Origin of the sequence: Pseudomonas cichorii, from assembly GCF_003700275.1 — a bacterium.
Classification (GTDB): Bacteria; Pseudomonadota; Gammaproteobacteria; order Pseudomonadales; family Pseudomonadaceae; genus Aquipseudomonas; species Aquipseudomonas cichorii_B.
In genome coordinates this window covers 1-50,353 of the sequence record NZ_RBRE01000080.1, presented here as the reverse complement: position 1 = coordinate 50,353, position 50,353 = coordinate 1, and the positions used below count along the sequence as shown (strand labels likewise).

Annotated in this window: 45 protein-coding genes; 36 read left to right on the top strand and 9 right to left on the bottom strand. The window is 60.1% G+C overall.

Annotation, left to right across the window (positions count from 1 at the left end):
- Window positions 1-103: 103 nt before the first annotated feature.
- From ALQ04_RS20720 to ALQ04_RS20710, 3 genes are all read right to left on the bottom strand, one after another.
- Complete coding sequence (locus ALQ04_RS20720; protein ID WP_122317609.1) at window positions 104-1,444, bottom strand: HlyD family type I secretion periplasmic adaptor subunit; 1,341 nt, start codon at window positions 1,442-1,444, stop codon at window positions 104-106.
- Window positions 1,445-1,455: 11 nt separating this feature from the next.
- Entirely contained in the window at window positions 1,456-3,603 is a 2,148-nt protein-coding gene (locus ALQ04_RS20715) for a type I secretion system permease/ATPase (protein WP_122317608.1), read from the bottom strand.
- Between the two features lie 231 nt (window positions 3,604-3,834).
- Window positions 3,835-5,190, bottom strand: a complete 1,356-nt coding sequence (locus ALQ04_RS20710) for a TolC family outer membrane protein (RefSeq protein ID WP_122317607.1) — start codon at window positions 5,188-5,190, stop codon at window positions 3,835-3,837.
- A 418-nt stretch (window positions 5,191-5,608) separates the two neighbouring features.
- Between ALQ04_RS20710 and ALQ04_RS27505 the strand changes: the two genes are divergently transcribed.
- On the top strand, window positions 5,609-8,242 hold the full coding sequence (locus ALQ04_RS27505; RefSeq protein ID WP_122317606.1) for a retention module-containing protein: 2,634 nt from the start codon (window positions 5,609-5,611) through the stop codon (window positions 8,240-8,242).
- 3 nt (window positions 8,243-8,245) lie between these two features.
- Here ALQ04_RS27505 and ALQ04_RS20700 read toward each other — a convergent pair whose 3' ends face one another.
- Both ALQ04_RS20700 and ALQ04_RS20695 read right to left on the bottom strand, forming a co-directional pair.
- Window positions 8,246-8,647, bottom strand: coding sequence for a YbaN family protein (locus tag ALQ04_RS20700; protein WP_122317605.1), 402 nt, complete (start codon window positions 8,645-8,647; stop codon window positions 8,246-8,248).
- A gap of 10 nt (window positions 8,648-8,657) precedes the next feature.
- Window positions 8,658-9,245, bottom strand: coding sequence for a YecA family protein (locus ALQ04_RS20695; RefSeq protein WP_122317604.1), 588 nt, complete (start codon window positions 9,243-9,245; stop codon window positions 8,658-8,660).
- Window positions 9,246-9,422: 177 nt separating this feature from the next.
- On the opposite strand from ALQ04_RS20695, the gene recQ reads away from it, so the two are divergent.
- The 3 genes from recQ (at window position 9,423) to ALQ04_RS20680 (ending at window position 14,341) form a co-directional block, all read left to right on the top strand.
- Window positions 9,423-11,552 (top strand): DNA helicase RecQ, encoded by a 2,130-nt coding sequence (gene recQ / locus ALQ04_RS20690; RefSeq protein WP_122317603.1) that lies wholly within the window; start codon window positions 9,423-9,425, stop codon window positions 11,550-11,552.
- Window positions 11,553-11,644: 92 nt separating this feature from the next.
- On the top strand, window positions 11,645-12,079 hold the full coding sequence (locus ALQ04_RS20685) for a MarR family transcriptional regulator (RefSeq protein WP_122317602.1): 435 nt from the start codon (window positions 11,645-11,647) through the stop codon (window positions 12,077-12,079).
- An 84-nt stretch (window positions 12,080-12,163) separates the two neighbouring features.
- Window positions 12,164-14,341, top strand: coding sequence for a FimV/HubP family polar landmark protein (locus ALQ04_RS20680; RefSeq protein ID WP_122317601.1), 2,178 nt, complete (start codon window positions 12,164-12,166; stop codon window positions 14,339-14,341).
- A gap of 65 nt (window positions 14,342-14,406) precedes the next feature.
- Here ALQ04_RS20680 and ALQ04_RS20675 read toward each other — a convergent pair whose 3' ends face one another.
- Window positions 14,407-14,817, bottom strand: a complete 411-nt coding sequence (locus tag ALQ04_RS20675; RefSeq protein WP_122317600.1) for a PA2817 family protein — start codon at window positions 14,815-14,817, stop codon at window positions 14,407-14,409.
- 76 nt (window positions 14,818-14,893) lie between these two features.
- Complete coding sequence (locus ALQ04_RS20670; RefSeq protein WP_122317599.1) at window positions 14,894-17,341, bottom strand: acyl-CoA dehydrogenase; 2,448 nt, start codon at window positions 17,339-17,341, stop codon at window positions 14,894-14,896.
- 161 nt (window positions 17,342-17,502) lie between these two features.
- On the opposite strand from ALQ04_RS20670, the gene ALQ04_RS20665 reads away from it, so the two are divergent.
- The 10 genes from ALQ04_RS20665 (at window position 17,503) to murB (ending at window position 26,682) form a co-directional block, all read left to right on the top strand.
- The gene (locus tag ALQ04_RS20665) at window positions 17,503-18,126 is read left to right on the top strand and encodes a glutathione S-transferase family protein (protein ID WP_122317598.1); all 624 of its coding nucleotides are present in this window, start codon (window positions 17,503-17,505) and stop codon (window positions 18,124-18,126) included.
- Window positions 18,127-18,308: 182 nt separating this feature from the next.
- The gene (locus ALQ04_RS20660; RefSeq protein WP_122317597.1) at window positions 18,309-19,241 is read left to right on the top strand and encodes an ABC transporter ATP-binding protein; all 933 of its coding nucleotides are present in this window, start codon (window positions 18,309-18,311) and stop codon (window positions 19,239-19,241) included.
- Window positions 19,238-20,026, top strand: a complete 789-nt coding sequence (locus ALQ04_RS20655; RefSeq protein ID WP_122317596.1) for an ABC transporter permease — start codon at window positions 19,238-19,240, stop codon at window positions 20,024-20,026. The genes ALQ04_RS20660 and ALQ04_RS20655 overlap by 4 nt, the downstream gene beginning before the upstream one ends.
- Before the next feature lie 241 nt (window positions 20,027-20,267).
- Window positions 20,268-22,484 (top strand): DNA internalization-related competence protein ComEC/Rec2, encoded by a 2,217-nt coding sequence (locus ALQ04_RS20650; RefSeq protein ID WP_122317595.1) that lies wholly within the window; start codon window positions 20,268-20,270, stop codon window positions 22,482-22,484.
- Between the two features lie 82 nt (window positions 22,485-22,566).
- The gene (locus tag ALQ04_RS20645; protein ID WP_122317594.1) at window positions 22,567-23,241 is read left to right on the top strand and encodes a MotA/TolQ/ExbB proton channel family protein; all 675 of its coding nucleotides are present in this window, start codon (window positions 22,567-22,569) and stop codon (window positions 23,239-23,241) included.
- Window positions 23,238-23,669: a biopolymer transporter ExbD gene (locus ALQ04_RS20640; protein WP_122317593.1), complete on the top strand. Its 432-nt coding sequence runs from the start codon at window positions 23,238-23,240 to the stop codon at window positions 23,667-23,669. The genes ALQ04_RS20645 and ALQ04_RS20640 overlap by 4 nt, the downstream gene beginning before the upstream one ends.
- Window positions 23,669-24,664, top strand: a complete 996-nt coding sequence (gene lpxK, locus ALQ04_RS20635) for a tetraacyldisaccharide 4'-kinase (RefSeq protein ID WP_122317592.1) — start codon at window positions 23,669-23,671, stop codon at window positions 24,662-24,664. The genes ALQ04_RS20640 and lpxK overlap by 1 nt, the downstream gene beginning before the upstream one ends.
- Before the next feature lie 17 nt (window positions 24,665-24,681).
- Complete coding sequence (locus ALQ04_RS20630) at window positions 24,682-24,867, top strand: Trm112 family protein (RefSeq protein ID WP_122317591.1); 186 nt, start codon at window positions 24,682-24,684, stop codon at window positions 24,865-24,867.
- On the top strand, window positions 24,864-25,628 hold the full coding sequence (gene kdsB, locus ALQ04_RS20625) for a 3-deoxy-manno-octulosonate cytidylyltransferase (protein WP_122317590.1): 765 nt from the start codon (window positions 24,864-24,866) through the stop codon (window positions 25,626-25,628). The genes ALQ04_RS20630 and kdsB overlap by 4 nt, the downstream gene beginning before the upstream one ends.
- A 34-nt stretch (window positions 25,629-25,662) precedes the next feature.
- Window positions 25,663-26,682, top strand: coding sequence for a UDP-N-acetylmuramate dehydrogenase (gene murB, locus ALQ04_RS20620; protein ID WP_122317589.1), 1,020 nt, complete (start codon window positions 25,663-25,665; stop codon window positions 26,680-26,682).
- Between the two features lie 95 nt (window positions 26,683-26,777).
- Here the strand turns inward: murB and rne are convergent, their stop codons facing one another.
- Window positions 26,778-29,966 (bottom strand): ribonuclease E, encoded by a 3,189-nt coding sequence (gene rne, locus ALQ04_RS20615; RefSeq protein ID WP_409077281.1) that lies wholly within the window; start codon window positions 29,964-29,966, stop codon window positions 26,778-26,780.
- A 715-nt stretch (window positions 29,967-30,681) separates the two neighbouring features.
- Between rne and rluC the strand changes: the two genes are divergently transcribed.
- From rluC to sppA, 3 genes are read left to right on the top strand one after another with little or no spacing between them, the layout of a single operon-like run.
- Window positions 30,682-31,638 carry a 23S rRNA pseudouridine(955/2504/2580) synthase RluC gene (gene rluC, locus ALQ04_RS20610; protein WP_122317587.1) on the top strand — a complete coding sequence of 319 codons (957 nt, stop codon included), beginning with the start codon at window positions 30,682-30,684 and terminating at the stop codon, window positions 31,636-31,638.
- Window positions 31,628-32,290 carry an HAD-IIIA family hydrolase gene (locus tag ALQ04_RS20605; RefSeq protein WP_122317586.1) on the top strand — a complete coding sequence of 221 codons (663 nt, stop codon included), beginning with the start codon at window positions 31,628-31,630 and terminating at the stop codon, window positions 32,288-32,290. The genes rluC and ALQ04_RS20605 overlap by 11 nt, the downstream gene beginning before the upstream one ends.
- A 25-nt stretch (window positions 32,291-32,315) precedes the next feature.
- Entirely contained in the window at window positions 32,316-33,320 is a 1,005-nt protein-coding gene (sppA, locus tag ALQ04_RS20600; protein WP_122317585.1) for a signal peptide peptidase SppA, read from the top strand.
- A gap of 57 nt (window positions 33,321-33,377) precedes the next feature.
- On the opposite strand, the gene ALQ04_RS20595 is transcribed toward sppA, so the two are convergent.
- A complete protein-coding gene (locus ALQ04_RS20595; RefSeq protein WP_183142235.1) occupies window positions 33,378-33,956 on the bottom strand; it encodes a nucleoside triphosphate pyrophosphatase in 579 nt (192 codons plus the stop codon).
- A 106-nt stretch (window positions 33,957-34,062) separates the two neighbouring features.
- Between ALQ04_RS20595 and ALQ04_RS20590 the strand changes: the two genes are divergently transcribed.
- The 19 genes from ALQ04_RS20590 to ALQ04_RS20500 all read left to right on the top strand — a co-directional run.
- Complete coding sequence (locus ALQ04_RS20590) at window positions 34,063-34,590, top strand: YceD family protein (RefSeq protein ID WP_095067405.1); 528 nt, start codon at window positions 34,063-34,065, stop codon at window positions 34,588-34,590.
- 12 nt (window positions 34,591-34,602) lie between these two features.
- On the top strand, window positions 34,603-34,785 hold the full coding sequence (gene rpmF, locus ALQ04_RS20585) for a 50S ribosomal protein L32 (RefSeq protein ID WP_003179396.1): 183 nt from the start codon (window positions 34,603-34,605) through the stop codon (window positions 34,783-34,785).
- Between the two features lie 4 nt (window positions 34,786-34,789).
- The gene (plsX, locus tag ALQ04_RS20580; RefSeq protein ID WP_122317583.1) at window positions 34,790-35,812 is read left to right on the top strand and encodes a phosphate acyltransferase PlsX; all 1,023 of its coding nucleotides are present in this window, start codon (window positions 34,790-34,792) and stop codon (window positions 35,810-35,812) included.
- Between the two features lie 120 nt (window positions 35,813-35,932).
- Complete coding sequence (gene fabD / locus ALQ04_RS20575) at window positions 35,933-36,871, top strand: ACP S-malonyltransferase (RefSeq protein WP_122317582.1); 939 nt, start codon at window positions 35,933-35,935, stop codon at window positions 36,869-36,871.
- 15 nt (window positions 36,872-36,886) lie between these two features.
- Window positions 36,887-37,630: a 3-oxoacyl-ACP reductase FabG gene (fabG, locus tag ALQ04_RS20570; RefSeq protein ID WP_122317581.1), complete on the top strand. Its 744-nt coding sequence runs from the start codon at window positions 36,887-36,889 to the stop codon at window positions 37,628-37,630.
- A 192-nt stretch (window positions 37,631-37,822) separates the two neighbouring features.
- Window positions 37,823-38,059, top strand: coding sequence for an acyl carrier protein (gene acpP, locus ALQ04_RS20565; RefSeq protein WP_122317580.1), 237 nt, complete (start codon window positions 37,823-37,825; stop codon window positions 38,057-38,059).
- 109 nt (window positions 38,060-38,168) lie between these two features.
- Complete coding sequence (gene fabF, locus ALQ04_RS20560) at window positions 38,169-39,413, top strand: beta-ketoacyl-ACP synthase II (RefSeq protein WP_122317579.1); 1,245 nt, start codon at window positions 38,169-38,171, stop codon at window positions 39,411-39,413.
- A complete protein-coding gene (pabC, locus tag ALQ04_RS20555; RefSeq protein ID WP_122317578.1) occupies window positions 39,413-40,228 on the top strand; it encodes an aminodeoxychorismate lyase in 816 nt (271 codons plus the stop codon). The genes fabF and pabC overlap by 1 nt, the downstream gene beginning before the upstream one ends.
- 3 nt (window positions 40,229-40,231) lie before the next feature.
- Window positions 40,232-41,359, top strand: a complete 1,128-nt coding sequence (gene mltG, locus ALQ04_RS20550; protein WP_122317577.1) for an endolytic transglycosylase MltG — start codon at window positions 40,232-40,234, stop codon at window positions 41,357-41,359.
- Window positions 41,360-41,378: 19 nt separating this feature from the next.
- Window positions 41,379-42,011: a dTMP kinase gene (gene tmk, locus ALQ04_RS20545; RefSeq protein ID WP_122317576.1), complete on the top strand. Its 633-nt coding sequence runs from the start codon at window positions 41,379-41,381 to the stop codon at window positions 42,009-42,011.
- A complete protein-coding gene (locus ALQ04_RS20540; RefSeq protein ID WP_122317575.1) occupies window positions 42,004-42,990 on the top strand; it encodes a DNA polymerase III subunit delta' in 987 nt (328 codons plus the stop codon). Before tmk ends, ALQ04_RS20540 begins: the two co-directional genes overlap by 8 nt.
- A 33-nt stretch (window positions 42,991-43,023) precedes the next feature.
- Window positions 43,024-43,380: a PilZ domain-containing protein gene (locus ALQ04_RS20535; RefSeq protein ID WP_122317574.1), complete on the top strand. Its 357-nt coding sequence runs from the start codon at window positions 43,024-43,026 to the stop codon at window positions 43,378-43,380.
- Between the two features lie 14 nt (window positions 43,381-43,394).
- Window positions 43,395-44,183 (top strand): TatD family hydrolase, encoded by a 789-nt coding sequence (locus tag ALQ04_RS20530; RefSeq protein ID WP_122317573.1) that lies wholly within the window; start codon window positions 43,395-43,397, stop codon window positions 44,181-44,183.
- 410 nt (window positions 44,184-44,593) lie between these two features.
- Window positions 44,594-45,238, top strand: a complete 645-nt coding sequence (locus tag ALQ04_RS20525; protein WP_122317572.1) for a LysE family translocator — start codon at window positions 44,594-44,596, stop codon at window positions 45,236-45,238.
- A 120-nt stretch (window positions 45,239-45,358) separates the two neighbouring features.
- Window positions 45,359-46,021, top strand: a complete 663-nt coding sequence (locus ALQ04_RS20520) for a TetR/AcrR family transcriptional regulator (RefSeq protein WP_122317571.1) — start codon at window positions 45,359-45,361, stop codon at window positions 46,019-46,021.
- A 172-nt stretch (window positions 46,022-46,193) separates the two neighbouring features.
- Window positions 46,194-46,796, top strand: a complete 603-nt coding sequence (locus ALQ04_RS20515) for a DUF4823 domain-containing protein (RefSeq protein ID WP_122317610.1) — start codon at window positions 46,194-46,196, stop codon at window positions 46,794-46,796.
- A 9-nt stretch (window positions 46,797-46,805) separates the two neighbouring features.
- Window positions 46,806-47,366, top strand: coding sequence for a DUF1285 domain-containing protein (locus ALQ04_RS20510; RefSeq protein ID WP_122317570.1), 561 nt, complete (start codon window positions 46,806-46,808; stop codon window positions 47,364-47,366).
- A gap of 82 nt (window positions 47,367-47,448) precedes the next feature.
- A complete protein-coding gene (locus ALQ04_RS20505) occupies window positions 47,449-48,459 on the top strand; it encodes an aspartate-semialdehyde dehydrogenase (protein WP_122317569.1) in 1,011 nt (336 codons plus the stop codon).
- 108 nt (window positions 48,460-48,567) lie between these two features.
- Window positions 48,568-50,353 (top strand): FimV family protein (locus ALQ04_RS20500; protein ID WP_147466617.1); only part of this gene is annotated, 1,786 nt, incomplete at its 3' end.

The following is a 50,353-nucleotide window of genomic DNA, read 5'->3' as shown; positions in this document are numbered from 1 at the left end:
AAAAAGTTGACCACTACAGATTACTGCATCGAAGACTGAAAAGAGTTGAATCTGCCCACTGTTTAAAAACAGGCAGACTCGATTTGTTTGCAAATTAATGACCCTACCTCTCCCTCAACGCCTCCCCCCGCGCCTTCAAAACCGGCTCCAACAAATAATCCATCACGCTCTTCTCCCCGGTAATAATATCCACCGTCGCCACCATCCCGGGAATAATCATCATCGGCTTTTCATCCCCACCCAGATGATTCCTGTCGGTCCTGACCTGAATCAGATAAAAACTATTCCCCTTGTCATCCGTCACCGTATCCGCCCCGATCACCTCCAGCTTTGCCGGCAACCCGCCATAAATCGTGTAGTCATACGCACTGAACTTGACCATAGCTTTCTGCCCCGGATGCAGGAAAGCGACGTCCTGTGGGCGGACGCGGGCTTCGATCAGCAGGTTGTCTTCCAGTGGCACGATTTCCAGCAGGTCGCTGCCGGGCTGGACGACGCCGCCGATGGTGTTGATCTTGAGGGTCTTGACGATGCCGCGCACTGGCGAGACTACGGTGGTGCGGCTCATGCGGTCGTCGATGGCGATACGGTTGGCGCTGATCCTGGCCAGGTCGGTGCGTTTTTCGTTGAGTTCGCGGGAGGCTTCGCTGCGAAAGGCCAGTTCCGATTCCTGGACGCGGCTTTTGATTTCGTTGATGGCGGCTTCGGCTCTTGGAATGGCCAGAGTGTTGGCGTTCATCGAGCCGCGCATTTCCACGGCGTTGCGTTTCAGGCGCAGAATTTCCACCGGGGAAACGGCGCCTGAACCCACCAGCGGCAGGGACATGTCCAGTTCTTGCTGCACCAGCGCCAGGCTGCTGCGGAACTGTTCCAGCTTGGAGCGAAACTCGGCCAGTTCCTGGGTTTTCTGCCGCAACTGTTCGTTGAGGGTGCGTTGTTCTCCGTCCAGACGCCGTTGCCGGGATTCATGCAGGGCTCGCTCATCGACAGCCACCTGTGGCGCCTTGTCGAGCACTTCTGCTGGCAAGCGCAGAGGCCGGCCTTCGGCTTCGGCGGCCAGGCGTTCGACCTGGGCGGTGAGGGTCAGGCGGTCTACTTCGCTTTCACCCTTGTTGGACAGAAAACGGGTGTCGTCCAGGCGCAGCAGGGTATCGCCCTTGTTCACCACCTGGCCTTCGCGCACGAAAATCTCGGTGACGATGCCGCCTTCCAGGTTCTGGATCACCTGGACCTTGCTCGACGGAATGGCCTTGCCTTCGCCGGTGGTGACTTCCTGCAGTACGGCATACCTGGCCCAGATCAAGCCGGTCAGGATCAGCGTTGCCGCGACCCAGATGGTGATGCGCATGGGCCGTGGCGAGTCCTGGGCCATGGCGCTGTTACGTTCATTCATGAACCCGGTATCGGGTTTCAGGCGGCGCTGCAGTCCGTAGGTGACTGACATGGTGGTGCTCCTTAAATCGGTGCCGGGCCGATCTGGCCCTTGCGCAGCGCTTCGATCACGACGGCTTTCGGGCCATCTGCTACCAGCTTGCCGTTGTCCAGAACCAGCAGACGATCAACCAGACTCAGCATCGACAGGCGATGAGTGACCAGCAGCAGGGTCTTGCCGGGCATCAGTTGCTGCAGGTGTTGGCGCAGGCGTTCTTCGCTGGCGTTGTCCATGTGGCTGGTGGGTTCGTCCAGCAGCATGATGGGCGGATCGCGTAGTAACGCCCGGGCCAGCAGCACCGCCTGACGCTGGCCGCCGGACAACAGTTGGCCACGCTCGCCCACCGGTCGATCAAAGCCTCGCGGATGCCTGAGGGCCAGTTCATCGGCACCGGTCAGGCGCGCGACTTCGAGCATCCGCGAGTCGCTGATGTGCCGGGCGCCGAGGGTCAGGTTGTCGCGCAGGCTGCCGGCCAGCAGCGGCAAGTCATGGGCGACGTAGCCCATCTGTTGGCGCAGGGCGCTGATTTCCAGTTGTCGCAGGTCGAGGTTGTCCAGCAATAACTGGCCCTGATCGGGTGTGTGAAAGCCCATCAACAGCCGTGCCAGGGTGCTTTTGCCCGAGCCGCTACGGCCAATGATGCCGATCCGTTCGCCCGCCTGGACGTTGAAGCTGATGCCGTCAAGCGCCGATGTATGGCGTGGGTCGTAGGCAAAGCTGACATTGCTGACATTCACTGCGCCCTTGAGCGACGGGCACTCCAGCGGTCGCTGGCTGGTGTCGCGTTCCTGAGGCAGGGCCATCAGCGTGTCGGTGCTTTTCATGGTCAGTTGCGCTTGTTGATAGCGGGTGATCAGCCCGGCGATCTGTCCGAGCGGTGCAAGGACGCGGCTGCCCAGCATGTAGGTCGCCACCAGCGCGCCGACGCTGAGGTTGCCGGCGATGATGCTGTAGACCCCGGCGACGATGGTCGCCATGCCGCAGAACTGCTGGATGAACAGGGTGCTGTTGCTGGCCAGTGCGGCCAGTTGCCGGGCGTGGTTGTCGAGGCGGGTGAGGGCGCCGTGGGTGCTTTCCCATTGGTGCTGGCGCTCACCTTCGGCGTTGCAGGCCTTGAGGGTTTCCAGGCCGCCGAGGGTTTCCACCAGCAAGGCCTGGCGGGCGGCGCCAAGGCTCAGGCTTTTTTCTACGGTGTCGCGCAGCAGGGTCTGGATGGTCCAGGCGAAGGCAATGGTCAGCGGAAAGGCCAGCAGCGGAATCAGCACCAGCCAGCCGCCCAGCAGACCGATCACGCCGAGCATCAGCAAGGCGAACGGCAGGTCAATCAGACTGGTCAGGGTGACGGCGGTCAGAAACTCCCGAAGCCCCTGAAAATCATGAATGCTCTGGGCAAAACCACCGACTGTCGCCGGACGGTTTTTCAGTTGCATGCCGACGATGCGTTCAAACAGGGTTGCGGAGAGAAGCAGGTCGGTCTTGCTACCGGCCTGATCCAGCAAGCGGGCGCGGATCAGCCGCAAACCCAGCTCGAACAGGGTGCCTATCAGCAACCCGATCGCCAGCACCCACAAGGTTGCGGTGGCCTGATTGGGTACCACGCGGTCGTAGGTCTGCATGACGAACAGCGGCACCATCAAGCCCAGCAGGTTGATCAACAGGCTGGCGAGCAGGGCATCGCTGTAGAGCCCGCGAGACAGTTGCAGGGTGTCGCGAAACCAGGTTTTTACCCGCGGTAGCAAAGGCGCGCGCACTTGCTCCAGTTCATGTACAGGACGGGCAAACAGGGCCTGGCCGCTATAGCGGCGGGTCAGCTCTTCACGGCTGACCCATTGCTCGCCGCCTGCGTTTTCACAGGGCAGAATCAACGCCCGCCCGTCGCTACCCCAACGGCTCAGCACCGCACAGCTGTGTTTATCGAGCAGCAGCAGAACCGGCAGGTTCAGGCTGTCGATGGCGTTCAGTTCGCGGCGCAGCCAGCGTGCCTGCAATCCGGCATTGGCGGCGGCACGTGGCAGCAGTGCACTGCTCAGGCGCTGGCGGTCCAGCGGCAAGCCGGCGCTCAGGCTGGCGCGGCTGGTGTTGCAGCCGTGCAGGTTGCACAGGATCAGCAGGCCGTCGAGCAGCGGGTCGTCGTCATCCGCCACAGGGTCGAGTGCAGCAGACAGTTCCATTCGATTCACGGGCAGGTTCCTGAGTGGTTGCACGTTGTAGGAGCCAATTCATTGGCGAATGGGCCATTGCAGGCGACATGGCTGCGCCGCAGGTTCGGTCGTCTCGCGAATAAATTCGCTCCGCTGTGTATTTTGTTGCCTGTGATGAAGCTGTCGCGAGCAAGCTCCCTCCCACAGGTGTGCACAATTCCTTGTGGGAGGGGGCTTGCCCGCGACGGGGCAAGACGGTATCTACTTCAGAGAGGGCAGACGGGCCTGGTTGTCTACTTCGTTGAGCGCGACCGCTTCGGCGGGCAGCACTACGCGCTGTTTGCGCAACAACTCGCCTTCACTGGCCAGCACCCGGTACATGGCCAGCTCTTCGGTGTAACGTATTTCGGTGTAGCGACGGCTGGCGTTGTACAGCTCGTTTTCGCTGTCCAGCAGGTCGAGCAGGGTGCGTTGGCCAAGGCCAAACTGGTCCTGATAGGCGGCGCGTACCCGGGTGGTCGAGGTCACGTAGTCGCGGGCAATTGGCGTCTGCTGGCGGGCGTTGTGCATCGCGTTCCAGGCCAGCGACATGTTTTCGTTAAGCATGCGCAGGGCGTTGTTGCGGATATCCAGCGCCTGGCCGGTCTTGTAGGCGTTGGAGTTCAGGCGTGACTTGTCCCGATAGCCATTGAACAGGTTGTAATTCATCACCACGGCGGCGCGCCATTCCTTGTCGTGGCCTTCCTCGCCTTGCAGATTGTCGTTGGCGCCTACCGCCAGTTCGGCATCGAAACTCGGGTAGAACGGCGCCTTGGAAATTTCATATTGCTTCTCGGCGGCCTGCACATCGGCCTGCGCCGATTTCAGATAAGGGTTGTTGAGCAGCATGCTCTGCTGGGCATCGGACAGGCTCAACGGCACCTCGCCCCTGATCGATGGCGGCGTTTCCAGTTCGTCCGGCAAACGCCCCACGGCGCTGGCAAAGCTGGCTTCGGCATCGGCCAGTTCCACTTGCGCGGTATAGAAGTTGTTCTGCGCCAGTGCTCGGCGCGCCAGCGACTGGTCGCGATCCGCAGTGCTGCCCACGCCACGTTCGCTGCGCAGGGTGATCTGGTCATTGATGCGCAGATGCGCCTGCAGGTTGTTACGGGCCAGGGTCAGCAATTCGCGGCGCTTGAGCACTTCCAGGTACACCTCGATGGCGCGCAGGGCCAGGCTCTGGGACGTGCCTTGCACATAGTAGGCGCGGGAGTTGACCACCGCTTTGGTGCGACCCACTTCGTTAGGGGTATTGAAACCGTCGAACAGCAACTGGCGCAGGCGCAGTTCGGACTGGGTGTAATTCAGGATCTGCGAATTATGACCGTAAAGGGCGCGGGTGCTGGGGCTGTCGGTCTTCTGTCGACCATAGGCAGCAACCAGATCGACTGTCGGCAGGTAGCCGCCTTTGGCGACGTTCAGTTCTTCACCGGCTGACAGCCTTTCGTTCTTGCTGGCCTGGATTTCCGGGTGATGATCGAGGGTGTTCTGGATCGCTTCGGTCAATGTAATGGCTTGCGCTTGTGCACAGGCCACCGCAAGCACAACCGCGCCGTAAAGCGGTGTCAAATCGCGCATGAGTACCTCTCCCTGGATAAAAATGTTCTTTGGTCAAGAAAATGACATTTTCGTGCTGTCAGCCGTGTCAGGCTTGTAACAACACAGCTAAGAACAACTTTCGGGACAGCTCAGACGTTTTTTTCATATGGCTTATGCCGAAAAAAACTTATGCGCTTTTTGGAATTCAGACGATGGTTGTTTTTTGTCGTCCTGAAAATTCAGCTGGTTGAGAGGCTATTTTCAGGAATTGTTGGATTTGGTCGGAATTATGTCGGGATGTGAGTCCCCATAAATGACAGCAAAAACAGCCTGTTGATAAGGCGACGATATTTTGTCGCGAAAAAGATTGTCGCCACCTCAGGTGTTGCGCGGGTGAGCCGGTTCAGGACGAAACCCGGAGTTCTGGGGTTCGATCATTACGAAAAAGGGAATGAATATGGCCAGGGTGATCGGTACGGTACGACAAGCGGCAGGCGATGTTGTAGCAGTGTCGAGCAGCGGTACTCAGCGGGTGCTGATGGAAGGTGACCGGGTGTTTGCCGGCGAGCGGCTACAGACCGGTGCAACAGGCGCAGTGTCGGTCCGGCTCGATGGCGGGGGAGAGTTGACCCTGGGCCGCGACAGCCGACTGATGCTGGATGAGTCGATCCTGAGCGGCCAGGCCGCGCATGTCGAAACACTTGATCCGCTGACCCCGACCCTGGGCATGCTGGCGGAGGTCGAGCAGGTCACAGGGCTGGATAATGAGCCGCTGCAGCCTGATGAAACACCGCCCAGCGCTGATGGCGGCGGCCATAGCGCGGTGATTCTGAGTGAAACCGGTGCGCAAGTGACGCCGGTAACGGGCTTTCCGACTCAGGGGCTGACCATGAACCCGTTGTTTCCGGAAGGCCAGGCCGAGTTCTGGCGCGGCGTTACCAGCGATCCACCCATCGCGGTGATACCGCCGGTGGTGCAGCCGCCTGTTACCGATCCACCAGTCATTGACCCTCCGGTTGTCGAGCCGCCCATCGATCCTCCGGTCGAGCCCCCGGTGGAACCTCCGATCGAACCTCCAGTTGAGCCGCCCGTGGATCATTGCGTCAGCGTGTCGTGCAGCGGAGTGACGCTCAATGAAGCCAATCTGTGTGGTGGTTCGCAACCCGATCCGGGCAAGTTGACCCAGTCCGGCACGTTCACGGTCAGCGCGCCTGACGGCCTGCAAACCCTGACGGTCGGCGGTATCGAGGTGGTGGTCGCCGGTGTGGTACTGGGCTTTCCGCTGTCGGCACTCACCGCGCTGGGTAACAGCTTGAGCATTACCGGCTATGACCCTTCAAGCGGCGAGGTCAGCTACAGCTACACCTTGCTCAACCCGCAGCAACATCCCGACGGCGAGGGGAATAATAGTCTCGGGGAGCAGATCGATGTGATCGCCACTGACCGGGATGGTGACTCGGGCTCGGCCAGTCTGGACATTACCATCATCGACGATGTGCCTCTGGCTGCCGATATCGAATGGGTGATGCCTCCCGAGACCTGCCCGCCGTCGCCCTGCGACGTTGCGCAGCCGCGGGTGGCCAGTGGCAGCCTGCTGGCGGGCGGTACGTTCGGTGCGGATGGCGGCTTCGTCAAATCCATCACCCTGGAAGGCGTGACCTATATCCATGACGCCAGTGGAATCCGGGTCGTGGATGACAGTGGTTGCGGCGGCTCCACGCTGGTCTGTTTCGATCCGCTGACCCAGCAACTCACGCTGGCCAGCAGCAGCGGCGCAACCTTGCTGGTCGATATGAGCAGTGGCGCCTTCAGCTATACGCCGGGCAGCAGTGCCACTTCAATGACCGAACACATCGGTTTTGTGCTCAGCGATAACGATGGCGATCTGGCCGGTGCGGATCTGCTGATTCATGTTCCGCTGCCGCAACCGCCTGAGGCGGTGGCCGACCACATCATCACCAATATCCTGGCTCCCTGCATCGAAGTGCCCGGCGCCGTATTGCTGGCCAATGACCGTTCGCCCGATGGCAGCCCGCTGAGCGCCACGCCAACGGTTTTTCATACCGACTGGAGTGCGCCCGGCGCGGATTTCAGTGCCTGTATGCCGCGCACCATCGAATTCGGCGGTACTCGCGACAGGGTCGAGAATCAGGTCAGGGATCTGTCGCGCAGCGATTTCTACAGCAACAGTGCGGTGACCGCGATGGTGCTGCTCAATGGCTATCTGGGCGCCTGGCAGGTCGACACCTACAACCATCAGGACCTTTTCAATATCGAGCTCAAGGCCGGTGAAACCCTGACTGTCGACACCCGCTATCTGTCCGATCAGGTGGGGCTGGCCTGGAAAATGGACAACGGTGAATTTCAGCCGCTGGGCGCCAACAACACCATCACCGCCACTGAAGACAATGTCTATCGCCTGATCCTCATCCATCAGCCCGATCCGGGCGTCTGTAATGTAGGGCTCGATTATCAGATAGGCCTGTCCATCGACTACAGCGCCGTGGATAACACCCCGGTTTATCAGGGGAGTTACACCGCCACCGATGGCCATGGCAGCAGCGATTCAGCGGCGGTCAGTATCAGTTATCAGCAAGGCCATTCGCTGATCGGCACCGACGATGATGATGTGTTGCTGGCCGCTGGCGGCAATGACTGCCTGTATGGCGGCGACGGCAACGATTTGCTGATTGGTGGCGCGGGCAATGACACGCTGATCGGCGGTGCCGGTAATGACACCTTCATGTGGCTGGCCAATGACAGCGGCCATGACCGCGTCGTCGATTTCACCTTTGGCGCCGATACGCTCGACCTGTCGCAGCTGTTGCAGGGCGCAGGTGTGCGGGGCGAATCGCTGGACGATTTGCTGCATTTCAAGGTGTCGGGCAGTGGCGTGAATCTGGTATCGAGTATTGAAGTGGGCGCCAGCGGCACTGCGCCAAGCCAGATCATCGATCTGCAGGGCATCGATCTGGCCGGGCATTACGGCGTAACAGCAGGGGCGGGCGGCTGGGTCGCCAGTGGTGCAGACAGCGCATCGATCATCAACGGCATGCTGGGCGATCATTCCCTGAAGGTCGATACGGTCTGAAGCTCAAGGCTTGTGCAGGGTTTTCTGGCGCAGAATGTAAATCGTCACCAGCACTGCACTGGCCAGCATGAAACCGCGTGCCCAGGGCAGCGGCACCAGGTAGCAGGACAGACCGATGCTGGCCCACATCAGGGCAATGGCGTAGACCTTGCCCTTGAGGGGAATGCCGTTGCCAGCCAGATAGTCGCGAATCCACGGGCCGAGTTGCTTGTGATTGACCAGCCAGCGGTAGAAACGGGGAGAGCTGCGCGCGAAGCAGGCAGCGGCCAGCAGCAGAAATGGCGTGGTGGGCAATACCGGCAGGAAAATCCCGATCACGCCCAGCGCTACGCTTGTCCAGCCGACAGCCACCAGTAGATAGCGCACCAACCGGTGACGGCTGGTGCGTGGCAGGTCTTGCGCCATAGGCGCCGACTCAGTGGTGACGAGGCTTGAGGATCGCCGGTTTTTCGTCCGGTGCCTGGCACAGCAGGTACAGGGCGGTGAGGGCTTCAGGGATCTGTACGATCATGTCGTCCATCAGATTGGCATCCGAAGCGATGTCGGAGAATTCCGGCTGCTCATCGAACAGGCCCGAACCGACCATGATCGGCAAGAGCATTTCGCTGACTTCTTCCTCGGCGCTCTCGAACCAGGCGTTTTCACGCAGGAACACGCCTTCCATGAAGCCGATGCACCAGCCGCGCAGGTCGGAATCGTCCGGCTCGTCGCCCAGATCCAGATCGCACGGCAGCTCGAATTCTTCGTCGGAGGCCAGTTGGCGGGCGATGTGCGCCTGCAACAGGCTCAGGGTGGTTTCGATCTCGGCGCGCTGTTCTTCGCTGGCGTAATGTGGCGGCTCGGAGAACAGCGCATCGATCCATTCACGCTCCGGAACCTGCTCGGAACAGATGGAAATGGCAGTCAGAAAGCCATGAGCGGCCACGTAGTCCAGCGCTTCTTCGTGCAGTTCATCTGCATCGAGGAAGACTTGCAGGCGGGTTAGTTGCTCAGCGAAGGACATGGACGGACTACCTTGGAAAGAAAACAATGCTGAATTCTAGGCCCTGAGCGCTCGTGGCGCCAGCGCAGAGGTCGATCACAGTTAATTTTGACCACTCATGTCCCGGTCATCCTTTGCCTTTGATCGCTCGGGTATACTGCCGGGCTTTGCAGTGCAGCAGGACAATCCGGGGTTTTTATGCTTGAACAGGCACAACGCGTACTTAAAGACATCTTCGGCTACGACAGTTTTCGTGGTCGCCAGGGTGCCATTATTGAGCGCGTAGCCAGCGGTGGCGATGCATTGGTGCTGATGCCCACCGGTGGCGGTAAATCCTTGTGCTTCCAGGTCCCGGGCCTGTTGCGCGATGGCTTGTGCGTGGTGGTTTCTCCGCTGATCGCACTGATGGAAGATCAGGTAGCGACCCTGGACGAGCTGGGCGTTTCAGCCGCTTCGCTGAACTCGACCCTGAGTGCCGAGCAGCAGCGCGACCTGGCCAACCGGATTCGTCTGGGCGAGGTCAAGATGCTCTACCTTGCGCCGGAGCGCCTGGTGCAGCCGCGCATGCTGGCCTTTTTGCAGAATCTGCAGATTGCCCTGTTCGCCATCGACGAGGCGCACTGCGTTTCGCAGTGGGGGCACGATTTCCGGCCGGAATACCTGCAACTGGGGCAACTGGCCGAAATGTTCCCGGATGTGCCGCGCATCGCCCTGACCGCCACCGCCGACAAGCGGACCCGGGAAGAGATCGTTACCCGGCTGCATTTGCAGAACGCCGAGCGTTTTCTGTCGAGCTTTGACCGGCCGAACATTTTCTACCGCATCGTGCCCAAGGAGCAGCCACGCAAGCAGTTGCTGGCGTTTCTCTCCGAGCGACGCAGCGATGCCGGTATCGTTTACTGCCTGTCGCGCAAGAAAGTCGACGAAGTGGCGGTTTTCCTCAGCGACAACGGTTATCCGGCGCTGCCGTACCATGCCGGCCTGCCCGCCGAAACCCGTGCCCATAACCAGAAGCGCTTCCTTAATGAGGAAGGGCTGATCATGGTTGCCACCATTGCTTTCGGCATGGGCATCGACAAGCCCAACGTACGCTTTGTCGCGCACATGGATCTGCCCAAGTCGCTTGAGGCGTACTACCAGGAAACCGGGCGTGCCGGCCGCGACGGTCTGCCCGCCGATGCCTGGATGGCCTACGGTCTGCAAGACGTGCTGATGCTCAAGCAGATGCTGCAGAACTCCGAAGGCGACGAGCGCCACAAGCGTCTTGAGCATCACAAGCTCGACGCCATGCTGGCGTTGTGTGAGGAAACCCGTTGCCGTCGCCAGACCCTGCTGGCCTATTTCGACGAAGACATGCCCAACCCGTGCGGCCACTGCGACAACTGTGTCGACGGCGTGCAGACCTGGGATGCCACCGAGCCTGCGCGTCAGGCCTTGTCGGCGATCTTCCGCACCGGGCAGCGCTATGGCGTGGGGCATCTGGTGGACGTTCTGCTGGGCAAGTCCAACGACAAGGTCGAGAGTTTCGGCCATCAGCATCTTTCGGTATTCGGCGTCGGCAAGGCCCGCTCCGAAGGTGAATGGCGTTCATTGTTCCGGCAACTGGTGGCGCGCGGTCTGGCGGATATCGACCTGGAAGGCTACGGCGGCCTGCGCCTGAGCGACAGCTGTCGCCCGCTGCTGCGCGGCGAAGTCACCCTGGAGTTGCGTCGCGACCTGAAACCGCAGACCACTTCCAAGAGCAGTTCCGGCAGCCCGGCCAGCCAGTTGGTGCGTGGCGAAGAGCGCGAGCAGTGGGAAGCCCTGCGTGCCTTGCGCCGCAAGCTGGCCGAAGAGCACGCGGTTCCGCCTTATGTGATCTTCCCCGATTCGACCCTGCTGGAAATGCTGCGCAGCAAGCCAGAGACGATGGCGCAGATGGCCAAGGTCAGCGGCGTGGGGGCACGCAAGCTGGAGCGTTACGGCGAAGCGTTTCTTGAAGTATTGGGCGGGGCGGCTGAGGCACCGCGGGTGGTCGCCGATGTGCGTCACGAACTGATCAGCCTGGCTCGTGCCGGCATGACGCCTGCGCAGATCGCCGGGCAATTGCAATGCTCGGAAAAGAACGTCTACACCATGCTCGCCGAAGCGATCGGCAAGCAGCAGTTGTCCCTGGAGCAGGCTCTGGACTTGCCTGAAGACCTGCTAGGTGAAGTGCAGGATGCGTTCCTCGATGGCGAGGGCGAACTGCCGCCGGTTGCGGAAATCGCCGGGCAGTTTACTGGCCGAGTGCCGGAAGGGGTTCTGTATTGCGTACGGGCCGCGTTGCAATCGGAATTCGAGATGTAATACCGGGCTACGAAACGTTACGGTGCCATGCTTGCCTGAATTCGGCGGGCATGCTTAGCTCGCTAATAATTAGTTTCAATCATGAGTTTTCTATGCCATTGACTGATGAACATCGCTTCGGGATGCAACTTGCGCACATCACCCGGGGCTGGCGAGCCGAGCTGGACCGGCGCCTGGCCGACCTGGGGCTGTCCCAGGCTCGCTGGCTGGTGCTGCTGCATCTGGCCCGTTACGAAGAGCCGCCGACCCAGCGAGAACTGGCACAGAGCATTGGCGTGGAAGGCCCGACCCTGGCGCGTCTGCTCGACAGCCTGGAAGCTCAGCAACTGGTTCAGCGCCATGCAGTTGTCGAAGACCGGCGTGCGAAGAAAATCGTTCTCAGCGAGGCGGCCCGTCCGCTGATCCAGAAGATCGAAACCATCGCCAATGCACTGCGCATCGAGCTGTTTGAAGGGCTGGACGAAGAAGAGCTGCGCGTATGCATGCGCGTGCATTCACAGATTCTGGCCAATCTGGAAAGATCCTGAGGCGAGGCCCCGGGTTCTCGCTCATACTGCTGACGGACAGTGAAGTCCATTACTGATTACACCAAGATTTCCATAAGGGTTCGCATGCTGAAGAGTTCTCAGGCCGCTTTCGAGAGTGCCAGTGGCACGCGGGGCAAGGTTGGAAGCCGTGTTCACAAGAGCGTGATGGCAGCCTCTCTGGTCCTGTCGTCGCTGTTTTATTCGACACTGGCCTCGGCCTTGGGGCTGGGCGGGATTACCCTGCATTCGGCCTTGAACCAGCCGCTGGACGCCGAGATCGAACTGCTGGAAACCGGTGGTCTGGGTGCCGAGGATGTCATCGCCAAGCTGGCTTCGCCCGAGGTTTTTGCCAAGGCCGGTATCGAGCGTGCGTTCTTTCTCAATGACCTGCGTTTTACCCCGGTTATCCAGGGCAATCGCGGTGTGATCCACGTAGTGTCGAGCAAGCCGGTCACTGAGCCCTACTTGAGTTTCATGGTGCAACTGGCTCGCCCCAACGGCGACCTGTTGCATGCCTACACCTTGCTGCTTGATCCGGCCACCACGCCCGAAGGCCAGGCCGCGATCCGCAACCGCAAACAGGAGCGTGCCGCCCAGCCTGCAGCGCAAACGCGCATGCCGGTCGCCCCTCCGGCGGCCCAGGAAGGCAAGCGTTATACAGTGAGCGAAGGCGATACCTTGAATGCACTGGCCCGCAGCCTGCAAGGGCCGCAAGGCAAGGTGTCTGCCAGCCAGCTGGCCGAGGGTATCCGGGCGCTCAACCCGCAGGCCTTTGCCAATGGCGCGAATTCGTCCCTGAAAGTCGGTCAGGTCTTGTTGCTGCCTGATGCAGCGGTAGTGCCAAGTGCCGCTTCGGCCCCGGCTGCAAACACTGCGCCGAACTCCACTCAGGCGGCTGAGGCCCAGCAGACGGCCGATCAACTGGCTGCCGCTGCCATCGAGAGCCAGCAGTTGGCCCGAACGGTGGAAGACCTCAAGGTCACGACCCAGGAACTGCAAGAACAGATAGCGGGCAAGGACAAGCAGATCATCGCTCTGCGAACCGAGCTGGCGCAGGTCCAGTCTGCTGCCACGCCCGCAGTGGCTCCGGCACCCGCACCGGTCGCAGCGCAACCTGCCGCTCCGGTTCAGAACGATTCGTTGCTCAGTTGGCCAGTCTTGCTGGGCGCGGCACTGATCGTCCTGCTGTTACTGGCGTTTGCCTATGCAAGGCGCCGTCAGCAGCTCAGGAACAATCTGGAACCTATCGTTACTCCGGAAGAGCCGCTGATCAAACCGGCACAGTCGACCATCCTTCCGGTCTTTGAAGTGCCTGCCATTGCCGAGCCGCAACCGGTGGTCGTTGCGCCTGCGCCGGTGCCGGTCAAGGCTCCGGTTACGCCACGGCTGGCCGGCTCGGCCCCCGATGCGCTCGATGGCGTAAGCATCTATATCGCCTATGGCCGTTTCAGCGAAGCGCTGGGAATTCTGCGTGACGCTCTGGAGAAACAACCCGAGCGTGAAGATATCCGCATCCGCATGCTTGAATTGCTGGCCGAGCAGGGCGATGCCCCAGGGTTCGCCAAGGAAGAACAGGCAGCGCTGGAGTACGGTGTCGATGCCGCGAAGATTCAGGAAGTTCGTGCACGCTATCCACAGATGAAGGTTGCCGATCTGGCACCTGCTGCCGTTGTGCCGGCTGTAGCGGCACCGGTGATCCTTGAGAAGAGCGAAGCGAAACCCGCAGCGCCGGAGCCTGACGCGCAGCTCGATGAAACCGCCGCTGCAGCGCTGAATCCGGAACAGATCGATGAGTTCCAGTTGAACCTGGACGATCTGTCGATGGATGCCAACTGGGATCTGGTCGACCCCTTCGACAATCCCCCGAATCGCAGCAAGGCGGTTGAGCCAGAGGCACCGGTTGCCCCGGAAGTCGATCCGGCCTTTTCGTCGAATCTCACCCAGTTGCCTGAAGTGTTCGAGCTGTCCGACGATCAGTTCCTCAGTGATTTCTCCGAGCCTGAAGTCATCGAGCCGGTCGAAGTCATTCAGCCAGCCGATAGCGATTCCCTGAGCGACGATTTTCTCGACAGCTTCATGGACGACGATTCGGAGTTCGATCTGCTGGATCTGGACGAAGCGCCTCTGAGCCGTATCAATGAGGCTCAAGTGCTGATCGATGAAGGCGAGATAGAAGCAGCGAGGGAAATCCTGCTGCAGGTCATCGAGGAGTCCGACGAGCAGCACCAGTTGATGGCGCGTGAGCTGCTGGACGGTTTGTAATAGCGAATTCATTTGCTAATGAATTCGCTTGTACAGATTGGGAAGGGCTAGCCCAGCGTGTCAGATCAATGCTTGCTGCTTTGCTCGGACATGGCCAGCAATTGCTTTTCCTGATGCCAGTCGAACGGCTCGTCATTCTGCTCGGCTTCGTAACGGCGCTCTTCGAGGGCCTGATACATGTCGATTTCGTCGTCCGGCATGAAGTGCAGGCAATCACCGGCAAAGAACCAGAGCAGGTCGCGAGGTACCAGATGGGCGATCTGCGGATAGCGCTGGATCACCTGGCAAATGATGTCCTGGCCCAGATACTGACTTTCGATGGGATCTTGCGGCAGTAGCGTGACCAGTTCGTCGAAGCGTTCCATGAACAGCGCATGGCTTTGCTCGGGAACCTGATCGGCCTCGCCCAGTGCGACCAGAATGCTGCGCAGATGGGTCAGCAGGCTGAGATGGTGGTCGAGAGTGGCGTCGGCCATGGTGTGATCCTCAAAAACAAAAACGGGCGCGAGAGTATAAGGCTCTGTGCGCCCGTTGTGGTAAATGAGCTGACGCTTATCGAGTCTTGCCCGGCGTCAGCGTCAGTTGCTCCTTGTCGAAATCATCCACATCAATCACCTTGCGCCGCGCTGCTTCTGCGGTTTTCAGGGTTTGTGCTTCCGATGGCATCAGGATTCCCTGGCGCAGCGCTGCATCGATGAGATGTTCGCCTGCAGCAGCCTGAACCTGTCCGCTCTTGAGCGCCTGTTGCAGCTTTCTGTGCAGCGGATGGGCGGCGCTCAGCAAATCGCAGGCCTGTTGCAGGGCCGCGACCGGATCGTTTTCCGCCTGCGGGCGATAGCAGCCAGCCAGCAGCTCTTCCAGAGTTGCATCGCCCTTGGCCCGGCCCAGTACCTGCGCGACATCGGCGTCCAGTTTGTCCGACGGACCTTTGTGGCGACGCCCGAACGGGAACACCACCACACGCAACAGGCCACCCAGCAGGCGGTTCGGGAAGTTGCTCAGCAACTCGTCCAGTGCACGCTCGGATTGCCCCAGGCTTTCCTCCATGGCCCAGCGCAGCAGCGGACGCAGATGATCGGGCGAATTGAGGTCGTGATAGCGCTTGAGTGCCGCCGAACCCAGGTACATGTGGCTCAGCACATCGCCGAGACGGGCCGACAGGCGTTCGCGGCGTTTCAGTTCGCCGCCCAGCAGCATCATGCTCAAGTCGGCCAGCAGCGCGAAGGCGGCCGCCTGACGATTCAAGGCGCGGAAGTAACCCTGGCTCAGACCGTCGCCCGGAGCACGCTCGAAATGGCCGAAGCCGAGGTTGAGGATCAGCGTGCTGGCCGCGTTGCTCACCGCAAAACCAATGTGCTTGAGCAGCAGGCTATCGAACTCGGCCAGTGCCTGATCCTTGTCTTCGCGTCCGGCCAGGGCCATTTCCTTGAGGACGAACGGATGGCAGCGAATCGCGCCCTGACCGAAGATCATCAGGTTGCGCGAAAGAATGTTGGCGCCCTCGACCGTGATGAAGATCGGCGCGCCCTGCCAGTTGCGCCCTAGGTAGTTGTTCGGGCCCATGATGATGCCCTTGCCGCCATGCACATCCATGGCGTGACCAATGCATTCACGGCCGCGTTCGGTCAGGTGATATTTGAGGATCGCCGACAGTACCGAAGGCTTTTCCCCCAGGTCCACGGCGTTGGCGGTCAGGATCCGGGCACTGTCCATCAGCCAGGCATTGCCGCCGATACGCGCCAGGGCTTCCTGAATCCCCTCGAAGGCCGACAGCGGAACATTGAACTGTTCACGCACCTGCGCGTACTGGCCGGTTACCAGACTGGTGTACTTGGCCGCACCGGTGCCAACCGCAGGCAGGGAGATCGAACGGCCTACCGACAGGCAGTTCATCAGCATCATCCAGCCTTTGCCGAGCATTTCCTGGCCGCCGATCAGGTAGCTCAGGGGAATGAACACATCCTTGCCGGAGTTGGGGCCGTTCATGAAGGCGGCGCCCAGCGGCAGGTGACGACGACCGATTTCCACGCCGGGCGTATCGGTAGGAATCAATGCCAGGCTGATGCCCAGGTCTTCTTCGTCGCCCAGCAGATGGTCCGGGTCATGGGCTTTGAAGGCCAGGCCCAGCAAGGTCGCTACCGGACCGAGCGTGATGTAGCGTTTTTCCCAGTTCAGACGCAGGCCGATGACTTCCTCGCCTTGCCACTGGCCCTTGCAGATGATGCCGGTGTCGGGCATCGCGCCAGCATCGGAGCCTGCCAGCGGGCCGGTGAGGGCGAAGCAGGGAATGTCGTCGCCGCGAGCCAGGCGCGGCAGGTAGTGATTGCGTTGTTCGTCGGTGCCGTAATGCAGCAGCAGTTCAGCCGGGCCAAGCGAGTTGGGAACCATGACCGTGGACGCCAGGTCGCCGCTGCGGGTCGCCAGCTTCATCGCCACCTGCGAGTGGGCATAGGCGGAGAAACCCTTGCCGCCGAACTCCTTGGGGATGATCAGGGCGAAGAAACCGTGTTCCTTGATATGCGCCCAGGCTTCGGGCGGCAGATCCATGGCCTGACCGATTTCCCAGTCGCTGACCATGGCGCACAGTTCTTCGGTCGGTCCGTCGATAAAGGCCTGTTCTTCTTCGGTCAGGCGCGCTTTCGGATAGGCCAGCAGCTTGTCCCAGTCCGGGCGACCGCTGAACAGTTCGCCGTCCCACCAGACGGTCCCGGCGTCGATGGCATCGCGCTCGGTATCGGACATCGGTGGCAACACTTTCTGGAACCAGGCGAACATCGGTGCCGTGAAGAATTTGCGGCGTAGATCCGGCAGGGCCAATGGCAGGAGGATTGCCAGCCAGAGCACCCAGAAAATTGTCAGCAGCCAGCCCGGTGCGTGGCTGAAAATGCCCATCGCCAGCAGGTAGACAGCCACGATGCCCAGCGCAGGCAGCGGTTCGGTGCGTCGATGGGCCAGCCAGGCAATGCCGAGCACCAGAACAACGATCCACAACAACAGCATAAGTATTCCTCCGTGATGACATTGGCCTCTGACAAGGCCGGTTCGCCCGGCAGAGAGACGGCGACATCGTTAGTGACCTTTCATGGCCAAGGAAGTTGCGGTGTTCTCAGGGTAGACTGATGTGCAAATATTTTTTCGCAACAACTGCCAGGGAGAATGCAATGCTCAAGATCTGGGGCCGCAAGAATTCCAGTAATGTGCGCAAGGCACTGTGGATTGCCGAAGAAGTCGGCGTGCCATACGAAACTCAGGATGCCGGCGGCGCATTCGGGCTGGTCGATGGTGCCGACTACCGGGGCAAGAACCCCAACGGTCGGATCCCCATGATCGAAGACGGCGATTTCGTGCTCTGGGAATCCAACGCCATCGTGCGTTACCTCGCCGCGCTGCATGCCCCCGATACGCCGTTGTACCCAGCCGACCCGCAAGCCCGTGCCCAGGGTGACAAATGGATGGACTGGACCACGTCGACCATCGCGGCCCCCTTCAGCCTGGTGTTCTGGGGCGTGGTGCGCACGCCAGCCGAAAAGCAGGACTGGGGCAAGATCAACGAGGGTATCCAGACTCTGCACGGCTTGTTGCGGCTGGCTGACGAAGCGCTGTCTCGGCAGCCCTATCTGTCTGGCGAGGTATTCGGCATGGGTGACATTCCGCTGGGCTGCTTTGCCTATGGCTGGTTTGAAATGCCGATTGAACGTCCCGAGTTGCCTCATCTCAAAGCCTGGTATGAGCGTCTGAAGACGCGCCCGGCCTACCGGAAGGCGGTCATGACGCCGCTGACCTGAGTCCCGTGCGGCAGGCCGGTTGCTTCGTGGCTATCTGGCCTGCTGTTAATACTGACTATCAATAGATGTACCTGTACTTGTTTGACGCAGCCAAGCACCATGGCGCTGGCTGTGTTGACTTGTAAGCAGCTATTTCAGAATTGATCTATTTTCTTTCTTCTTTGATTGGTGTGTTTTCCGCTATGAGTTCCGCTCTGTCCATCCGGCAGCTAACCAAAACCTACGGCAACGGTTTCCAGGCCCTGAGTGGTATCGATCTGGATGTCGCCGAAGGTGATTTCTTCGCCTTGCTCGGCCCCAACGGCGCCGGCAAATCCACAACCATCGGCATCATCTCGACTCTGGTCAACAAGACCGGCGGTACCGTGAATATCTTCGGTCACGACCTGGATCGCGAGCCGGCAGCACTCAAGCGCTGCATCGGCGTGGTGCCTCAGGAGTTCAACTTCAACCAGTTTGAAAAGACCTTCGATATCGTCGTGACCCAGGCCGGTTACTACGGTATTCCGATGAAGATCGCCAAGGAGCGCGCCGAGCAGTACCTGACCCAGTTGGGGCTGTGGGACAAGCGTGACGTGCCCTCGCGCTCGCTGTCCGGTGGCATGAAGCGCCGCCTGATGATTGCCCGCGCACTGATCCATGAACCGCGCCTGCTGATTCTCGATGAACCGACTGCGGGCGTGGATATCGAACTGCGCCGTTCGATGTGGACCTTTCTCACCGAGCTGAACCAGAAAGGCATCACCATCATCCTCACCACCCACTATCTGGAAGAGGCTGAACAGCTGTGCCGCAACATCGGCATCATCGACCATGGGGTGATTGTCCAGAACATGGGCATGAAGCAGTTGCTCAACACCCTGACCGTCGAGACGTTCGTGCTGGACCTGAAGAATGCCTACCAGAGCGCGCCGCAACTGCTCGGTTACCCCTGCAAGCTGCTGGATAGCCATACTCTGGAAGTCCAGGTCGACAAGAGCGTTGGCATCACCGCTCTGTTCAGTCAACTGGCCCTGCAGAACATCGAAGTGCTGAGCCTGCGTAACAAATCCAACCGACTTGAGGAGCTGTTTGTGTCCCTGGTGGAAAAAAATCTGGCGAAGGTGGCTCTATGACCGGCCAGAGCGGTGAATTTCGTCCCAACATGGTTGCCCTGAACACCATCGTTTATCGTGAAGTACGACGCTTCATGCGGATCTGGCCCCAGACCCTGCTGCCGCCAGCGATCACCATGGTGCTGTACTTCGTGATCTTCGGTAACCTGATCGGCCGACAGATCGGCGATATGGGTGGTTTCACCTACATGCAGTACATCGTGCCGGGCCTGATCATGATGTCGGTGATCACCAACTCGTATGGCAACGTGGTATCGAGCTTCTTCGGTGCCAAGTTCCAGCACTCCATCGAAGAACTGATGGTTTCTCCGGTTTCGCCGCATACCATTCTGGTGGGTTATACCCTGGGTGGCGTATTGCGCGGCCTGATGGTCGGCCTGATCGTGACCCTGCTGTCGATGTTCTTCACCGACCTGCAAGTGCATCACCTTGGCGTGACGATTATCGTGGTTGTCCTGACCGCAACCATCTTCTCGCTGCTGGGCTTCATCAACGCGGTCTTTGCGCGTAACTTCGACGATATCTCGATTATCCCGACCTTCGTGCTGACGCCTTTGACCTATCTGGGCGGGGTGTTCTACTCCATCAGCCTGCTGCCACCGTTCTGGCAGACCGTATCGCTGGCCAACCCGGTCCTGCACATGGTCAACGCTTTCCGCTACGGCATCCTCGGGGTTTCCGATATCCGCATCAGCATTGCCATGGCCTTCATGATCGTGGCAACCGTAGTGCTTTACATCGGCTGCGCCCGTTTGCTGGTCAGCGGACGCGGCATGCGTCAGTAACGTTACCTGCTGGCCTTACCTCTGCCCGCAACGGTAAGGCCATCTGTAGGCGCCAATCCATTCGCGAGAGGCCGGTACATCCGATACCTGTTTATCGTTCTGTATGCCGTCTTCGCGAATGAATTGGCTCCCATCGGGGCGTTGAAATCTGTTGTCACAGAACAACACCCGTAACACTCCATTCCTCCAGATTCCATTCCTTGCGCTAATCCTTAAAGGCTCACCGCTTTGAGGGATGTTCATGCGCACAGGGATGATCGCGCTTGCTCTGGGTCTGTTGGCCCTGCGTTTTCTGCCAGCATTGCCGCCAGTCTGGCTATTGCTGCTGATGCCGGTGCTCGGCTTGATGCTGTTGCCGTTTCGCACCTATCCACTGGCCCTGTTTCTGTTCGGTCTCACCTGGGCGTGCATTTCGGCGCAATCGGCGCTGGATGACCGGCTATTGCCACGGCTCGATGGCCAGACATTATGGCTGCAAGGCAAGGTGGTCGGTTTGCCGGGTTCAGCCGAAGGCGTGGTGCGTTTCGAGCTGGAAGATGCCCGGTCGCGGCGTGCGCAGTTGCCGCAGCGCATTCGCATGGCCTGGTATGGCGGCCCGCAAGTGCACAGTGGCGAACGCTGGAGACTGGCGGTCAAACTCAAGCGGCCTGCCGGTCTGGTCAATCCCGATGCCTTTGATTACCAGGCCTGGTTGCTGGCCCAGCGCATCGGCGCGACCGGCACGGTAGTGGATGGACAATTGCTGGCGCCTGCCCGCGCCGCATGGCGTGACGGGATTCGCCAGCGCTTGCTGGCCGTTGATGCGCAAGGCCGGGAAGGCGGGCTGGCGGCGCTGGTGCTGGGCGATGGTTCGGGGCTGTCGAGTGCCGACTGGCAAGTGTTGCAGGATACCGGCACCGTGCATTTGCTGGTGATTTCCGGCCAGCATATCGGTCTGTTGGCGGGGGTGGTTTACCTGCTGGTCGCCGGGCTGGCTCGCTGGGGGTTGTGGCCGCAGAGCTGGCCCTGGCTGCCCTGGGCTTGCGGCCTGGCCTTCTGCGCGGCGCTGGGCTATGGACTGCTGGCCGGGTTCGAGGTGCCGGTGCGACGTGCCTGTGTCATGGTCGGCATGGTTCTGCTCTGGCGTTTGCGCTTTCGTTACCTGGGGCTGCTCTGGCCGCTGTTGCTGTCGCTCAATGTGGTGCTGATCTTCGAGCCTCTGGTCAGCCTGCAACCCGGCTTCTGGCTGTCGTTTGCGGCGGTGGCGATTCTGCTCCTGATCTTTGGTGGACGGCTCGGCGCCTGGAGCCGCTGGCAGAGCTGGACCCGTGCACAGTGGTTGATTGCCATTGGTCTTCTGCCGATCCTGCTGGCCCTGAACCTGCCGGTGAGTATCAGTGGCCCACTCGCCAATCTGTTGGCTGTGCCTTGGGTCAGTCTGATTGTCTTGCCGCCTGCCTTGCTGGGCACGCTGCTGCTGCCGATCCCGATTATCGGCGAAGGGCTGTTATGGCTGGCCGGTGCTGCGCTGAACGGATTATTCGTTTTTCTCGGCATGGTGGCCGGAGTTCTGCCTGCCTGGCTGCCAAGCAAAGTGCCTGTCTGGGCCTGGGCGCTGAGCCTGCTGGGGGCTCTGCTGTTATTGCTGCCTCAGGGCATGCCCATGCGCCTGCTGGGCTGGCCGTTGTTATTGCTGTGTATTTTTCCACCACTCAAATCGGTGCCTCATGGCCAGGTCGAGGTGCTGCAACTGGATGTCGGGCAGGGGCTGGCGATTCTCTTGCGCACCCGTCAGCACGCGCTGCTGTATGACGCCGGGCCGCGCTTCGGTGAGTTCGATATCGGTCAGCGCGTGGTGCTGCCGGCGATACGCAAGGCCGGTGTACGCAGGCTGGACCTGATGCTGCTCAGTCACGCCGATGCCGACCATGCCGGTGGCGCGCTGGCGATCCATCGGGCACTGCCGGTTTCCAGGGTATTGGGCGGTGAGCTGGCCAGGCTCGATCCAGCCTTGAATGTCCGGCTATGCAGTAATGATGAAACATGGGAATGGGATGGTGTGCGCTTTGCGACCTGGCGCTGGGAGCAGGCCGCAGAGGGCAACCAGTCGTCCTGCATGCTGAGTGTCGAAGCCAGCGGCGAGCGATTGCTGCTGACCGGAGATATCGACGTCGAGGCCGAACATGCGGTGCTGAACAGCGATTTCGATGTGCGCGCCCATTGGTTGCAGGCGCCGCATCATGGCAGCCGCACATCCTCTTCCAGGCTGTTCCTGCGCGCGGTGGCGCCGGTGGGCGTGCTGATTTCACGTGGTCGCAACAATGCGTTCGGTCATCCTCATCCGCTGGTCATGGCGCGTTATCGCTGGCAGGGTATTGCCAGTCATGACAGCGCCGAGCTCGGAGCCATCGGACTGCAACTGGGAACCTTCGGCCAGCCGCAGGCCGAGCGCGGTGAGCGACGCTTCTGGCGTGACTGAAATGGACGGATGTTGATCTCGGGCTTCGGACAGTCGGCGAGCCTATGTTAGAGTGGCGCCAATTTTTCAGGGAGTGGTCACTGTGTGGGAACTGGTCAAATCTGGCGGCTGGATGATGTTGCCGATCATTTTGAGTTCCATTGCCGCTGCCGGCATCATCATCGAGCGTCTCTGGACGTTGCGTGCCAGCCGGATTACCCCGCCGCACCTGCTGGGTCAGGTCTGGCAGTGGATCCAGGAAAAGAAACTGGACAACGAAAAGCTCAAGCTGCTGCGTGCCGATTCGCCATTGGGTGAAATCCTCGCTGCGGGGCTGGCCAACTCCAAGCATGGTCGCGAGATCATGAAAGAGTGCATTGAAGAAGCCGCCGCACGGGTCATCCATGATCTGGAGCGCTACCTCAGTGCCCTCGGCTCCATCGCTGCCATGGCGCCCTTGCTGGGTCTGCTGGGTACGGTGCTGGGCATGATCGATATCTTCGCATCGTTCAACAGCACGGGGGCCACGGCCAATGCCGGGGTTCTGGCGGGCGGTATTTCCAAGGCGCTGATCTGTACCGCGTCGGGCCTGATCGTCGCGATTCCAGCGATTTTCTTCCATCGTTTTTTGCAAAGCCGTGTCGATGAGCTGGTGGTCGGCATGGAGCAACAGGCGATTCGTCTGGTGGAAGTGGTGCAGGGCGACCGTGATGTGGATCTGGTCGATGCGCCGGTCGATCTGAAATCCCTGGCCAGGACCGGGGGCAAGAAGAAGTGAAATTTCGCCGTCGCAAGCCACGAGAGAACATCGATATCAACCTCGTATCGTTGATCGACGTGGTGTTCATCCTGCTGCTGTTTTTCATTGTCACCACGACATTCACCCGTGAAACCCAGTTGCGCGTGGACCTGCCGCAGGCGGTGACCGGCACGCCGGACAACGAGGCCAGCCTCAAGCATCTGGATATCGCCATCAATGCCGACGGCCTGTTTTCCCTGAACAACCAGTTGCTGCCGAAAAACGATCTGGCGACCCTGATCGAAGCACTGCAACGCGAGTCGGCGGGCGATACCAGCCTGCCGCTGTCGATCAGCGCCGATGGCAAGACCCCTCACCAATCCGTCATCACCGCCATGGACGCGGCAGGCAAGCTGGGTTTCAGCCACCTGCGCATGACCACAGTCGAGGCCAACCAGGCTAACTGATGGCACTTACCGATCGTTTACTCGCCGCCTGGTACAACGGCCATCCGGCGCTGGCGCTGTTGCGTCCCCTTGAGAGCCTTTACCGGCGTGTAGTGAACGGCAAGCGCCAGCGTTTCCTGGAGGGCGAGGGCGATATCTACCGCGCGCCCGTGCCGGTGGTGGTGGTCGGCAACATTACCGTGGGCGGCACCGGCAAGACGCCGCTGATCCTGTGGATGATCGAACACTGCCGCAGCCGTGGCCTGCGCGTCGGTGTCGTCAGTCGCGGCTATGGTGCGAAGCCGCCAAGCCTGCCGTGGCGGGTCATGCCGGATCAGACTGCCGACGAAGCGGGCGACGAGCCTTTGCAGATCGTACAGCGTTGCGGCGTACCGCTGATGATCGACCCTGACCGCAGTCGTGCCGTGCGCGCCTTGCTGGCTGCCGAACCTCTGGACCTCATTCTGTCGGACGACGGTCTGCAACATTATCGTCTGGCGCGTGATATCGAACTGGTGCTGATCGATGCCGCACGCGGCCTGGGCAATCGGCGCTGCCTGCCTGCCGGGCCGTTGCGTGAGCCGGTCGAGCGATTGAACAGTGTCGATGCGCTGCTCTATAACGGCTCTATTGAAGATCGCGACGACGGCTATGGCTTTGTGCTCAAGCCTTCGGCGCTGGTCAATCTGCGCAGCGGCGAGCGCCAGCCGGTGGATTACTTCCCGGCGGGCCAGGCGCTGCATGCGGTGGCCGGTATCGGCAACCCGCAACGTTTCTTCAAGACCCTCGAAGGACTACACTGGCGGCCTGTAGAGCACGCTTTTGCCGACCATGCGCGATACAGCGCCGAGGCGCTCACTTTCACGCCCTCGCTGCCGTTGGTCATGACCGAGAAGGATGCCGTGAAGTGCCGCTCCTTCGCTGCGGATGACTGGTGGTATCTGGCGGTGGATGCGCTGCCCGGCGCGGCCTTCGTCACCTGGTTCGATGAGCGGCTGACCCGTCTTTTTCCATGATTGCCTCAGGATTCCCTATGGACACCAAACTACTCGATATCCTCGCTTGCCCGATCAGCAAGGGGCCGTTGAAGCTCAGCGCCGACAAGACCGAGCTGATCAGCAAGGGCGCAGGCCTGGCCTACCCGATTCGTGATGGCATTCCGGTGATGCTGGAAAGTGAAGCGCGCACCCTGTCTGCCGAGGAGCGTCTGGATAAATGACAACTGCTTTCACTGTTGTCATTCCGGCGCGTTTCGGTTCCAGCCGTTTTCCCGGCAAGCCGCTGAAAACCATTGCCGGCAAGCCGATGATCCAGCATGTCTGGGAGCAGGCCTGTAAAAGCAGTGCCGGACAGGTCGTGATCGCTACCGATGACGCACGGATTGTCGAGGCCTGCCAGGCATTTGGCGCGCAGGTCCTGATGACCCGTGACGATCACAACTCGGGCACCGACCGGCTGGCCGAAGTGGCCGAGCAGTTGGGGCTGGCGGCGGACGCCATTGTGGTCAATGTCCAGGGTGACGAGCCGATGATCCCGCCTGCGATCATCGATCAGGTGGCGGCCAATCTCGCTGCGCACCCTGAGGCGGGCATTTCGACGCTGGCCGAGCCGATCGATGACGTGGCTGCGCTGTTCAATCCGAATGTGGTCAAGGTCGTGAGCGATGTAAACGGCCTGGCCCTGACCTTCAGTCGCGCACCCTTGCCGTGGGCGCGGGATGCGCTGGCCAGAAGCCGGGACGAGTTGCCTGCAGGTGTTCCTTATCGTCGGCATATCGGGATCTACGCCTATCGCGCCGGTTTCCTGCATGACTTCGTCAGTTGGGGCCCCTGCTGGCTGGAAGATACCGAAAGCCTCGAACAGCTGCGGGCGCTGTGGAACGGCGTACGTATTCACGTAGCCGACGCTCTGGAAACGCCGCCTGCCGGTGTCGATACGCCTGAAGACCTTGAGCGTGTCAGACGCTTGCTGGAGGTTTGATGTCTGGTGGTTTCGTTCAACTGAAGGTGAGCGCATGACCTTGCAGGTACAGTCCGGGGTTTCCCTGAAGCCTTTCAATACCTTTGGCGTGGATGTGCAGGCGCAACTGTTTGCCGAGGCGCAGGACGACGAAGATGTGCGTCAGGCCCTGGCATATTGCGTCAGGCATGATGTTCCGCTGCTGGTGGTGGGTGGTGGCAGTAACCTGCTGCTGACCGACGATGTACGGGCACTGGTGCTGCGCATGGCCAGTCGCGGGATTCGCATCGTCAAGGAAGATTGCGGGCAGGGCATTGTCGAGGCGGAGGCGGGCGAGCCCTGGCATCCGTTCGTGCAATCCTGTCTGGAGCTGGGTTTTGCCGGCCTGGAGAACCTGAGCCTGATCCCCGGCACCGTTGGCGCTGCGCCGATGCAGAACATTGGTGCCTACGGGGTCGAGATCAAGGATGTCTTCCACAGCCTGACGGCGCTGGATCGGCAGAGCGGCGAGCTGCGCGAGTTTTCCCTGGAAGAGTGCCGTTTCGATTACCGTGACAGTATCTTCAAGCAGCAGCCCGGTCGCTGGCTGATTCTGCGTGTGCGCTTTGCCTTGAGTCGCACGCCTTCCCTGCATCTTGAATATGGGCCGGTTCGCCAGCGCCTTGAGCAGATGGGGATCAAGACGCCGAGTCCCTTTGATGTCAGCCGGGCCATCTGTGCGATTCGTAGTGAAAAACTGCCGGACCCTGCCGTTCTGGGCAATGCCGGAAGCTTCTTCAAGAACCCTTTGGTGAACGCTGAGCTGAGCGAAACCATCAAGCGTCAGTATCCGGGGCTGGTGGGTTATCCCCAGGCCGATGGCCGGGTCAAGCTGGCTGCCGGCTGGTTGATCGAACAGGCTGGCTGGAAGGGCTTTCGTGAGGGCGATGCAGGCGTGCATGCGCTTCAATCGTTGGTACTGGTCAATTATGGTCAGGCCAGCGGCCTGCAACTGCTGAATCTCGCCCGTCGGATTCAGGCGGATATCCTTGAGCGTTTTGGTGTGGCGCTGGAGATGGAGCCCAATCTGTATTGAGGTTGCACTTTCACGCTGGCCGCTGCCGGGCTGAAACGACAGGCACAAAAAAGCCCTACCTGCTCACACAGGTAGGGCTTTTTCATGGCTGAGGCTTAGACGAGGGGTTTAGGCTCGGTCTCTTTCTCGGCTTGAGGCTGTTGCTGCGCAGTCACTTCTTCAACCTTTTCCTCGGCAGCCTGTGGCTGGGCCGATTCTACTTCAGCAGCAACAGGTGCGGCTTCTGTGGTGGTTGCAGTGCTGGCGGCAGCTTCCTGACGACGACGCTCTTCTTCTTCGCGCTTGCGGCGACGAACTTCGCGAGGATCGTTAGGGGCGCGGCCATTGCTGCTGACTGCCGGAGCTTCGGCAACTACCGGCTCGGCTGCTGCCGGCTCAGGCTCGACGGCTTGTGGCGCGGCATAAGGAGCGGGCTCCTCCTGCACAAGCACAGGCTCGACGGCTGGTGCTGGCACTGGCAGCTCGGCGGATTCGGTCGCTGGTACGTCGGCTACAACCGGAGCTTCTACCGCAACTTCCGGTGTTGGCTCTGGCGTTGGCGTGAACGGTACGACGTTCTCGGCCTGTGGCGCTTCAAACAGTTCTGTCTGGGCTGCACGGGCTGGCGCTTCTACTGCGGCTGGCTGCACTTCGACTTCAGGTGCGGCTTCAACTGCAGGAGTCGTTTCGGCAAGCGGTGCTTCAACGGCTGGAGCTTCTGCAACTGCAGCTTCGATCACTGGCGTTTCGCTGACCGGAGCTTCTACAGCTTGAGCTTCGACCGGCTGTGCTTCGTCAGCAGGTGCCTGGGCCTGGGTTGCAGTCTCTGCAGAGGTATCGGCTGCTGCGTTGGCGCGTTCTGCCTGACGGTTGGCTTGCGCCTCGGCCGGAGCACTGATCACGCTGTCGGCGACCGCTGCGGTAACTGCCAGGCCTGCGGCCAGGTCGTCACTGCCTTCGTTCTCTTCGGAGCCTTCGATCACATTGCCATTGGCGTCACGCTGACGCTCGCGGCGGTTGCTGCGACGACGCTGACCACGGGAGCGACGACGAGGGCGGTCGCCTTCGCTGCCTTCCTGGTTGTCTTCGTTCAGCTCTTCATTGTTCAGCAGTTCTTCTTCGCTGGCTGCATCGGCAACCTGCTCGGCACGTTGTTGACGCTCTTCACGCGGTGCACGTGGCTGGCGCTCTTCACGTGGTGCACGCTCAGGGCGTTCTTCACGTACGGCGGCCGGCGCGGCATCCAGAGGTTCACGCAGTTCGCGTACCGGACGCTCTTCGCGTGGCTTGCGCTCACGTGGTGCGCGTTCTTCGCGAGGCGCGCGAGGCTGGCGTTCTTCACGTGGTGCGGAATCGTCACGGGCTTCACGTGGCTCGCGCGGTTGACGCTCTTCACGCGGTGCACGCTCTTCGCGAGGGGCGCGTTCGGCACGCTCTTCACGTGGCGCACGTTCTTCACGCGGCTTGCGCTCTTCGTCGCGACGGTTGGTGCGGCCACGGCTTTGTTGACGACCGTTGCGGCGCTCTTCGTTGCGGGCAGGGCGCTCGCTGGCCGGTTTTTCCACGACCACCGGAGCGACTGGTTCTTCCTTGGTGGCGAACAGGCTGACCAGGGATTTCACCAGGCCCTTGAACAGGCTTGGTTCGTGGGCAACCGGTGCTGCGACCGGAGCTGCAGCCTGGGCCGGAACCGGGGCGTTGGCGCGCGGCGGAGCGGTCTTGACGGCGGCTTCCTGGCGAACCAGGGTGCGTGTTGCAGCGGCTTGCGGTGCAACTTCTTCCACTTCGGCAGCGGCAGCAGCGATTTCGTAGCTGGTCTGGTTGTTGTGGGCTTCCGGGCTGTCATCGCGCAAACGCTGCACTTCAAAGTGCGGTGTTTCCAGATGATCGTTCGGCAGGATGATGATCCGTGCACGGGTGCGCAGTTCGATCTTGGTGATCGAGTTGCGTTTCTCGTTGAGCAGGAACGCGGCGACCGGGATCGGCACCTGGGCGCGCACTTCGGCAGTGCGGTCTTTCAGGGCTTCTTCTTCGATCAGGCGCAGGATTGCTAGCGACAGGGATTCGACGTCACGGATGATGCCGGTGCCATTGCAACGCGGGCAGACGATGCCGCTGCTTTCACCCAGGGAAGGGCGCAGGCGCTGACGGGACATTTCCAGCAGGCCGAAGCGCGAGATGCGACCGACCTGAACACGGGCGCGGTCGGCTTCCAGGCTTTCGCGGACTTTCTCTTCCACGGCGCGCTGGTTCTTGGCAGGCGTCATGTCGATGAAGTCGATGACGATCAGGCCGCCGATGTCGCGCAGGCGCAACTGACGGGCGATTTCTTCGGCGGCTTCGAGGTTGGTCTGCAGGGCGGTTTCTTCGATGTCGCTGCCTTTGGTGGCGCGCGCCGAGTTGATGTCGATGGACACCAGGGCTTCGGTCGGATCGATGACGATGGAGCCGCCGGAAGGCAGTTCGACGACGCGCTGGAAGGCGGTTTCGATCTGGCTTTCGATCTGGAAGCGGTTGAACAGCGGAACGCTGTCTTCATACAGCTTGATCTTGCTGGCGTACTGCGGCATTACCTGACGGATGAAGGTCAGGGCTTCTTCCTGGGCTTCGATGCTGTCGATCAGGACTTCACCGATATCCTGGCGCAGGTAGTCGCGGATGGCGCGGATGATGACGTTGCTTTCCTGGTAGATCAGGAATGGCGCGGCGCGATCCAGGGACGCTTCCTTGATGGCGGTCCAGAGTTGCAGCAGGTAGTCGAGGTCCCACTGCATTTCTTCGCTGCTGCGGCCCAGGCCGGCAGTGCGCACGATCAGGCCCATGTCGGCAGGGGCGATCAGGCCATTGAGGGCTTCGCGCAGTTCGTTGCGCTCTTCGCCTTCGATGCGGCGCGAGATGCCGCCGGCACGCGGGTTGTTCGGCATCAGGACCAGATAGCGGCCAGCCAGGCTGATGAAGGTGGTCAGGGCTGCGCCCTTGTTGCCACGTTCTTCTTTCTCGACCTGGACGATGACTTCCTGGCCTTCGCTCAGGACGTCCTTGATGTTTACGCGGCCTTCAGGAGACTTCTTGAAGTATTCGCGAGAGATTTCCTTGAGGGGCAGGAAGCCATGGCGCTCGGAGCCGAAATCGACGAAAGCGGCCTCCAGGCTTGGCTCGATGCGGGTGATCCGGCCTTTATAGATATTGGCCTTCTTCTGTTCGCGAGCACCGGACTCGATATCCAGGTCGTAGAGGCGCTGGCCGTCTACCAGAGCAACACGCAACTCTTCGGGTTGAGTTGCGTTAATCAACATTCTTTTCATGTAGTACCGTCGGTTTCCGGGCTGCCGGAAACGGCGTTCGGCACACACGACTTCTCACGGTCGGTGTCAGGGCACGTCAAGAGTGTCGGGACACTCCATTGTCTAGCGATGTTTTCGATCAGAAGGATCGAAGCGTCGCGACGACGTTTCCTGTTTGCTGGGGTGACAAAAGGCACCCTTTACAGCAAAAACTTTGTCAGGAGGAGGAATCGACCATCGGTAGCGGACGAGATGAAGCGTCTAGAACAAGCCTTGTGCTACACAGTCCGATGGTTGTGCATCTCCACCCTACACGTATCCCTGATAATTCGGGTGCTGCCGCGCGCAGAATCCGCAGCGGGTTGGCATTTACCGCGAGCCTCTATTGGAAGTTCGCGCATCATGGCTTGAGGCGTTGTTCCCGAAACATTCGCTCGTAGTGTCTGGAAGCGACTGCACTTTGTGAACTGGCCGTGAATTATGCGCGCTGAAGGCGAGTGGTTACTCTGCGATCGGGCGTGTTTCAGGCCTCATGTCACCTGCGCTCGTTACGTTTCCAGCGTGCTCCGTTGTCACCGAAAGCCTCGTAGGACGGCCTCCCGTCCTCGTGAATTGCGTTGGTCAGGGCCGGTTGTCAACCGTTTGTCCGCTGTCCGGCCGCTTTTGGCGGCGTTCGCGACTATAGCAGCAATCATTAAGTGCTTCAAATCCATAAAAAATTGTTATGATTTGCCGCATGACGAATATTGCCCCCCCAACCCCCGGCGTTCAGCTGGTAGAGGTTGCCCCGGAACTTGCCGGTCAACGCATCGATAACTTTCTGATCACTTATCTCAAGGGTGTGCCCAAGACCTTGATTTACCGCATTTTGCGCAAAGGCGAAGTGCGTGTGAACAAGGGGCGGATCAAGCCCGAGTACAAGTTGCAGGCGGGCGACATTGTTCGCGTCCCGCCTGTGCGCGTGCCTGAGCGTGACGAGCCTGTGCCGGTCGCACAGGGCCTGTTGCAGCGCCTTGAGGCGGCCATTGTCTACGAGGATAAGGCCCTGATCGTGCTCAACAAGCCGGCTGGCATTGCCGTGCATGGCGGCAGCGGTCTGAGTTTCGGTGTCATCGAGGCCTTTCGCCAATTGCGTCCCGACGCCAAGGAGCTGGAGCTTGTGCACCGACTTGACCGGGACACTTCCGGCCTGCTGATGATCGCCAAGAAGCGCAGCATGTTGCGCCACCTGCATGCGGCCTTGCGCGGCGACGGTGTGGACAAGCGCTACATGGCGCTGGTGCGTGGCCACTGGGCGACGGCCCAGAAGCAGGTCAACGCGCCGCTGCTCAAGAGCAACCTGCGCTCGGGCGAGCGCATGGTCGAGGTCAACGACGAAGGCAAGGAGGCTCTGACGATTTTCAAGGTCCTGCGACGTTTCGGCGATTTCGCGACCATGGTCGAGGCCAAGCCGGTAACCGGCCGCACCCACCAGATTCGTGTTCATACATTGCATGCCGGGCACGCGATTGCCGGCGATACCAAGTACGGCGATGAAGATTTCAGTAGCGAGATTCGAGACCTGGGCGGCAAGCGCTTGTTCCTGCATGCCTATATGCTGACCGTGCCCTTGCCGGACGGGGGTGAGCTGAAGTTGCAGGCCCCGGTCGACGAGATGTGGGCCAAGACCGTGGAGCGTTTGAGTGCGCCGTGACTATGATCTGTTGATTTTCGATTGGGACGGTACGCTGGCCGACTCGGTCGGTCGTATCGTCGAAGCCATGCGCACCGCGGCAATTGGCGGCGGGATGCAGGCCCGCGACGATCAGGCGATCAAGGGCATTATCGGCCTCGGCCTGCCGGAAGCGATTCGTACGCTTCATCCGGAGATTTCTCCGAATGAGCTGCTCGAATTCCGTCAGCGCTATGCCGACAGTTACATGGAAATGGACAAGGTGCCATCTCCGCTGTTTGCCGGCGTGCGCGAGTCGATCCAGGCGTTTCGCGATGAGGGATATCGCATTGCGGTCGCCACCGGCAAGGCACGGCGCGGTCTGGATCGCGTCCTGAAGTCCAATGACTGGGTGGATTTCTTCGATATCACCCGGGCTGCCGATGAAACCGCCAGCAAGCCCGATCCTCTGATGCTGCATGAAATCATGGCGCATTGCGGTGTGGCGCCCGAGCGTTCGCTGATGGTCGGCGATTCGTCCTTCGATCTGCTGATGGCGAACAACGCCGGCATGGATTCGGTTGCGGTTGGCTATGGCGCGCAATCCATGGATTCGCTGCGAGAGTTCAAGCCGCGACTGTGCATTGATAGTTTTTCTGAGTTGCGCACCTGGTTGGGTGAGCGCGGCGTTTAGTCTTCGAGGTTGGAGTAAGTGAAGTATGTCTGACGAATGGAAAGCGCCTGCCTCGCAAAAAGCAGATGATGCTGTTGATGGCAAGGAAGATGCGAAAAGCTGGAAGCTGCTGGAAAAGACCTTGCTGGCCGGTGTTCAGGAGCAGCGTCGTGCGCGTCGCTGGGGTATCTTTTTCAAATTCCTGACCTTTGCCTACCTGTTCACCATGTTGCTGCTGTTCACGCCGCTGATGAGCCTTGATAAGAGTGCTTCGCGCAGTGCAAGCCATACTGCGCTGATCGAAGTGCAGGGCATGATCGCCGACAAGGAATCGGCCAGCGCCGACAATATTGTCGGCAGCCTGCGCACGGCCTTCGAGGATGCCAAGACCAAGGGTGTGATTCTGCGTATCAACAGTCCGGGCGGCAGTCCTGTTCAGTCGGGCTATGTCTATGACGAGATCCGTCGTCTGCGCGCTGAAAAGCCGAATATCAAAGTCTATGCGGTCATCACTGACCTCGGCGCCTCGGGTGCTTATTACATCGCCAGTGCGGCTGATCAGATCTACGCCGACAAGGCCAGTCTGGTGGGTTCGATTGGTGTGACGGCGGCCGGTTTCGGTTTTGTCGGCGTCATGGAAAAACTGGGTGTGGATCGTCGTACCTACACCTCGGGTGAGCACAAGGCGTTCCTCGATCCGTTCCAGCCGCAGAAGGCTGATGAAACCCGGTTCTGGCAGAGCGTGCTGGATACCACGCACCGTCAGTTCATCGCCAGCGTCAAGCAGGGGCGCGGTGACCGTCTCAAGGACAAGGAGCATCCCGAGTTGTTCTCCGGGCTGATCTGGACTGGCGAGCAGGCTGTAGCGCTGGGGCTGGTCGATGGTCTGGGCAGTGCGAGTTATGTGGCGCGTGAAGTGATCGGTGAGAAGGAAATCGTCGATTACACCATTCAGGAGTCGCCTTTTGACCGCTTCTCCAAGAAGCTGGGTGCCAGTATCGCTGAGCGGATTGCGATATGGGCCGGTTTTGCCGGGCCGACGTTGCGCTGATTGATGGCTGCTGAGTAAACAACAACCCGACCATTGGTCGGGTTGTCTGTTTCTGGTTCAGGGAATGCGCACGCCTTCATTTATAAGCATGTCCACCAGACGAATCAGTGGCAGGCCGATCAGGCTGGTGGCGTCACTGCCTTCGGTGCTGCGGAACAGGCTTACGCCCAATCCTTCGGCCTTGAAGCTGCCGGCGCAGTCGAAAGGTTGTTCGGCGTGCAGGTAGCGTTCGATGCTGGCTTTATCCAGATCGCGCATGTGTACGCTGAACGGTACGTAATCGACCTGGCAGTGGCCGGTGCTGCTGTTGAGCAGGGCCAGGCCGGTGAGGAAGGTGACGGTGGTGCCGCTGGCCGCCGACAATTGTTCCAGGGCGCGCTCGAAGGTGTGCGGCTTGCCGAGGATCTGTCCGTCCAGCACGGCCACCTGATCGGAGCCTATGATCAGATGGTCCGGAAATTCGCTGGCAAGCGCCTCGGCCTTTTCCCTGGAGAGTCGCTGCACAAGCGCTGTGGCGCTCTCGTCAGGGTGGTGGCTTTCGTCGATATCGGGCGATTTGCAGGCGAACGGCAGGCGCAGGCGGCCAAGCAGTTCGCGGCGATAAGGTGAGCTGGAGGCGAGAAGCAGGGATGGCATACGGTTCTCCGTGGGCTGAACGCCGATTCTAATGAGAGGCGCTAGTTGCGAACAGGCCTGAATTTCCTTTGACATGCCAAGGGGGCATCCCTAGAATGCTGCGCCTATGTTGAATGACCCGATTCCACCTCACGTTGACCCGCGCAAATTGGCTGATCGTGGCACTACCCTTCAAGGTGAAGTGCTGCTGGCCGATTTGGAGAGACTCTGCGACCCGCTTTCCGACAATGTCGGTACGGTGCAGGCGAAATTCGTTTTTGAGCGTGACGAGCGCCGGTCTGTGGTTATCCACAGCTCCATCGACGTCTCGGTCAAGATGGTTTGCCAGCGTTGTCTTGAGCTGGTCACCCTGCCGATCCACAGCGAATGCAGTTACGCGGTGGTGAAGGAGGGTGCGAATACCCAGTCGTTACCGAAAGGTTATGACGTGCTGGAACTGGGCGAAGATCCATTGGATCTGCTGGCATTGATCGAGGAAGAGCTTTTGCTTGCCTTGCCGATTGTGCCTGCTCATCATCCGGAAGAATGCCAGCAACCGGCGGGTCTCGATGAGCCCGAACCGAGCGTGGACGAGGTAACGCGGTCCAACCCGTTCAGTGTATTGGCGCAGTTAAAGCGTGACCCAAACGTTTAGGAGTTAATCATTATGGCTGTTCAGCAGAACAAAAAATCCCGCTCTGCCCGTGACATGCGTCGTTCGCACGACGCTCTTGAGGCAAGCACTCTGTCCGTAGAAAAGACCACCGGTGAAGTTCACCTGCGTCACCACGTATCGCCAGAAGGCGTATACCGTGGCCGTAAAGTGATCGACAAGGGCGCTGACGAGTAATTTCTTGTCCGCTCCGATCATAGCGATCGACGCAATGGGCGGGGACTTCGGTCCCCGCAACATTGTTCAGGCAAGCCTCGCGTGCCTGACTGCAACGCCCTCGCTTCATCTGGCCCTCGTCGGCCAAGCTCCCCTCATTGAAGAACTGATCTCCCTCCATTCCGGTGTGGATCGCTCGCGCCTGCATATTGTTCATGCAAGCGAAGTGGTCACCATGGATGAGCGTCCGTCGCAGGCGTTGCGTGGCAAGCCTGATTCCTCGATGCGGGTTGCGTTGGGGCTGGTGGCCGACGGTCAGGCCCAGGCCTGTGTCAGCGCCGGCAATACCGGGGCGTTGATGGCGTTGTCGCGTTTTGTGCTCAAGACCCTGCCGGGTATCGACAGGCCGGCGATGGTTGCCGCCATACCTACCCGCAATGGCTATTGTCAGTTGCTGGACCTGGGGGCCAACGTCGATTGTACGGCCGAGGCTCTTTATCAGTTTGCCGTGATGGGTGCAGTCACTGCCGAGGCGCTGGGGGTTGTGAATCCCAGGGTTGCCCTGCTCAATGTCGGCACCGAGGACATCAAGGGCAACCAGCAGGTGAAACTGGCGGCCGGGCTGCTGCAGGCGGCTGGCGGGCTCAACTACATCGGTTTCGTCGAGGGCGATGGCCTGTATCGTGGCGAAGCGGATGTGGTGGTCTGTGACGGATTTGTCGGCAATGTGCTGCTCAAGTCCAGCGAAGGGCTGGCGACGATGATTGCTGCGCGAATGGATGAGCTGTTCAGGCGCAACCTGATGACCAAGGCGGTAGGTGCTCTGGCGATGCCGTTGTTGCGGCGTCTGCAGGCCGAGCTGGCACCCGCCCGGCACAATGGTGCGAGCCTGCTGGGCCTGCAGGGCATTGTGGTCAAGAGTCACGGGTCGGCCAGTGCCGAGGGCTTCGAGAGTGCGATTCAGCGTGCCTTGATCGAGGTTCGGGAAAACCTGCCGCAACGCCTGCGCGGGCGGCTTGAGGTGCTGCTGAAAAGTGGCGGTTCCTGAAAATGTGACGCAATCGACTGCCCAGTCATCCAAACGTGCAGTCACGCAAATTTGAATTCCCGCGTTCGACAGGTTCGGACGCTTATTTTTTTCGACGACAACAATTCAGAGGCCTGTTACATGTCTGCATCCCTCGCATTCGTCTTTCCGGGTCAAGGATCGCAATCGCTCGGCATGCTCGCCGAGCAGGGCGCTCAGCATCCGTTGATCCTCGATACCTTTGAGCAGGCATCCGATGCCCTGGGTTATGACCTCTGGGCGTTGACCCAGCAAGGTCCGGTCGAGTCCCTTAACCAGACCGACAAGACCCAGCCCGCAATCCTGACCGCTTCCGTTGCCTTGTGGCATGTGTGGCTGGCCGAAGGTGGTGCGGTTCCGGCGTTCGTTGCCGGTCACAGCCTGGGAGAATACAGTGCGCTGGTCGCATCCCAGAGTCTGAGTCTTGCCGATGCGGTCAAGCTGGTCGAGCGCCGTGGTCAGTTGATGCAGGAAGCTGTGCCGGCCGGTCAGGGCGGCATGGCTGCCATCCTGGGGCTGGATGATGCCGATGTCATCGCTGCCTGTGCCGAAGCGGCGCAGGGCGAAGTGGTCAGCGCCGTGAACTTCAACTCGCCGGGCCAGGTCGTGATTGCCGGTGCCGCCGAGGCGGTGAAGCGTGCGATGGAACTGTGCAAGGCGCGCGGCGCGAAACGTGCATTGCCATTGCCGGTCAGTGTTCCTTCCCATTGCGAGTTGATGCGTCCGGCAGCCGAGCGTTTTGCCGAGTCCATCGAGGCGATCGACTGGCAGGCGCCGGTCATCCCTCTGGTGCAGAATGTCAGCGCCAGCGCAGTGAATGATCTGGCTACGCTCAAGCGTGATTTGCTGGAACAGTTGTACAAGCCTGTACGCTGGGTGGAATCCGTCCAGTGCCTGGCCAGCCATGGTGCGACCCAGTTGGTGGAATGTGGGCCGGGCAAGGTGTTGGCTGGTCTGAACAAGCGTTGCGCCGAAGGCGTGATTACCTACAACCTGGATACCCCGGATGCCTTTGCCGCCGCACGTGCGGCACTGGCCTGATTAGGAGAAGCTTGCATGAGCCTGCAAGGTAAAGTTGCACTGGTGACTGGTGCCAGTCGTGGTATTGGTCAAGCCATCGCTCTGGAGTTGGGGCGCAACGGCGCTGTCGTCGTGGGTACCGCGACTTCCGAGTCGGGTGCCGAGCGCATCAGCGCTGCATTCAAGGAAAACGGCATCGAAGGCTTCGGCCTGATGCTGGATGTCTGCAATGCAGAGTCTGTCGATTCGGTTCTGGCAACGATTCAGGAGCGTGTCGGTGCGCCGCTGATTCTGGTCAACAATGCCGGTATCACCCGCGATAATCTGATGATGCGCATGAAAGATGACGAGTGGCATGATGTCGTCGATACCAACCTGAACAGTCTGTTCCGCCTGTCCAAGGGCGTGCTGCGCGGCATGACCAAGGCGCGTTGGGGTCGTATCATCAGCATTGGCTCTGTTGTCGGTGCCATGGGCAACGCAGGTCAAGTAAACTACGCATCTGCCAAGGCAGGTCTGGAAGGTTTCAGTCGTGCGCTGGCTCGTGAAGTCGGTTCGCGTTCGGTAACTGTCAACTCGGTGGCGCCAGGCTTCATCGATACGGACATGACGCGCGAGCTGCCGGAAGCCCAGCGTCAGTCGCTGATCACGCAGATCCCTCTGGGGCGTCTGGGTCAGGCTGAAGAGATTGCACATGTTGTCGCTTTTCTTGCGTCCGAAGGCGCAGGTTACGTTACCGGGGCTACAATCCCGGTGAACGGCGGGATGTACATGAGCTAAAAGTGGATGTTCGTTTCAAAAAGTGTCATGCGAGCTGTCTAAAATCCGTTGTAAAACTGCAATCTACAAATAGGTAATCGGGCGGGTGGGGTCAGGTCGAGGAGCGTGAAGCTTGAAATAGGCAAAACCTCTTCTATACACTTAGCCACTGGCCAGATGCCTGAATATTTCCACTAGGAGTTAAAACTAGGTATGAGCACCATCGAAGAGCGCGTCAAGAAAATCGTTGCCGAGCAACTTGGCGTCAAGGAAGATGAAGTCGTTAACACCGCTTCCTTTGTTGAAGACCTGGGTGCTGACTCCCTGGACACCGTTGAGCTGGTAATGGCTCTGGAAGAGGAATTCGAGACCGAAATCCCTGACGAAGAAGCGGAAAAGATCACCACCGTTCAAGCTGCTATCGATTACGTCAACGCCAACAAAGGCTAAGACTTTGTAATCGTTGTTGCTGTGATGTGAAAACCGCACTGCTGTTACCGGCGTGCGGTTTTTTCTTTGAAAACGCGATGTTTTGTCAACAATAGAGAAGGAGAGTCCTGTGTCGCGTAGACGCGTCGTGGTCACCGGGATGGGCATGCTTTCGCCACTGGGTAATGATGTACCCGGCAGTTGGCAAGGTATTCTGGCGGGCCGCAGTGGCATTGGCCTTATCGAGCACACTGACCTTTCGGCTTTTACCACCCGTTTTGGTGGTTCGGTCAAGGGGTTCAATGTCGAAGAATATCTGGCGCCGAAGGAAGCTCGTCGGCTCGATCTCTTTATTCAGTATGGTCTGGCAGCCAGCTTTCAGGCTGTGCGTAATGCCGGTCTTGAGGTTACGGATGCCAACCGCGAGCGCATTGGCGTTGCCATGGGTTCGGGTATCGGTGGCCTGACCAACATCGAAAACAGCAGTCGTCTGCTGCACGAGCAGGGCCCTGGACGGATTTCCCCGTTCTTTGTACCTGGCTCGATCATCAATATGATTTCCGGTTTTCTGTCCATCCACCTGGGTGTACAGGGGCCTAACTATTCCATAGCGACAGCGTGCACCACAGGCACTCACTGTATCGGTATGGCCGCACGCAACATCGCCTATGGCGAAGCTGACGTGATGATCGCCGGTGGCGCTGAAATGGCGGCCTGCGGTCTGGGCATGGGTGGCTTCGGTGCTGCACGTGCATTGTCTACCCGCAACGACGATCCGACGCGCGCCAGTCGTCCATGGGACAAGGGGCGTGACGGTTTCGTCCTGTCCGACGGCTCGGGCGCCATGGTGCTCGAAGAGCTGGAACACGCCAGGGCGCGTGGAGCAACCATCTACGCCGAGCTGGTCGGTTTCGGTACCAGTGGCGATGCTTATCACATGACCTCGCCACCTGAGGACGGCGCCGGTGCGGCCCGCTGTATCGTCAATGCGCTGCGCGATGCGAAGCTCAATGTCGATCAGGTCCAGTACATCAATGCCCACGGCACTTCGACGCCGGCCGGCGACCTGGCTGAAGCCTCGGCGATCAAGTCGGTATTTGGCGATCACGCCTACAAACTGGCCGTCAGTTCCACCAAGTCCATGACCGGTCACCTGCTGGGTGCCGCAGGCGCTGTCGAGGCGATTTTCAGTGTGCTGGCGATCACTGACCAGGTGGCTCCGCCGACCATCAACCTCGATGAGCCTGACGAAGGCTGTGATCTGGACTTCGTGCCGCATGAGGCGCGTCGCATGCCGATCGATGTTGCAATCTCCAACTCCTTCGGATTTGGTGGTACCAATGGCTCGCTGGTGTTCCGTCGGTTCAGCGAGTGATGCTCGACTGGGTCAATGGTTGTCCCGCAGATACTCTGTCCCTCAGGGACAGAGGTCTGGCCTACGGCGATGGGGTATTTGAAACCATTGCCGTGCGCAACGGTGTGGCATTGCTGTTCGAGCGTCATCTGCAGCGTCTTGAAATATCTTGTGATCGTTTGGCTATCCCGTTCGATCAGGCATTGCTTCGGAGCGAAATGACCTGCTTCGCCGAGCAACTGGGCGAAGGCGTCATGAAGCTGATCCTGACCCGCGGCGACAGTCAGCGTGGTTATGCTCCAGCCCCCGATACGCAACCGCGGCGCATCCTGCAGGGTGCGGCGGCGCCTGTATATCCGCCAGCCCATGCCCGGCAGGGCGTGCGTCTTTTCCCTTGTCAGACCCGTCTCGCCGAGCAGCCGCTGCTGGCCGGCCTCAAGCACCTGAACCGCCTGGAACAAGTGCTGGCCCGTTCCGAGTGGCAGGACAGCGAGCATGCCGAAGGCCTCATGTGCGATACCTCCGGTCGCTTGATCGAAGGCGTCTACAGCAACCTGTTCCTGGTTCGTGACGGAGTCTTGCTGACCGCTGACCTGAGTCGCTGCGGCGTGGCCGGGGTGATGCGTGCCGAGTTGCTGGATCAGGCACGAAATCAGGGGATTGCTGTCGATATCCGTGACCTGCACTTGTCCGACCTGGAACAGGCGGACGAGCTGTTTTTATGCAATAGCGTTTATGGCGTGTGGCCGGTGTGTGGCTTTTCAAGGCTGAACTGGCCGGTTGGTCCGCTCACCCGTAAACTGCAAGACATTGCCCGAGCACTTCTGGATAACTGATTCGTGATCCGAAAAATATTGGTATTGCTGGAAATCGCTGCAGTCCTGGCAGGTCTGGCGCTGGGTTATGCCTGGTGGCAGCAGAGAGAAGCCTTGAACCAGCCCTTGAATGTTTCCCAGGAGCAGTTGCTGGACGTACCGGCTGGCTCTTCGCCTTCTGGGGTGTTGAATCGCCTGCAGGCCGATGGCGTGATCAAGGATGCCTTCTGGTTGCGTCTGTACTGGCGTTTCAATCTGGCCGAACAGCCGTTGCACAGTGGCGAATACCGCATGACGCCGGGCATGGACGTGCAGGCGCTGTTTGGCGTCTGGAAGCGCAAGGAAGTCGTGCAGTACAGCCTGACGCTGGTCGAAGGCTGGAACTTCCGTCAGGTCCGCTCCGCCTTGGCCAAACAACCCAAGCTTGAGCAAACCCTGTCCGGGCTGAGCGACAGCGAGCTGATGGCCCGGCTTGGCCATCCCGGTGTGTTCCCGGAAGGCCGCTTCTTTCCTGATACCTACCGCTATGTGCGCGGCATGAGCGATGCCGAGTTGCTCAAGCAGGCCTACAACCGCCTTGAGGATGTGCTGGAGGAGGAGTGGAGCAAGCGCGCGGAAAACTTGCCTTACAAGGATCCGTATCAGGCATTGATCATGGCTTCGCTGGTCGAGAAGGAAACCGGTGTTCCTCGCGAGCGTGGCGAAATTGCCGGCGTTTTCGTCCGTCGCCTGGGGTTGGGGATGCTGCTGCAGACCGACCCGACCGTGATCTATGGCATGGGCGAGCGCTATAACGGCAAGCTGACCCGTGCTCATCTGAAAGAGCCAACGCCTTACAACACCTACGTGATTGCCGGCCTGCCACCGACGCCGATTGCCCTGGCCGGACGCGAGGCGATCAATGCCGCTCTCAACCCGGTGTCGGGCAGCAGCCTGTACTTCGTGGCGAAGGGCGATGGCAGCCATGTATTTTCCGACGATCTGGACGCCCATAACGCGGCGGTACGCGAATACCAGATCAAGCGTCGTGCCGATTACCGCTCCAGCCCGGCGCCCGTTCCGACCGCGCCTGCCGGATCCGGTTCGCCCACCACCGAGGCTGAGCCTGCCGCTGCGCCCGAGACGCCGCCCGGCAATTCGGCCTCGCAATGAAGATAATTAAGGAACGCCTGTGACTGGCTTGTTTATCACCCTTGAAGGCCCGGAAGGCGCTGGCAAAAGCACCAACCGCGATTACCTGGCGGCGCAATTGCGCGCTCAGGGCATCGAGGTGTTGCTGACCCGTGAGCCCGGTGGTACGCCGCTGGCCGAGCGTATTCGTGAATTGCTGCTGACGCCCAGCGACGAGTCGATGTCGGCCGATACCGAGCTGCTGTTGGTGTTCGCCGCCCGCGCCCAGCATCTGGCCGAAGTGATCAAGCCCGCTCTGGCGCGGGGTGAAGTGGTACTGTGTGATCGTTTTACCGATGCGACCTATGCCTATCAAGGCGGCGGCCGTGGCCTGTCCCATGATCGCATTGCCGTGCTGGAAAGCTTTGTGCAGGGCAGCCTGCGCCCGGACCTGACCCTGGTGTTCGACTTGCCGGTGGAAGTCGGCCTGTCACGTGCGGCTGCCCGCGGCCGACTGGATCGGTTCGAGCAGGAAGGGCGGACGTTCTTCGATGCGGTGCGCAGCACCTATCTGGCCCGTGCCCAGGCCGAGCCTGCGCGCTATCGTCTGGTGGATGCGGCGCAGACCCTGGCTGAGGTTCAGCAGTCTCTCGATGCGTTGCTGCCTGAATTGCTGGAGCGCAGCCGTGGCTGAGGCTTATCCGTGGCAGGCGTCTCTCTGGCAGCAGATGGCCGGTCGTCCCCAGCATGCCCATGCCTACCTGTTGCACGGCCCTGTCGGGATCGGCAAGCGGGCGCTGGCCGAGCGTCTGATGCACAGCCTGCTGTGCCAGCGTCCCGAGGGGCTTGAGGCGTGCGGGCAGTGCAAATCCTGTCTGTTGCTGGCGGCTGGCAGTCATCCGGACAATTACGTGCTGGAGCCGGAAGAGGCTGACAAGCCGATCAAGGTCGATCAGGTGCGCGATCTGGTGAGTTTTGTCGTGCAGACTGCGCAAATGGGTGGCCGCAAGGTGGTGCTCATCGAACCGGTCGAGGCGATGAATATCAATGCCGCCAACGCCTTGCTGAAAAGCCTTGAAGAACCATCGGGCAATACCGTGCTGCTGCTGGTCAGTCATCAGCCCAGCCGTTTGCTGCCCACGATCAAAAGCCGTTGTGTCCAACAGGCCTGTCCGCTGCCCGGCCGGCAGGCCAGTCTGGAGTGGCTGACGAGCGCCTTGCCGGACTGCAGCGAAGACGAACGCCTGGAATTGCTGACCCTTGCTGCCGGTTCGCCGCTGGCTGCGGTCAAACTCCAGGCTCAGGGTATTCGTGAGCAGCGGGCGCAAGTCGTGGATGGCGTGAAAAAGCTGCTCAAGCAGCAGCAATCGCCGACCCAGCTTGCGGAAAGCTGGAAGGATATTCCGCTGTTGCTGCTCTTCGACTGGTTCTGCGACTGGTCGCAACTGATCCTGCGTTACCAGTTGACCGAAGACGAAGACGGGCTCGGCTTGAACGATATGCGCAAGGTTGTGCAGTATCTGGCGCAGAAGACTCCGCGCAGCAAGGTGCTGGATATTCAGGACTGGGTATTGGCGCAGCGGCAGAAGGTCATGTCCAAGGCCAATCTCAACCGCGTGCTGCTGCTCGAAGCCTTGCTGGTGCAGTGGGCAGGCCTGCCCGGACAGGCGTAGACTCGCAGACTTGGGAACCCTTGAGGAGTAGCAATGAGCTTGCCACCTAGTACAGGTCCACGTAACGGCATTCTGTCCCTGACCATCAAGGACAAGTCCGTGCTGTATGCGGCCTACATGCCGTTCATCAAGAATGGCGGCTTGTTCATTCCCACCAGCAAGAGTTACAAGCTGGGCGATGAAGTGTTCATGCTGCTCAATCTGATGGATGAGCCGGAGAAGGTGCCGGTGACCGGCAAGGTGACCTGGATCACTCCCAAGGGCGCGCAGGGCAACCGGGCTGCCGGGGTCGGCGTGCAGTTCAACGATGGCGACAATACCGCCCGTAACCTGATCGAAACCTATCTGGTCGGCGCTCTCAAGTCCGACCGTCCCACTCATACGATGTAGTTGCCTCTTTGCCCATGCTTGTAGATTCGCATTGTCACCTCGATCGTCTCGATCTCACCCAGCACGATGGCTCTCTGGACGCTGCCCTTGAAGCGGCGCGCGGCAGGGGTGTCGGGCATTTTCTGTGCATTGGCGTCAGCGCCGACAACGCCGGTGCTGTCAAAGCCCTGGCCGAGCGTTATGACGACGTGGATTGCTCGGTGGGTATTCACCCGCTCGATCTCAAGCCTGGCGAAGAGCCGGCGCTGGACTGGCTGCTCAATGAACTCAACCATCCTCGGGTGGTAGCGATTGGCGAAACGGGCCTTGATTACCACTATGAGCCTGAGGCCGCCGAGCTTCAGCAGGCGTCCTTTCGCCTGCACCTGGAAGCCGCCAGGGTTACCGGCAAGCCAGTGATCGTGCATACCCGCGGTGCGCGTGCCGATACGCTGAGTCTGTTGCGCGAGGCGGCCTTGCCACAGGCGGGCGTGCTGCATTGCTTCACTGAAGACTGGGACATGGCCAAGGCTGCCCTGGATCTGGGGTTTTATATTTCGCTGTCCGGCATCGTGACCTTCCGTAATGCCGATGCATTGCGTGATGTGGCGCGTCAGGTGCCCGTTGATCGCCTGCTGGTCGAGACCGATTCGCCTTATCTGGCGCCGATTCCTTATCGTGGCAAACCGAACCTGCCGCAATATGTGCGTGAGGTGGCCGAGTACCTGGCGATGCTGCGCGGCGAGTCTTACGAGCGCTTTGCCGAGCAGACCAGCGAAAACTTTGCCCGGCTGTTTCCGCTGGCGCGTGTACGCAAACCCTGAATTGCGGGCAAAAAAAACCCGGATTCTGGGGGGGGTGAAACCGGGTTAAGACCATTAGGAGTAAAACAAAGATGCGCTGTCCCTGAGCACCTTTACCGGTCTGTCATTTGGGGGGTATGACACGCCAGCGTTTTAAGTATTGATCAGGATTGTGAACCGTCCAGCCTTGATTGATCGTTTTTTAAACAGTTTTGGAATACTAAACCGGTTATTGAGTGCTCAATGAACGGCTCTTGTTGCTGACGCTTGCTCCTCTTCAGTAGAAATCACCCTATTTGAAATGAACTGCGCCGATAAGGCGTTAATAGTGATGTGTTTGCTTCCGTGCGTCCTGGACGTCCGGACGAGCCATCGTCTGTCCCGAGTGCCCCTGTTGTACTGCAAGGAGGCTGAGTTTTGAGGTTGGTTGAATGGAATTTTCCAATGGTTTCCTGCTGAGCCTTTCGCTGTGTCTTGACATAGGGCTGGCCAATATCGCGATGATTACACTTTCCATGCAGCGCGGTTTTTCCAGGGGGCTGCTGCTGGGGCTGGGGACTTGCGTAGGTGATCTGATCTACGCCGTGCTGGCCATGCTGGGCATGGCTGTGTTGCTGCAGTATGAAGCGGTTCGCTATGTGCTCTGGCTGGGAGGCTCGGCGGTTCTGGCCTATCTGTGCTTCAAGATGGTGGCCAGTGCGGTTGGTGTCAGTGGCGGGATCGAAAGTCGCGACGGGCAATGGGGCAAGACCGGCCCGGCGCTGTTCTTTCGCGGCATTGTCCTGGCCATGTCCTCGCCCAGTGCAATCCTGTGGTTTGCGGCGGTGGGTGGTGCGCTGATCGCCCGGCAGGGTTCCGATCTGTCCACGGCTTCGTCGTTTCTGGCAGGTTTTCTCGCGGCCGGCGTGGTCTGGTCGATTACCCTGTGCGCACTGGCTCATCAGGGCGGGCGGATCATGGGCGAGAAGATGCTCAAGTGGTCTTATATCGCCTCGGCGCTGATCTTTGCCTATTTCACCCTCTACGTCGTGATCAGTGGATACATGGAGTTCGTGGGCCGGCCTGCACTCCAGTAGACAGTAGGCAATTTGCACTTGAATTCGGCCATCGACCTTGAGATGGTCGGATGATCCGTGCAATCTGGCACCGTTTGGGCATAATACGCGGCTTCGATTTTGATCCCTACAGATCTCCTTATGCAGAAAGAACCTCGTAAGATCCGTGAATTTCGCCGCCGTGAGCAGGAAATTCTCGACACCGCGCTAAAGCTGTTCCTTGAGCAGGGTGAAGACAGTGTCACCGTCGAGATGATCGCGGATGCCGTGGGCATAGGCAAAGGCACGATCTACAAGCACTTCAAATCCAAGGCCGAGATCTATCTGCGGCTGATGCTCGACTACGAGCGCGATTTGAACGAGCTGCTGCACTCTGCCGATGTCGACAAGGACAAGGAAGCGCTGTCACGTGCCTACTTTGAATTCCGCATGCGCGATCCGCAGCGTTATCGTCTGTTCGATCGTCTGGAAGAGAAAGTCGTCAAGGGCAATCAGGTTCCCGAACTGGTCGAAGAGCTGCACAAGATCAGGGCCTCGAACTTCGAGCACCTGACCTTGCTGATCAAGGGCCGGATTACCGAAGGCAAGCTTGAAGACGTGCCGCCCTATTACCACTACTGCGCGGCCTGGGCGCTGGTGCATGGCGCGGTTGCGCTGTATCACTCGCCGTTCTGGAGCAATGTGCTGGAAGATCAGGAAGGCTTTTTTCACTTCCTGATGGATATCGGCGTGCGCATGGGCAACAAGCGCAAGCGCGACAGCGACCCGCAGCCTGATGTAAAGCCGGGGTCTGCCGACCAGTAGCAGCGGACTTGTCTGCGAAGACAGCATTCCAGGCGATCAATATATGTGGGATGCACCGGCCTCTCGCCAATGAATTCGATCCCACATTGACCCTCCCGCGTCCTGTTTGGCGCGGAAGCTGCATCCGACGACCATTCGCCGGTTTTCCGTCACCGGCATCTGGGAGAGTACGATGCGTAGCCTGGTTCTATTGCTGACGCTTTTGGCGTTGAGCGGGTGCATGAAAGTCAGTGATATGGGGGAGGGGGTTCGTGAGCAGTTCAGTGATGCGGGCCTGCTCGATCACAGCGAAACCCGTCGCCTGGGCAACTGGCGCGTTCAGCCGGACTCCTTCATCTATATCGCCCAGGGCGCTTTCGTGCCGCCAGGCCGCGCCTATCCGCGTCCCAACGTGGTCGCTGAAGAGGCGTTCAAGGGTTTTGTCGAATATTTCCCCATGGTCCGTCGCGCTCAGGCGCCGCTAGGCCTGGACGAAGCCATGATAGAGGCGCGTAGTGCCGGCGCGCATTACTTGCTCTACACGCGCTTTGCCAAGGCCGATGACCGTATCGGCACCTTCGATGAGTGGTCCGATCAGGAAGCAGTTGACCGTCTGGGGATCGACCATGGCGTCATTCAATTGATGCTGATCGAAACCAGCACACGCTATTTGATCGACAGCGCACGCATTCGCAGTCGTGGCGGATTGCTGACACTTTACGATACTCGCCCTGAAGATTTGCTTGGTCCGCCACTAGAGGACTACGCTCGTAGACTGTTGGGTGTAGAACGCTAGGGGCGGCACATGAGTGATTCAGGCAAGACCACCGATCTGCTTTCGCAGATCCCCGCAGGCAAAGGCTTGCCGCCTGTTCATTTGTGGAACCCGGATTTCTGTGGCGATATCGATATGCGTATCGCCCGTGACGGCACCTGGTACTACCTGGGAACGCCGATTGGCCGCAAACCCATGGTCCGTCTGTTTTCCACCATCCTGCGTCGTGATGGCGATGACTATTTTCTGGTCACGCCGGTGGAGAAGGTGGGCATCAAGGTCGATGACGCGCCGTTCATAGCTGTTGGCCTGCAAGTGAGTGGCGAAGGGGAAGGGCAGGTTCTGCGCTTTGTCACCCATGTCGAGGATGAGGTCGAAGCCGGGCCCGATCATCCGCTGCGGTTCTTGATCGATCCTGTCACCCAGGAGCCTTCGCCCTATGTGCATGTGCGCAGCAATCTCGAAGCCCTGATCCATCGCAATGTGTTCTATGAACTGGTCGAGCTGGCGGTTTCGCGTCAGCTGGACGGCCAGAATTGGCTGGGTGTATGGAGCCATGGCTCATTCTTCCCCATTGGCCTGGAGCCCTGAGTCTGTCTGGCCAGCATGGTTAATTGCCTGCTGGCATCGCGACAGTTAAAGTGCCGCTCCCTGTTTTGCCTGAGGTTTTTGCATGAGCCAGTCCTTTGATATCGCCGTGATCGGCGCCACCGGTACTGTCGGCGAAACCATCGTCCAGATTCTGGAAGAGCGCGATTTCCCGGTCGCCGGTCTGCACCTGCTGGCCAGTATCGATTCGGCAGGCCATTCCGTGCCTTTCAGAGGCAAGAACGTGCGCGTGCGGGAAGTCGATGAGTTCGATTTCAGTAAGGTTCGGCTGGCGTTTTTCGCCGCTGGCCCGGCAGTGACCCTGAGTTTTGCAGCCCGTGCGATTGCCGCCGGCTGCTCGGTGATCGACCTTTCCGGCGCGCTGCCTGCCGCTCAGGCGCCGCGGCTGATCCCCGAGGTCAATGCCGAACTGCTTGCTTCTGGCGCCGGTCCGCATCTGGTATGCAGTCCGAGTGCTTCGGCCACGGCACTGGCCATGGTGCTCGCGCCCCTGCGCAGCGTTATGGATCTGCTCAGCGTCAATGTCACGGCCTGTCTTGCCGTTTCCACGCTGGGGCGCGAAGGGGTTGCCGAACTGGCCCGTCAGACGACCGAGCTGTTGAATGTTCGTCCCCTTGAAACCCGTTTCTTCGATCGGCAGATGGCTTTCAATCTGTTGGCACAGGTTGGCGCGCCGGATGAATCGGGTCACGTGCCGCTGGAAAGACGCCTGGTCGAGGAGGTGCGCGAATTGCTGGCGTTGCCTGCGCTCAAGGTGTCGGCCAGTTGCATCCAGGTGCCGGTTTTCTTCGGCGACAGTTTCAGTGTTTCGGTCCAGGCTGCGGAGCCTGTAGACCTGGCAGCGGTCAATGAACTGCTGGAATCTGCACCGGGTATCGAGCTGGTCGATGCGGGTGATTACCCGACCCCGGTGGGCGATGCCGTAGGTCAGGATGTGGTTTATGTAGGGCGTGTGCGTGCGGGAATCGACGATCCGCAGCAACTTAATGTGTGGCTTACTTCAGATAATGTTCGTAAAGGTGCTGCTCTGAATGCTGTCCAGGTTGGCGAATTGTTGATAAAAGGCTATGTGTAAAAGATACTTGGCAACAATTTGAAGAATATTTCTAGCGGCGCTATGCCTTACACCCAATGCAGGACTACCTCTCCGGATGCCGGGGAATCTTTAAACAAGGGATGGGCTATGGTTCAGGTTCGTAAACTGGTATTAGCAATTGCTGCGGCTTCGGCGCTGTCATCCGGGATGGCGCAGGCGTTGGGGCTCGGGGAATTGTCGGTCAAGTCGACCCTGAACCAGCCGTTGGTAGCCGAGATCGAATTGACTCAGGCGCAGGGCCTTGATGCTGCCCAGGTAGTTCCCAGCCTGGCAACCACGGCCGATTTCGCCCAGGCCGGTGTAACGCGACAGGCATTTCTCAATGACCTGACGTTTACCCCGGTTATCAATGCCAGCGGCAAGAGTGTCCTGCGCATTACGTCCAGCAAACCTGTGCGCGATCCCTATGTAAAGTTCCTGGTTCAGGTGCTGTGGCCCAATGGCCGCTTGCTGCGTGAATACAGTCTGCTGCTGGATCCGCCGAAATTCTCGCCAGAGGCCGCGGCAGCCGCTGCTGCAGCTTCTGCGCCGGCTGCCGCTCCCGCCCAGTTGCCAGCGGTTGCGCCGCCTGCGACAGCGCCTGCACCTGAGGCGGCTGCACCAGCCCCGGCTCCGGCTCCCGAGGTCGCCTTGCCGCCACCAGCCGTGGACAAGCCGGCACAATACGTAACCACCAATAACGATACGTTGTGGGAAATTGCCGCAAAAGTTCGTACGGGTGGAACGGTCCAGCAGACCATGCTGGCGATCCAGGCGCTGAACCCTGACGCTTTCATTGGCGGCAACATCAACCGTCTGAAGAAAGGCCAGGTGTTGCGTCTGCCGACGCCTCAGCAAACCACGGCGTTGCCTCAGCCTCAGGCGCTGGCGGAAGTTTCCCAGCAGTATCGGGCGTGGCGCGAAGGTCGCCGGTTGCCGGCGGGCACCCGTCAGGTCGATGCCACTCGCCGTGCGCGAGCCGGTGCCGCGCCTTCACAGGTTGAAACCCGTGACAACCTCAGTCTGGTTTCGGCCAGTGGCAAGCCTGCTGTCAAGGGTGCTGCCGGCGATGCCGATCTGAGCAACAAGCTGGCCGTGGCGCAGGAAGCGCTCGATACCTCGCGTCGTGACAATGCCGAGCTGAAAAGCCGCATGAACGATCTGCAAAGCCAGCTCGACAAGTTGCAGCGCCTCATTGAACTGAAGAACGATCAACTGACCAAGATGCAGACCGGTGCGCCTGCCGCGCCGGTCACTCCTGCGGCTTCTGCCAACCCGGCGGTCCCGGCTGCACTGGTCGATGCCAATGGTGCTCCGCTCAAGCCTGCGGGTGAAGTGGCGCCGGAAGATGCCTTGCCAGCGGTCGCTGCCCAGGTAACGGCGCCGCCTGCCGATCAGCCGCTGGCGGTCGAGCCTGTTGCCGCCGAGGAAGAAGACCCGCTGACCAGCATCCTGAACAACCCGGTGTTGTTGGGGTTGATTGGTGGTGGCGTGCTTCTGGCCCTGGCCCTGTTGTTCCTGTTCCTGGCACGTCGTCGCAATGCCAGGGCTGAGGCTGAAAAGCACAAGCGCATGGCGCGGGCCCTGGCTGAAGAGTCCGATTTCGTTTCCGACATGGATATGGACGTGCCGCAAGCCAGTTTCGACGGGCTCGATGTGTCGGCACCCAACGTCAAGATGGGAGCAGGTCCGGCTGCAGCAGCCGCTGCCGCGTCGCGCGAGCGCCCGGCTGATCCGCTGGTCCAGGCCGAGATTCATATCGCCTACGGCCGGATGAATCAGGCTGTCGAATTGCTGGAAGAGTCGGTCAAGGAAGATCCGGCGCGTGATGACATTCGCCGCAAGCTGATGGAAATCTACGCCGAGCAGGGTAACAACAAAGCCTATGCGGCCC

What these genes read in the sequence shown, in the direction of transcription:
- ALQ04_RS20515 (WP_122317610.1), top strand. Translation starts at nt 46,194, where the DNA reads ATGCGTAGCCTGGTTCTATTGCTGACGCTTTTGGCGTTGAGCGGGTGC.
- kdsB (WP_122317590.1), top strand. Translation starts at nt 24,864, where the DNA reads ATGACAACTGCTTTCACTGTTGTCATTCCGGCGCGTTTCGGTTCCAGC.
- ALQ04_RS20715 (WP_122317608.1), bottom strand. Translation starts at nt 3,603, where the DNA reads ATGGAACTGTCTGCTGCACTCGACCCTGTGGCGGATGACGACGACCCG.
- ALQ04_RS20530 (WP_122317573.1), top strand. Translation starts at nt 43,395, where the DNA reads ATGCTTGTAGATTCGCATTGTCACCTCGATCGTCTCGATCTCACCCAG.
- ALQ04_RS20710 (WP_122317607.1), bottom strand. Translation starts at nt 5,190, where the DNA reads ATGCGCGATTTGACACCGCTTTACGGCGCGGTTGTGCTTGCGGTGGCC.
- ALQ04_RS20695 (WP_122317604.1), bottom strand. Translation starts at nt 9,245, where the DNA reads ATGTCCTTCGCTGAGCAACTAACCCGCCTGCAAGTCTTCCTCGATGCA.
- ALQ04_RS20670 (WP_122317599.1), bottom strand. Translation starts at nt 17,341, where the DNA reads ATGCTGTTGTTGTGGATCGTTGTTCTGGTGCTCGGCATTGCCTGGCTG.
- rpmF (WP_003179396.1), top strand. Translation starts at nt 34,603, where the DNA reads ATGGCTGTTCAGCAGAACAAAAAATCCCGCTCTGCCCGTGACATGCGT.
- ALQ04_RS20660 (WP_122317597.1), top strand. Translation starts at nt 18,309, where the DNA reads ATGAGTTCCGCTCTGTCCATCCGGCAGCTAACCAAAACCTACGGCAAC.
- lpxK (WP_122317592.1), top strand. Translation starts at nt 23,669, where the DNA reads ATGGCACTTACCGATCGTTTACTCGCCGCCTGGTACAACGGCCATCCG.
- sppA (WP_122317585.1), top strand. Translation starts at nt 32,316, where the DNA reads ATGTCTGACGAATGGAAAGCGCCTGCCTCGCAAAAAGCAGATGATGCT.
- ALQ04_RS20520 (WP_122317571.1), top strand. Translation starts at nt 45,359, where the DNA reads ATGCAGAAAGAACCTCGTAAGATCCGTGAATTTCGCCGCCGTGAGCAG.
- acpP (WP_122317580.1), top strand. Translation starts at nt 37,823, where the DNA reads ATGAGCACCATCGAAGAGCGCGTCAAGAAAATCGTTGCCGAGCAACTT.
- ALQ04_RS20680 (WP_122317601.1), top strand. Translation starts at nt 12,164, where the DNA reads ATGCTGAAGAGTTCTCAGGCCGCTTTCGAGAGTGCCAGTGGCACGCGG.
- ALQ04_RS20630 (WP_122317591.1), top strand. Translation starts at nt 24,682, where the DNA reads ATGGACACCAAACTACTCGATATCCTCGCTTGCCCGATCAGCAAGGGG.
- ALQ04_RS20685 (WP_122317602.1), top strand. Translation starts at nt 11,645, where the DNA reads ATGCCATTGACTGATGAACATCGCTTCGGGATGCAACTTGCGCACATC.
- ALQ04_RS20650 (WP_122317595.1), top strand. Translation starts at nt 20,268, where the DNA reads ATGCGCACAGGGATGATCGCGCTTGCTCTGGGTCTGTTGGCCCTGCGT.
- ALQ04_RS20655 (WP_122317596.1), top strand. Translation starts at nt 19,238, where the DNA reads ATGACCGGCCAGAGCGGTGAATTTCGTCCCAACATGGTTGCCCTGAAC.
- ALQ04_RS20505 (WP_122317569.1), top strand. Translation starts at nt 47,449, where the DNA reads ATGAGCCAGTCCTTTGATATCGCCGTGATCGGCGCCACCGGTACTGTC.
- ALQ04_RS20665 (WP_122317598.1), top strand. Translation starts at nt 17,503, where the DNA reads ATGCTCAAGATCTGGGGCCGCAAGAATTCCAGTAATGTGCGCAAGGCA.
- ALQ04_RS20535 (WP_122317574.1), top strand. Translation starts at nt 43,024, where the DNA reads ATGAGCTTGCCACCTAGTACAGGTCCACGTAACGGCATTCTGTCCCTG.
- ALQ04_RS20525 (WP_122317572.1), top strand. Translation starts at nt 44,594, where the DNA reads ATGGAATTTTCCAATGGTTTCCTGCTGAGCCTTTCGCTGTGTCTTGAC.
- ALQ04_RS27505 (WP_122317606.1), top strand. Translation starts at nt 5,609, where the DNA reads ATGGCCAGGGTGATCGGTACGGTACGACAAGCGGCAGGCGATGTTGTA.
- ALQ04_RS20510 (WP_122317570.1), top strand. Translation starts at nt 46,806, where the DNA reads ATGAGTGATTCAGGCAAGACCACCGATCTGCTTTCGCAGATCCCCGCA.
- ALQ04_RS20590 (WP_095067405.1), top strand. Translation starts at nt 34,063, where the DNA reads ATGTTGAATGACCCGATTCCACCTCACGTTGACCCGCGCAAATTGGCT.
- recQ (WP_122317603.1), top strand. Translation starts at nt 9,423, where the DNA reads ATGCTTGAACAGGCACAACGCGTACTTAAAGACATCTTCGGCTACGAC.
- rluC (WP_122317587.1), top strand. Translation starts at nt 30,682, where the DNA reads ATGACGAATATTGCCCCCCCAACCCCCGGCGTTCAGCTGGTAGAGGTT.
- fabG (WP_122317581.1), top strand. Translation starts at nt 36,887, where the DNA reads ATGAGCCTGCAAGGTAAAGTTGCACTGGTGACTGGTGCCAGTCGTGGT.
- murB (WP_122317589.1), top strand. Translation starts at nt 25,663, where the DNA reads ATGACCTTGCAGGTACAGTCCGGGGTTTCCCTGAAGCCTTTCAATACC.
- pabC (WP_122317578.1), top strand. Translation starts at nt 39,413, where the DNA reads ATGCTCGACTGGGTCAATGGTTGTCCCGCAGATACTCTGTCCCTCAGG.
- ALQ04_RS20700 (WP_122317605.1), bottom strand. Translation starts at nt 8,647, where the DNA reads ATGGCGCAAGACCTGCCACGCACCAGCCGTCACCGGTTGGTGCGCTAT.
- ALQ04_RS20595 (WP_183142235.1), bottom strand. Translation starts at nt 33,956, where the DNA reads ATGCCATCCCTGCTTCTCGCCTCCAGCTCACCTTATCGCCGCGAACTG.
- rne (WP_409077281.1), bottom strand. Translation starts at nt 29,966, where the DNA reads ATGAAAAGAATGTTGATTAACGCAACTCAACCCGAAGAGTTGCGTGTT.
- fabD (WP_122317582.1), top strand. Translation starts at nt 35,933, where the DNA reads ATGTCTGCATCCCTCGCATTCGTCTTTCCGGGTCAAGGATCGCAATCG.
- ALQ04_RS20675 (WP_122317600.1), bottom strand. Translation starts at nt 14,817, where the DNA reads ATGGCCGACGCCACTCTCGACCACCATCTCAGCCTGCTGACCCATCTG.
- ALQ04_RS20720 (WP_122317609.1), bottom strand. Translation starts at nt 1,444, where the DNA reads ATGTCAGTCACCTACGGACTGCAGCGCCGCCTGAAACCCGATACCGGG.